Source organism: Microvirga sp. jy35, assembly GCF_056148915.1.
The window spans coordinates 1-57,025 of the sequence record NZ_JBWBEW010000008.1; the positions used below are offsets into that span (position 1 = coordinate 1).

At 61.3% G+C, this 57,025-nt stretch carries 52 protein-coding genes and 1 tRNA gene (1 of these 53 cut by a window edge); 29 read left to right on the plus strand and 24 right to left on the minus strand.

The window, feature by feature from the left end:
• Window positions 1–116 precede the first annotated feature (116 nt).
• Together cueR and AC0QTX_RS08475 are read right to left on the minus strand one after the other, a co-directional pair.
• Complete coding sequence (gene cueR / locus AC0QTX_RS08470; RefSeq protein ID WP_474603394.1) at window positions 117–572, minus strand: Cu(I)-responsive transcriptional regulator; 456 nt, start codon at window positions 570–572, stop codon at window positions 117–119.
• Window positions 569–3,097 carry a heavy metal translocating P-type ATPase gene (locus tag AC0QTX_RS08475; protein WP_474603395.1) on the minus strand — a complete coding sequence of 843 codons (2,529 nt, stop codon included), beginning with the start codon at window positions 3,095–3,097 and terminating at the stop codon, window positions 569–571. Before AC0QTX_RS08475 ends, cueR begins: the two co-directional genes overlap by 4 nt.
• 231 nt (window positions 3,098–3,328) lie before the next feature.
• Here AC0QTX_RS08475 and AC0QTX_RS08480 point away from each other — a divergent pair, with 231 nt between their 5' ends.
• From AC0QTX_RS08480 to AC0QTX_RS08490, 3 genes are all read left to right on the plus strand, one after another.
• A complete protein-coding gene (locus AC0QTX_RS08480) occupies window positions 3,329–4,153 on the plus strand; it encodes an endonuclease/exonuclease/phosphatase family protein (protein ID WP_474603396.1) in 825 nt (274 codons plus the stop codon).
• 118 nt (window positions 4,154–4,271) lie between these two features.
• Complete coding sequence (gene gstA, locus AC0QTX_RS08485; RefSeq protein WP_474603397.1) at window positions 4,272–4,886, plus strand: glutathione transferase GstA; 615 nt, start codon at window positions 4,272–4,274, stop codon at window positions 4,884–4,886.
• Between the two features lie 78 nt (window positions 4,887–4,964).
• Window positions 4,965–5,762: a glycosyltransferase family 2 protein gene (locus AC0QTX_RS08490; protein WP_474603398.1), complete on the plus strand. Its 798-nt coding sequence runs from the start codon at window positions 4,965–4,967 to the stop codon at window positions 5,760–5,762.
• A 13-nt stretch (window positions 5,763–5,775) separates the two neighbouring features.
• On the opposite strand, the gene AC0QTX_RS08495 is transcribed toward AC0QTX_RS08490, so the two are convergent.
• The gene (locus AC0QTX_RS08495) at window positions 5,776–6,129 is read right to left on the minus strand and encodes a RidA family protein (protein ID WP_474603399.1); all 354 of its coding nucleotides are present in this window, start codon (window positions 6,127–6,129) and stop codon (window positions 5,776–5,778) included.
• 274 nt (window positions 6,130–6,403) lie between these two features.
• On the opposite strand from AC0QTX_RS08495, the gene AC0QTX_RS08500 reads away from it, so the two are divergent.
• From AC0QTX_RS08500 to AC0QTX_RS08520, 5 genes are all read left to right on the plus strand, one after another.
• Complete coding sequence (locus AC0QTX_RS08500; RefSeq protein ID WP_474603400.1) at window positions 6,404–7,612, plus strand: tyrosine-type recombinase/integrase; 1,209 nt, start codon at window positions 6,404–6,406, stop codon at window positions 7,610–7,612.
• Window positions 7,613–8,410: 798 nt separating this feature from the next.
• Entirely contained in the window at window positions 8,411–8,662 is a 252-nt protein-coding gene (locus AC0QTX_RS08505; RefSeq protein WP_474603401.1) for a helix-turn-helix transcriptional regulator, read from the plus strand.
• Window positions 8,663–8,759: 97 nt separating this feature from the next.
• Complete coding sequence (locus AC0QTX_RS08510) at window positions 8,760–8,960, plus strand: hypothetical protein (RefSeq protein ID WP_474603402.1); 201 nt, start codon at window positions 8,760–8,762, stop codon at window positions 8,958–8,960.
• A complete protein-coding gene (locus AC0QTX_RS08515; protein ID WP_474603403.1) occupies window positions 8,953–9,327 on the plus strand; it encodes a winged helix domain-containing protein in 375 nt (124 codons plus the stop codon). The genes AC0QTX_RS08510 and AC0QTX_RS08515 overlap by 8 nt, the downstream gene beginning before the upstream one ends.
• Before the next feature lie 731 nt (window positions 9,328–10,058).
• Window positions 10,059–10,637 carry a hypothetical protein gene (locus AC0QTX_RS08520; RefSeq protein WP_474603404.1) on the plus strand — a complete coding sequence of 193 codons (579 nt, stop codon included), beginning with the start codon at window positions 10,059–10,061 and terminating at the stop codon, window positions 10,635–10,637.
• Between the two features lie 168 nt (window positions 10,638–10,805).
• On the opposite strand, the gene AC0QTX_RS08525 is transcribed toward AC0QTX_RS08520, so the two are convergent.
• Together AC0QTX_RS08525 and AC0QTX_RS08530 are read right to left on the minus strand one after the other, a co-directional pair.
• Entirely contained in the window at window positions 10,806–11,714 is a 909-nt protein-coding gene (locus tag AC0QTX_RS08525; protein ID WP_474603405.1) for a calcium-binding protein, read from the minus strand.
• A 1,311-nt stretch (window positions 11,715–13,025) separates the two neighbouring features.
• Complete coding sequence (locus AC0QTX_RS08530) at window positions 13,026–14,558, minus strand: calcium-binding protein (RefSeq protein WP_474603406.1); 1,533 nt, start codon at window positions 14,556–14,558, stop codon at window positions 13,026–13,028.
• A 607-nt stretch (window positions 14,559–15,165) separates the two neighbouring features.
• Here AC0QTX_RS08530 and AC0QTX_RS08535 point away from each other — a divergent pair.
• Window positions 15,166–15,942 (plus strand): transglycosylase SLT domain-containing protein, encoded by a 777-nt coding sequence (locus AC0QTX_RS08535; RefSeq protein ID WP_474603559.1) that lies wholly within the window; start codon window positions 15,166–15,168, stop codon window positions 15,940–15,942.
• A 175-nt stretch (window positions 15,943–16,117) separates the two neighbouring features.
• Here the strand turns inward: AC0QTX_RS08535 and AC0QTX_RS08540 are convergent, their stop codons facing one another.
• Together AC0QTX_RS08540 and AC0QTX_RS08545 are read right to left on the minus strand one after the other, a co-directional pair.
• Window positions 16,118–16,402 (minus strand): hypothetical protein, encoded by a 285-nt coding sequence (locus AC0QTX_RS08540; RefSeq protein WP_474603407.1) that lies wholly within the window; start codon window positions 16,400–16,402, stop codon window positions 16,118–16,120.
• Between the two features lie 1,128 nt (window positions 16,403–17,530).
• Window positions 17,531–19,213, minus strand: a complete 1,683-nt coding sequence (locus AC0QTX_RS08545; protein WP_474603408.1) for a sensor histidine kinase — start codon at window positions 19,211–19,213, stop codon at window positions 17,531–17,533.
• A gap of 447 nt (window positions 19,214–19,660) precedes the next feature.
• Between AC0QTX_RS08545 and AC0QTX_RS08550 the strand changes: the two genes are divergently transcribed.
• From AC0QTX_RS08550 to AC0QTX_RS08570, 5 genes are all read left to right on the plus strand, one after another.
• Window positions 19,661–19,960: a hypothetical protein gene (locus AC0QTX_RS08550; protein WP_474603409.1), complete on the plus strand. Its 300-nt coding sequence runs from the start codon at window positions 19,661–19,663 to the stop codon at window positions 19,958–19,960.
• A gap of 323 nt (window positions 19,961–20,283) precedes the next feature.
• Complete coding sequence (locus AC0QTX_RS08555; protein ID WP_474603410.1) at window positions 20,284–20,604, plus strand: hypothetical protein; 321 nt, start codon at window positions 20,284–20,286, stop codon at window positions 20,602–20,604.
• Window positions 20,605–20,891: 287 nt separating this feature from the next.
• Window positions 20,892–21,311 carry a hypothetical protein gene (locus tag AC0QTX_RS08560; protein WP_474603411.1) on the plus strand — a complete coding sequence of 140 codons (420 nt, stop codon included), beginning with the start codon at window positions 20,892–20,894 and terminating at the stop codon, window positions 21,309–21,311.
• A gap of 771 nt (window positions 21,312–22,082) precedes the next feature.
• The gene (locus tag AC0QTX_RS08565) at window positions 22,083–22,580 is read left to right on the plus strand and encodes a hypothetical protein (RefSeq protein WP_474603412.1); all 498 of its coding nucleotides are present in this window, start codon (window positions 22,083–22,085) and stop codon (window positions 22,578–22,580) included.
• A gap of 565 nt (window positions 22,581–23,145) precedes the next feature.
• On the plus strand, window positions 23,146–23,319 hold the full coding sequence (locus AC0QTX_RS08570) for a hypothetical protein (protein ID WP_474603413.1): 174 nt from the start codon (window positions 23,146–23,148) through the stop codon (window positions 23,317–23,319).
• A 109-nt stretch (window positions 23,320–23,428) separates the two neighbouring features.
• Here the strand turns inward: AC0QTX_RS08570 and AC0QTX_RS08575 are convergent, their stop codons facing one another.
• Window positions 23,429–24,298 carry a hypothetical protein gene (locus AC0QTX_RS08575; RefSeq protein ID WP_474603414.1) on the minus strand — a complete coding sequence of 290 codons (870 nt, stop codon included), beginning with the start codon at window positions 24,296–24,298 and terminating at the stop codon, window positions 23,429–23,431.
• 1,464 nt (window positions 24,299–25,762) lie between these two features.
• Between AC0QTX_RS08575 and AC0QTX_RS08580 the strand changes: the two genes are divergently transcribed.
• Entirely contained in the window at window positions 25,763–25,942 is a 180-nt protein-coding gene (locus AC0QTX_RS08580; RefSeq protein ID WP_474603415.1) for a hypothetical protein, read from the plus strand.
• A gap of 588 nt (window positions 25,943–26,530) precedes the next feature.
• On the opposite strand, the gene AC0QTX_RS08585 is transcribed toward AC0QTX_RS08580, so the two are convergent.
• The 4 genes from AC0QTX_RS08585 to AC0QTX_RS08600 all read right to left on the minus strand — a co-directional run bounded on the left by AC0QTX_RS08585 (window position 26,531) and on the right by AC0QTX_RS08600 (window position 28,433).
• The gene (locus AC0QTX_RS08585; RefSeq protein WP_474603416.1) at window positions 26,531–26,959 is read right to left on the minus strand and encodes a PilZ domain-containing protein; all 429 of its coding nucleotides are present in this window, start codon (window positions 26,957–26,959) and stop codon (window positions 26,531–26,533) included.
• 358 nt (window positions 26,960–27,317) lie between these two features.
• Window positions 27,318–27,408 (minus strand) — tRNA-Ser (locus AC0QTX_RS08590).
• A 361-nt stretch (window positions 27,409–27,769) separates the two neighbouring features.
• Window positions 27,770–28,033, minus strand: coding sequence for a hypothetical protein (locus tag AC0QTX_RS08595; RefSeq protein ID WP_474603417.1), 264 nt, complete (start codon window positions 28,031–28,033; stop codon window positions 27,770–27,772).
• A gap of 166 nt (window positions 28,034–28,199) precedes the next feature.
• Entirely contained in the window at window positions 28,200–28,433 is a 234-nt protein-coding gene (locus AC0QTX_RS08600; RefSeq protein ID WP_474603418.1) for a hypothetical protein, read from the minus strand.
• A 384-nt stretch (window positions 28,434–28,817) separates the two neighbouring features.
• On the opposite strand from AC0QTX_RS08600, the gene AC0QTX_RS08605 reads away from it, so the two are divergent.
• Entirely contained in the window at window positions 28,818–29,984 is a 1,167-nt protein-coding gene (locus AC0QTX_RS08605; protein WP_474603419.1) for a calcium-binding protein, read from the plus strand.
• 124 nt (window positions 29,985–30,108) lie between these two features.
• On the opposite strand, the gene AC0QTX_RS08610 is transcribed toward AC0QTX_RS08605, so the two are convergent.
• Window positions 30,109–30,621, minus strand: coding sequence for a YidB family protein (locus tag AC0QTX_RS08610; protein WP_474603420.1), 513 nt, complete (start codon window positions 30,619–30,621; stop codon window positions 30,109–30,111).
• A 305-nt stretch (window positions 30,622–30,926) separates the two neighbouring features.
• Here AC0QTX_RS08610 and solA point away from each other — a divergent pair, with 305 nt between their 5' ends.
• Both solA and AC0QTX_RS08620 read left to right on the plus strand, forming a co-directional pair.
• A complete protein-coding gene (gene solA / locus AC0QTX_RS08615; RefSeq protein ID WP_474603421.1) occupies window positions 30,927–32,078 on the plus strand; it encodes an N-methyl-L-tryptophan oxidase in 1,152 nt (383 codons plus the stop codon).
• 31 nt (window positions 32,079–32,109) lie between these two features.
• Window positions 32,110–33,228: an ABC transporter substrate-binding protein gene (locus AC0QTX_RS08620; protein WP_474603422.1), complete on the plus strand. Its 1,119-nt coding sequence runs from the start codon at window positions 32,110–32,112 to the stop codon at window positions 33,226–33,228.
• A gap of 54 nt (window positions 33,229–33,282) precedes the next feature.
• On the opposite strand, the gene AC0QTX_RS08625 is transcribed toward AC0QTX_RS08620, so the two are convergent.
• The 3 genes from AC0QTX_RS08625 to AC0QTX_RS08635 all read right to left on the minus strand — a co-directional run bounded on the left by AC0QTX_RS08625 (window position 33,283) and on the right by AC0QTX_RS08635 (window position 34,828).
• Window positions 33,283–33,714 (minus strand): hypothetical protein, encoded by a 432-nt coding sequence (locus AC0QTX_RS08625; protein WP_474603423.1) that lies wholly within the window; start codon window positions 33,712–33,714, stop codon window positions 33,283–33,285.
• Between the two features lie 163 nt (window positions 33,715–33,877).
• Window positions 33,878–34,162 (minus strand): hypothetical protein, encoded by a 285-nt coding sequence (locus tag AC0QTX_RS08630; RefSeq protein WP_474603424.1) that lies wholly within the window; start codon window positions 34,160–34,162, stop codon window positions 33,878–33,880.
• Window positions 34,163–34,315: 153 nt separating this feature from the next.
• Window positions 34,316–34,828, minus strand: a complete 513-nt coding sequence (locus tag AC0QTX_RS08635) for a Crp/Fnr family transcriptional regulator (RefSeq protein WP_474603425.1) — start codon at window positions 34,826–34,828, stop codon at window positions 34,316–34,318.
• A gap of 18 nt (window positions 34,829–34,846) precedes the next feature.
• Between AC0QTX_RS08635 and AC0QTX_RS08640 the strand changes: the two genes are divergently transcribed.
• From AC0QTX_RS08640 to AC0QTX_RS08680, 9 genes are all read left to right on the plus strand, one after another.
• Entirely contained in the window at window positions 34,847–35,131 is a 285-nt protein-coding gene (locus AC0QTX_RS08640) for a hypothetical protein (protein WP_474603426.1), read from the plus strand.
• 293 nt (window positions 35,132–35,424) lie between these two features.
• Window positions 35,425–36,933: an amidase gene (locus tag AC0QTX_RS08645; protein ID WP_474603427.1), complete on the plus strand. Its 1,509-nt coding sequence runs from the start codon at window positions 35,425–35,427 to the stop codon at window positions 36,931–36,933.
• A gap of 221 nt (window positions 36,934–37,154) precedes the next feature.
• Window positions 37,155–37,907 (plus strand): oxygen-dependent tRNA uridine(34) hydroxylase TrhO, encoded by a 753-nt coding sequence (trhO, locus tag AC0QTX_RS08650; RefSeq protein ID WP_474603428.1) that lies wholly within the window; start codon window positions 37,155–37,157, stop codon window positions 37,905–37,907.
• A complete protein-coding gene (locus AC0QTX_RS08655) occupies window positions 37,894–38,112 on the plus strand; it encodes a SlyX family protein (protein ID WP_474603429.1) in 219 nt (72 codons plus the stop codon). The genes trhO and AC0QTX_RS08655 overlap by 14 nt, the downstream gene beginning before the upstream one ends.
• A gap of 817 nt (window positions 38,113–38,929) precedes the next feature.
• Window positions 38,930–39,244, plus strand: coding sequence for a co-chaperone GroES (groES, locus tag AC0QTX_RS08660; protein ID WP_474603430.1), 315 nt, complete (start codon window positions 38,930–38,932; stop codon window positions 39,242–39,244).
• A gap of 56 nt (window positions 39,245–39,300) precedes the next feature.
• The gene (gene groL / locus AC0QTX_RS08665; RefSeq protein ID WP_474603431.1) at window positions 39,301–40,926 is read left to right on the plus strand and encodes a chaperonin GroEL; all 1,626 of its coding nucleotides are present in this window, start codon (window positions 39,301–39,303) and stop codon (window positions 40,924–40,926) included.
• A 78-nt stretch (window positions 40,927–41,004) separates the two neighbouring features.
• The gene (locus AC0QTX_RS08670) at window positions 41,005–42,108 is read left to right on the plus strand and encodes a S66 family peptidase (protein ID WP_474603432.1); all 1,104 of its coding nucleotides are present in this window, start codon (window positions 41,005–41,007) and stop codon (window positions 42,106–42,108) included.
• A 308-nt stretch (window positions 42,109–42,416) separates the two neighbouring features.
• Complete coding sequence (locus tag AC0QTX_RS08675; RefSeq protein ID WP_474603433.1) at window positions 42,417–43,505, plus strand: TRAP transporter substrate-binding protein; 1,089 nt, start codon at window positions 42,417–42,419, stop codon at window positions 43,503–43,505.
• A 341-nt stretch (window positions 43,506–43,846) separates the two neighbouring features.
• Window positions 43,847–44,845, plus strand: a complete 999-nt coding sequence (locus AC0QTX_RS08680; RefSeq protein ID WP_474603434.1) for an LLM class flavin-dependent oxidoreductase — start codon at window positions 43,847–43,849, stop codon at window positions 44,843–44,845.
• Window positions 44,846–44,981: 136 nt separating this feature from the next.
• On the opposite strand, the gene AC0QTX_RS08685 is transcribed toward AC0QTX_RS08680, so the two are convergent.
• From AC0QTX_RS08685 to AC0QTX_RS08700, 4 genes are all read right to left on the minus strand, one after another.
• Window positions 44,982–45,824: an ABC transporter permease gene (locus AC0QTX_RS08685; RefSeq protein ID WP_474603435.1), complete on the minus strand. Its 843-nt coding sequence runs from the start codon at window positions 45,822–45,824 to the stop codon at window positions 44,982–44,984.
• On the minus strand, window positions 45,821–46,768 hold the full coding sequence (locus AC0QTX_RS08690; RefSeq protein WP_474603436.1) for an ABC transporter permease: 948 nt from the start codon (window positions 46,766–46,768) through the stop codon (window positions 45,821–45,823). Before AC0QTX_RS08690 ends, AC0QTX_RS08685 begins: the two co-directional genes overlap by 4 nt.
• A 150-nt stretch (window positions 46,769–46,918) precedes the next feature.
• Window positions 46,919–47,329: an endonuclease domain-containing protein gene (locus tag AC0QTX_RS08695; protein WP_474603437.1), complete on the minus strand. Its 411-nt coding sequence runs from the start codon at window positions 47,327–47,329 to the stop codon at window positions 46,919–46,921.
• Between the two features lie 21 nt (window positions 47,330–47,350).
• The gene (locus tag AC0QTX_RS08700) at window positions 47,351–48,832 is read right to left on the minus strand and encodes an ABC transporter substrate-binding protein (protein WP_474603438.1); all 1,482 of its coding nucleotides are present in this window, start codon (window positions 48,830–48,832) and stop codon (window positions 47,351–47,353) included.
• Window positions 48,833–49,027: 195 nt separating this feature from the next.
• On the opposite strand from AC0QTX_RS08700, the gene AC0QTX_RS08705 reads away from it, so the two are divergent.
• Window positions 49,028–49,315 (plus strand): DUF2218 domain-containing protein, encoded by a 288-nt coding sequence (locus AC0QTX_RS08705; protein ID WP_474603439.1) that lies wholly within the window; start codon window positions 49,028–49,030, stop codon window positions 49,313–49,315.
• Between the two features lie 258 nt (window positions 49,316–49,573).
• Here AC0QTX_RS08705 and AC0QTX_RS08710 read toward each other — a convergent pair whose 3' ends face one another.
• The 3 genes from AC0QTX_RS08710 to AC0QTX_RS08720 form a co-directional block, all read right to left on the minus strand.
• Entirely contained in the window at window positions 49,574–50,323 is a 750-nt protein-coding gene (locus AC0QTX_RS08710) for an SDR family oxidoreductase (protein ID WP_474603440.1), read from the minus strand.
• A gap of 171 nt (window positions 50,324–50,494) precedes the next feature.
• On the minus strand, window positions 50,495–51,967 hold the full coding sequence (locus tag AC0QTX_RS08715; protein WP_474603441.1) for an aldehyde dehydrogenase family protein: 1,473 nt from the start codon (window positions 51,965–51,967) through the stop codon (window positions 50,495–50,497).
• Window positions 51,968–51,980: 13 nt separating this feature from the next.
• A complete protein-coding gene (locus AC0QTX_RS08720) occupies window positions 51,981–53,594 on the minus strand; it encodes an ABC transporter ATP-binding protein (RefSeq protein WP_474603442.1) in 1,614 nt (537 codons plus the stop codon).
• Window positions 53,595–53,729: 135 nt separating this feature from the next.
• Between AC0QTX_RS08720 and AC0QTX_RS08725 the strand changes: the two genes are divergently transcribed.
• Window positions 53,730–55,157 (plus strand): coniferyl aldehyde dehydrogenase, encoded by a 1,428-nt coding sequence (locus AC0QTX_RS08725; protein WP_474603443.1) that lies wholly within the window; start codon window positions 53,730–53,732, stop codon window positions 55,155–55,157.
• Here the strand turns inward: AC0QTX_RS08725 and AC0QTX_RS08730 are convergent.
• Window positions 55,141–57,025, minus strand: the 3' portion of a protein-coding gene (locus tag AC0QTX_RS08730; RefSeq protein WP_474603444.1) for a sensor histidine kinase. The gene runs 179 nt beyond the window's last position; 1,885 of the gene's 2,064 nt are visible here — the last part of the coding sequence; its start codon lies off the right edge, out of view — the gene reads right to left on this strand; it ends in the stop codon at window positions 55,141–55,143. The genes AC0QTX_RS08725 and AC0QTX_RS08730 overlap by 17 nt on opposite strands.

Consider the following 57,025-nt stretch of genomic DNA (forward strand, 5'->3'; position numbering starts at 1 on the left):
CAGCTTCCCGGCGGACGAATGCCAGAACTATCTCAGCAACTGCGGATACGAGTTCACCTAAATCGAATCCGCTCTAGCCTCTCAGGATGAGGGCTTGGGTGCGTTGCTGGCCGTACCTATCGCGCCGACACCTTGCCCAGCACGCCGAACTTAGCATCGGGCTTGATGTGAACTTGTGCTGCCTCGTCATTGGCCAGTTCCTCCAGGATCGGGCAATGCGGGCGCGTGTCGCCATGGCAATTCGTGGCGAGATGCTTGAGGGTGGAGGCCATCTCCTGCAATTCGCGGATCTTGCGCTCGAGCACGCTCACATGCCCGAGCGCGATGGTCTTCACGTCCTTGCTTGCGCGCTCGCGATCCTGCCAGAGCGAGACGAGATCGGCGATCTGCTCCACGGAGAAGCCGAGATCGCGCGCCCGGCGGATGAAGCGCAGCGTATGCACGTCGTGATCCGAATAGACCCGGTATCCCGCTTCCGTCCGCACGGTCTTCGGGATCAGCCCGATGGACTCGTAATAGCGGATCATCTTGGCGGAGACGCCGGAGGACTGAGCAGCCTGTCCGATATTCATGCGACACCTTCGACGGTTTGAATGGCCGGGGAGGTGCCCTGCCCGGATGGAACGGGAGCCTTGAAGCCGCGCAGCCTCAGGGCATTGCCCAGGACGAAGACGCTGGAGAGCGCCATGGCGCCTGCCGCGAAGATCGGTGAGAGCAGGACGCCGTTGAACGGGTACAGGAGGCCAGCGGCGACGGGGATCAGCAGCACGTTGTAGGCGAAGGCCCAGAACAGGTTCTGACCGATGTTGCGGATCGTCGCCTTCGACAGGGCGATGGCGTTCACCACGCCGCGCACGTCGCCGGACATGAGCACCACGTCGGCGCTTTCGATGGCGATGTCCGTGCCCGTGCCGATGGCTATGCCGATATCGGCCGCGGCGAGCGCGGGTGCATCGTTGATGCCGTCGCCGACGAAGGCGATGCTGCCGTGGGCAGCGCGCAGGCGCTTCACGGCCTCGACCTTGCCGTCGGGCAGGACCTCGGCCACCACCTCGTCGATCCCGATCCGCCGGGCGATCGCCTCGGCGGTCCTGCGGTTATCGCCCGTGATCATCGCGACCTTCAGCCCAAGGGCATGGAGACCCGCGATGGCCTCAGGAGTCGAGGGCTTGATCGGGTCGGCCACGGCAATGATGGCGGCAAGCCTGCCGTCGATGGCCGCATAGAGCGGGCTCTTGCCCTCGGCACCGAGGCGAGCGGCCGTGTCAGCGAAGTCTGCAACGGAGAACCCGAGCTTCGTCATGAAACGGTCTGCCCCCACGTCCACCTTCCTGCCCTCGACCATGGCCGAGGCGCCGAAGCCGGGAACGGCCTCGAAACGGTCGGCCGACGGCAGGGCGAGGCCGCGGTTCTCGGCGGCCGCGACGATCGCCTGGGCGATCGGATGCTCCGAGCGGCCTTCCACGGCGGCGACGAGCCTCAGCGCCTCCGCCTCCGAGGCACCTGGTGCGGTCACGAAGTCGGTCAGCTCCGGGCGGCCTTGAGTCAGAGTGCCGGTCTTGTCGAGGGCGACGACGCCGACCTCCTTCAGGCTCTGCAGCGCCTCACCCTGGCGGAAGAGCACGCCGAGCTCTGCCGCCCGGCCCGTACCGACCATGATGGAGGTCGGCGTGGCCAGCCCCATGGCGCAGGGGCAGGCGATGATCAGCACGGCCACCGCATTGACCAGCGCGAAGGTGAGCGCCGGTTCCGGGCCGAAGACGAGCCAGACCAGGAAGGTGAGGGCGGCCGCCGCCATCACGGCCGGCACGAACCAGGCCGTCACCCGGTCGACGAGGGCTTGGATCGGCAGCTTTGACCCTTGTGCCTGCTCGACCATGCGGATGATCTGGGCCAGCACCGTCTCTGAACCGATGCGGGTGGCCCGGAAACTGAAGCTGCCGGTCTTGTTGATGGTGCCGCCGACCACCTCGGCCCCTTGGGACTTCTGCACCGGCACCGGCTCGCCGGTGATCATGGATTCGTCCACGAATGAGGAGCCTTCCACGACCTCGCCGTCGACCGAGATCTTCTCGCCTGGGCGAACCTGCACCACGTCGCCGGCGAGCACCTGATCGAGGGGGATCTCCAGGGCTTGGCCGCCGCGCACCACGCGGGCGGTCTTGGCCTGAAGCCCCATGAGGTGCTTGATCGCCTCGGAGGTGCGCCCCTTCGCCTTGGCCTCGAGATAGCGCCCGAGCAGGATCAGAGTCACGATCACGGCCGCGGCCTCGTAATAGACGTTGCCCATACTGGCGGGCAGAAGGTCGGGCAGGAAGGTGGCCACCACCGAAAAGGCATAGGCCGCGCTGGTGCCGAGCACCACCAGGGAGTTCATGTCCGGCGACCGGCGCAGGAGGGCCGGCACGCCCTTGCGGAAGAAGCGCAGGCCCGGTCCGAAAAGAACCAGAGTGGTGAGCACGAATTGCAGGTACCAGCTGGTGCGATGCCCGAGGGTCCCCATGACCCAGTCGTGGATCGCCGGGATGAAGTGGGAACCCATTTCGAGCACGAAGACCGGCAGGGTGAAGACCGCCGCAAGGGTGAGGGAGCGCCGGAGACCAAAGGTCTCCGCCTCGCGGACTGCCCGCTCCCGGTCGCTCTGGCCACCGTCCTGCCGCAGCGCCTCGGCCTCATAGCCGGTCTGCTCGACGACGGCGATCAGACGGCCCACCATGTCCGCTCCGCCAAGATACCGGATGGAAGCGCGCTCGGTGGCAAGATTGACGTTGGCCTCCAGGACACCGGGCACACGCTTGAGCGCCTTTTCGACCCGGGCGACGCAGGAGGCGCAGGTCATGCCGTCGATCTTCAGGTCGATCGTTCTGTCGGAGGGCTCGTAGCCCGCGGTCCGGATCGCCTCGGCGACGGCAGCCGGATCGGCTCCAGCCGATGCGAATTCCACATGGGCCCGTTCGGTCGCGAGATTGACGTTGGCGGTCCTGACCCCCTCGACCGACCGGATGGCCTTCTCGACCCGGTTCACGCAGGAGGCGCAGGTCATGCCTTGAATGGGAATGTCGATCGCGTCGGTGGGGGCAAGCTTGCCGGCGGCCATGGGGAATCTCCTGATCCTGATATGGGGAGCAGGTTTAGTCCTTCCAATGATGGGAAGGTCAAGCGCCTTCAAAAGCCCTGCCTATATGGCCTTTGAGCCCTGGAACCGGGCCTGAAGCAGAGTCATTGATCCGACACGTTTGCCACATACGCCGCGCAATCGAGCCTCTTGGCTTGTCCCGTGCGGGGCGGTGCCTTTACCTGCAACGAACGATTGAGTCGGTACGAACCCTTGAAGCACACCGAAAACCCGGGGCAAACCCTTCGGATCCTCACCTACAACGTCCATCGCTGGCTCGGCACGGATAGGCAGATTTCCCCAACCCGGATCGCGGAGGTCATCGGATCCTGCCAGCCGGACATCGTGGCACTGCAGGAGGTCCGCGTCGGCCGTGCGCGGGCAGGGGAGGTGGATCAGGCCGCAACCGTGGCCTCGATCCTCGGCATGGATCTGCATTTCCAGCCCACGATCCGTATCCTGGGAGAGCAGTACGGCATTGCGGTTCTGACGCGCCACTCCTCGCGTGTGATCAAGTCCGGACGCCTGCCGACCCAGTCGACGCGGCCGTCGTTCGAGAAGCGCAGCGCGCTCTGGGTGGCTGTGGAGATCGACGGGCAGGCAATCCAGGTCGTCAACGCGCATCTCTCCCTTCGCTCGGGGGAGCGGCGGACGCAGGCCGCCGCCCTCGTCGGGCCGGATTGGATCGGCCATGCTGACTGCAAGGAGCCGGCAGTGCTGCTGGGCGATTTCAATGCACCGCCCCTTTCACGCTCCTACCGGATGATCGCCAGCAGGCTGCAGGATGCCCAGCTCTCGAACTCGTTCGGCGAGCCGCAGCCTACCTTTCATACCCGTGCCCCGGTGCTGCGCCTCGACCATGTGTTCGTGACCAAATCGATCGAGGTGGTGGATGCCGGGCCCGTGCGCACCCCCCTGGCCCGGGTCGCATCGGACCATTTCCCACTGCTGGCCCAGCTTCGCGTCCGCAAACTCTCCAGGGCTGCGGGTCGAGCCCGCGAAGGCGAGCTTCTTGGAGAGCCCACAACCGGCTTATGAAATAATGTATCAATTAGTCTAAGGTGCCTTGAGAGCGGCATCCTGTGACGTAGGAATTAGCCATCGTGTTACGTTATAATTTTTAATTTCCCGTGGGGGCGCGGGAAGAAGGGTCACGATGAAGCTGTACTACACCCCCGGAGCCTGCTCGCTCGCGCCGCGGATCATTGCCTGTGAAGCAGGCCTGCAGATCGAATACGACAAGGTGGACCTTAAAACCCAGACAACGGCTTCCGGGAGGGATTACATCAGGATCAATCCGAAGGGCTATGTTCCGGCCCTCGCCCTTCATACGGGCGACATCCTGGCCGAAGTGCCTGTCATTCTGGAGTATCTGGCCGATCAGGCACCCGGCGCCCGCCTTCTGCCGAAGCTGGGATCCCTGGAACGCTACCGCGTCAAGGAATGGCTCGACTTCACCGGCGCGGAGCTTCACAAGGGCTTCGATCCGCTCTGGACGGCGCCGATGCCGCCCAAGGCGCGGCAACTGGCCGTGAGCCAACTCCAGCGTCGCTTCGCCTATCTCGATGTGCATCTGCGGGAGCGTTCCTATCTGGCGGGCGAGCATTTCACCATCGCCGATGCCTATTGCTTCACCGTGCTCAGCTGGAGCCGCTTTCATCGGGTCGACCTTTCCGCCCATCCGGCCGTCACAGCCTATATGACACGGGTTTCAGACCGTCCTATGGTGAAGCATGCCCTGCAGGCCGAAGGATTGATGGCACAGGCCTGAACAATCGGACCGGCCCCTTCTGCCTGAAGATCCAAAGCCCTTGCCACAAACCTGCAGGGCGGCTAGGCACCCGATGCCATGCTCCCTGTTTCGGTTTTCATCATCGCCAAGAACGAGGCCGACCGGATCGGCGCGACCATTCGCGCGATCCGGGGACTGACGGACGATCTGGTCGTGGTCGATTCCGGATCGACCGATGGGACCCAGGCCGTTGCCGAGGAGCTCGGCGCCCGTGTCATCTACAATCCCTGGCCGGGCTATGGCCTCCAGAAGCGTTTCGCCGAGGAGCAGTGCCGACACCCCTGGCTCCTGAATCTCGACGCGGATGAGGAGATGTCGCCAGAGCTCGTGTCCGAAATCCGCGCCCTGTTCGCCCATGGGGAACCTCCCTGTCAGGCCTACGGGATCCGCATCGCCGAGACCTTTCCGGGAGAGGCGGCTCCACATCCTCTGGCCTATCGGGTCGCCCCTGTCCGGCTATACCGGCGGGATGCAGGCCGATATTCCTCCTCCCTCGTGCATGACCGGGTGGAGCTGAAGCCGGAGGCGAAGGCTGGCCGCCTGAAGGGCCTTGTGCACCATCGGTCCGTGCGGTCCCTCGGCGACCAGCTCGCCAAGCTCAACAGCTATACCGACCAGCAGGCGATCGACTTCGAGGTGAGGGGGGTCTCGATCCCAACATGGCGGGTTTATGTCGAGTTCCCCGTGGCCTTCCTGAAGGCTTATTTCGGGCGGCTGCACGTTCTGCGCGGCACGTACGGCTTCCTCATCGCCATGAACTACGCCACTTGGCGTCACCTGCGCCTGGCCAAGCACTTCGAGCGCAAGCGCATGAATGCGCTGACAAAAACAGATTCCAGGGCGGAGCGCGCCTAAGGGCCCGGGAGTTTCAAAGGGCAGCGATGACCTGAATCTCGAGCCTGTAGTCGGGGTCGGCGAGCTTGGATTCCACGCAGACCCGAGCCGGAGCCTGTCCGGGTACGACCCATTCATCCCAGACGGCATTCATTTCCTCATAAGAAGCGATGTCGGCAAGCCATATGGTTGCGAACAGAAGCTTTGCCTTCCCGCTGCCGATCTCCGCCAGGGACTGCTCGATCTGTCCGAGGATGTCGCGGGTCTGCTCCGCGACGGAGAGCTCGAGAGACGTCTCGGGGACATAACCGGAAAAATAGGCTCTATCGCCTACCATCACGAGATCGCTGTACCGTGCCGCCACGCCGGCGCGCCGAATATCCGTCACGTTCCACCCTGCTCGTTCGATGATTTCGGCAAGGCTCTTAGCACAGGCGACAGTCCGCAGGACACCAAGATCGGCTCTTGGGCAAGCTGGCAGTGCTCTTCGTGAAATGGCGGAGACGGAGTCCGCCATACTAGTGTCCAGCCACATCTAGCCGCATCCAAAAATCCACTGAAAATCAAGGCTTTTACGCTAGCGCCTATCTTACGCAGTCCAGCCTCATCCGCTACAATCCAGCCTCAAAGGTGGGGAACAAGGTGGGGAAGGATTGGGGCACATGGCACGGCAATTACACACATTGAGCGCCAGAACGGTCGCAACACTCGCAAAGCCAGGGCGGCACTCCGATGGCGGTGGGCTCTACCTGAACATCACAGCCAACGGTGCCCGCTCGTGGGTGTTCATGTGGAAGTTCGATGGAAAGCGCCGGGAGATGGGGCTCGGCTCCTTGCGGGATGTGCCCCTCGCCAAAGCCCGCGAGAGAGCTGCAGAGGTCCGGCAGAAGCTGGCAGACGGGCTGGACCCCATCGCCGCACGAGACAAGCCCAAGGTGATGACGTTTGGCGAGGCTGCCGATGCCCTGACTGAAAGCATGTCCTCCTCTTGGCGCAACGAGAAGCACCGCGCCCAATGGAAGATGACCCTCACGGTCTATTGCGAATCAATCCGGTCCAAGCCGGTGACGGAGATTGGCACGGAGGATGTGCTGAAGGTTCTCCAGCCGCTCTGGACCGCCAAGCCCGAGACGGCCTCACGCCTGCGGGGGCGCATGGAGCGGGTGTTCGACTTTGCCCGTGCGCGAGGGCAAACGACCGGGGAGAACCCGGCCCGGTGGCGTGGTCATCTGGACGCCGTTCTGCCCAAGCGGGCGAGGCTCACTCGCGGCCACCACAAGGCCATGCCCTTCGATGAGGTGCCTGCTTTCATGATAGCCCTGCGCGAGCGGGAGGGTATCGCCGCTCGTGCTCTGGAGCTAGCCATCCTCACTGCCGCCCGGTCCGGTGAGGTGTTCGGAGCCCGGTGGGGGGAGTTCGAGCTGGAGGCGCGGGTCTGGACAGCGCCTGCAGCTCGCATGAAGGCAGGGCGAGAGCATCGCGTACCGCTCTCCGCCCGAGCGGTCGAGATCCTTCAGGAGATGCAGAGGAAGCGGCTCAGTGACCTTGTATTCCCTGGCACAAAGCCGGGGCGCCCGCTGTCGGTCATGGCGCTGGAGATGGTGCTGCGGCGGATGAAGGTTGATGTCACGGTGCACGGCTTCCGCAGTGCCTTCCGGGATTGGGCGGGCGAGCGGACCCATTTCCCGCGAGAGGTGGCAGAGGCGGCTCTGGCTCACCTCGTAGGCGATGCGGTTGAGCGGGCATACCGGCGTGGTGACGCGCTGGAGAAGCGCCGTGAGCTGATGGATGCGTGGGCCAACTTCCTTGAGCAGAACTCCCGAAGCAGTGTCGTACTTTTGGCCGGAAGCAGGACTTTGAAAGCGCAGTAGCACGAACGGCGAGCCTATGGGCAAGGCCTGGATGCGGCGGTAATACTTGTTGCTCCACTCGTCTGGCGCACGGACTGCTCTTTGCGTTAGGCGTAGGACCGGGTGCCGAGGGTCTGTCCGTTCCTCCAGGTGAAGAACTGGGTGAAAACTCTTTCATGCTGCTGCCGCCGGAGGGGTTCCTGAAGTTGCGCGGAATATGGCCGCAAGGAGAGTGAAGTCCAGCCTTCTGAGACGTGAAAACTCGGGCTGACTCTTCATTTACCTCGTCCCTAGGGATGGGGGCGGAATTTCCCGCAATTAGGCCATTTCGGGCCTGGAAAGGTCACCCCATACGTGGCCGACAGATTGACGCGCCGGCACAACATTGAGCCACCCTTAAGCATGACTCCGCCTGTGACTTCGCCGTGCAAGTAATGTGGACATTGCAACAACCGTAAAAGTTTTCCCTAGAACTTTCAGAGGCTTACTCGGAGGGGCAATTGTTATCCACAGTTCTCACAGCTACACACAACATATAGTTCGGAACCGTGAGCCGCGACACAAGTTCTTGACGCGAGGTTCGTAACACTCATACCTTCGTCCAATCCGAAGCGCTGGAGTCCAGGGTGCTCCGGCAAAACGATGGGAAAAAGAGAACCGCCTGACCCGGCAAGGTCAGAGCGGTTCTGGTGGGCCGAAACCCGTACTCCTTCAAGAGCGGGCTCAGCCTATCTGGGGCACACGGTGGGAGTCAATCAGATCTCCCCAGCTTCGCCAGTCGTTTCATTCACAATTGGACGATGAAAGGAAGCGAGCGCTATGGCTTTGCGCAACGTTGACTCACGCCTGGAGACCGGCTTTTCGGCGTCTCCCCAACTGCCATCCACCGGCTTTGTCCGGCTCCCTGGCATCCTTGCCCCAAACGGGCCTATTCCCGTCAGCAAGTCCACCTGGTGGGCTGGCATCAAGGAAGGGCGCTATCCTAAACCCGTAAAGCTCGGCCCGCGCATCACGGCATGGCGTGTGGAGGACATCCGCGCCCTCATCGCTGGGGCTGCGAACGACTGCTGATGTCGGAAGCTTGCAGCTTCTGAACCCATCCCGTTCATGACCGTGCAAAAGGGAGCCCCGTACGAGGAGCTCTCGCACGGGGCGAAGGATTTCAACCATGAATAACCTACACAAGCGGCGCTTGCGTCGCAACGCGAACCTGTGCCTGCTTCCGCTCTTTGCCTGGGCAGCATCGCAGCCGCTCCGCTCCCATCCTCGTGTGGTGAAAAGCCTCTCCACGCGCTTTGGATTGTCGCCAGCCCTTGCACTCACCGTCGCAGAGCTGGCGGGCTTCAGCACGGAGGCGCACCATGCCTAAGGATGTTGTCGAACTTCTCGTACAGCGGCTCGACACTGGCGAGGTGTTGCGCCTGAAAGGGCGTGAAGCATGGACGCTCAACTGCCTTCTGGAGACAGGGCAGAGCGGTGTCATCCCTCTGGAGAGACCCGCGCCGCGTTGGTCGGCATACGTTCACACATTGCGAAAGCGTGGGCTCACCATCGACACCATCGATGAACAGCACGCTGGTCCTTATTCAGGAACGCATGGGCGCTACGTTTTGCGCACAACCCTCAAAGTGCTCAAGACCGTCTGTGCCGAAGACAAGCGCTCCCGTGGCTTCTCCGACGTGGTGAAAGCCGCCTACGCGCAAATCATAGGCCACACGCCCGATCCTGCTTCCTGACTCTGAGAAGCCCAGCAGCCGGGGTTTCTGCCTCGGCTGCACCCTTTCCTCATCAATCCTTAGAACAGGCGCCCTTGACCTTCTCAGGGGCGCTGTGAGGCACCTCATGCCCAAACGTCACAACCACAAGGGCCGAAGCACAACAGAGCGCTTTGTGTCCCTCCCACATTGGATGCTTCATTCAACTGCCTGGCGCTCGCTCTCGCCGGTAGCCGGTAGCGTCTTCATCGAACTGGCAGCCATCTACAACGGCAGCAACAATGGTCGACTTGCTCTCTCGGCACGCGATGCAGCCGAGCGGGTCAGGTGCTCCAAGAACACGGCAGCACGAGCCCTGGCGGAGCTGATGGAGAAGGGTTTTGCTGACCTGTGCTCCCGTGGTCATTTCGACCGAAAGACACCTCATGCAGCCGAGTATCGTCTAACCTTGCATGAGTGCGGCCGCACGGGCGAGCGGGCTTCCAGGCGGTTCATGAGCTGGCGTCCTGACCAGCCGAAATCTGTGGCCGGTCCCACCAGAGGGACAGCCGGTGTCACGACAGGGACAGTAACCAGCGCCACGAAAGAAAATTGCCGGGAACTGTCCCTCTCACGTGACCGCAAGCGCCATTTGGAGCCCGTCAGCGGTCCCACCACAGGTACACATATAATCTACCAGATGGGGTCTGGGGTAGAGGAGGCGAGAGAGCAGTCAGGAGTGTTGGTGAAACTGCAGCCAAGAGGGCCTCGCCATGCCTCGTGACCGGCAGCGCCTCACTCTTGAGAGTGGACCCAAGCTGGATCTCGCGAAGCTCATCCCGAGTGGCGCTGGTAAGCCCGGCAGCCATATCCAATGCGTGCTCACCTATGGCTCGGGCGAGACCATCACGGCTACTCTAAGGCTGTCGGATTACAGTGGTCTGCTGGATCTGTCCTGCCAAGGACGTCAGCAGTCCTTTTCTCTTAGGTCAGAGCCGAGGCACTTTGGCGGCCTGCAATGGTACGTCCTCTGCCCCAAGACCGGGCTTCGCGTTCGGGTGCTGTATCGCCCACTTGGAGCAACGTACTTTGCGAGTCGCTATGCCTGGGGCCGCAGGGCAGCCTATGCCTCACAGTTCCTCGACCCGATTGGACGGGCGTGGCGCACCAAGGCGAAGGTCAAAGCGGCACTCCTCGCAGATGAGAATCCGGATGAGTGGGATCTGCCGCCCAAACCTAAGGGCATGCGCTGGGCTACTTACGAGCAGTTGGTAGCTCGGTACGATGCCGCCGAGGAGATGCTGGATGCACAACTCGTCATGGCAGCAGCTCGTCTGATGAAGAGGTTATAGTCAAGAGACCCTGATTACGAAATTAAGCCAAGGTCTTAATGAGAGGTGCAGAGCAAGGCTGCGGCCCTATCAAGGCGAGAGGATTTGATCCGGTCTTGCTAATGATATGGGGAGTGAAGGGCCATGAAAAAAAGGCCCCCACTCTTCGCAACCTAACTTGTTTTCTGACTAGTACACGAGGAAATCGGCGTTAGTCAGAGCGAGCCCTGTCGATAGGCGAGCGAATTGCACCTGTTGGGCCGACCCGTTGCCGTCTGGGTCATAGGAAAGAGCACCGGTAGCCTGATTGTAAATAATGCGGTCTGTGGCATCTGTCGCCACTGAGCCTATCTGGAAGGCATCCGCCGACAGAAGTCCGACTGGCCCCGCTTCAGTGAAGACATTGCCATTGAGCCACACAATGTCTTCAGCGACGTTGAAGTCTCTGATCCGATCTACGTTCGTTCTTGCATTAAGTGCCGAGTTGAACACGAACGCGTCTAGGCCTTCCCCGCCTAGAAGCGCATCACGGCCTGAGCCACCAACGACTGTATCATCTCCCATGCCGCCGCGAACAACATCATTGTCAGCGCCGCCAGAAACGTAATCGTTACCCTCGTTACCCTCGACAAGGTCTCTTCCGTTCTGTCCCGAGACACGGTCGTTATCTAGGCCACCAGTCAAGAAGTCATTGTCGTCCTGTCCATAGATAAGGTCTATTCCAGCTTCGCCGACAAGGAAGTCGTTTCCATCGGCGCCATAGAGGGTATCATTGCCCTCGTTGCCGGCCGCGTAATCATTTCCGCCGCTACTATAGATCCTGTCGTCACCGAAATTGCCTATCACTTGGTCATCGCCTTGTTGGGCGAAGATAACATCGTTGTCAGCACCACCCGCGATGAAGTCTATCCCTCCACCGCCAAAGATGCTGTCATTTCCGCCTTGACCATCGATCCGGTCGAAGTTGTTACCACCGGTAATAAGGTCATCTCCAAGTAGACCAAGGATGATGTCCTCGCCGCCAAAACCAACGATGGTGTCATTCCCGTTTGTACCGATGAGAGTGTTGTCGCCAGATCTACCGTTAATGATTGCCATTTCATTTCATCCCTAACATTAGTGCATGGAAACGCATTACTGTTGCGAGATTGCTTGCCGAGTGACGGACAAGAATTATGCTGAACCAGAAGCGAGAACCTTAAGTAAACCGTCAAACGCATACTTGGCTGTAAATTGATGACGGCACTGAATGTCTTTTAGCAATCCATAATAATCGAGGTGTGTTAATCAGGTTCCAGAATCAAAAGAACTACGCCGAATTCTCCGTTTCTCTCCGAAGCGGGGACGATGCCTGTGCTCTTGCTGCTTGTCTCGCTGCCATGTCGGCAGACAGCGATAATGTTTTTCTTGGAATAAGCTGGGCAACGTAAGAGCGGTGGGCGGCTCGTTATGAGGCTGCTGAGGAGGCTCTCAGTACGAGACTGACTGCAGCGATGGCGCGCCTCATGAAGTGGCTATATACCAGAGTTCTCAAACAGAGTAAGTCGGCAGAAACGCCAGGACCTGTCTGCCATATAGCCCTTTGATTACGGCGAAGCGTAGCATGAACTTTCAGATGGCTTGACCGTTCCTCTACAATCCTGAGGAGATTTCCCATGCGCACTGCTCTTTGTGCTCTTGCCCTGCTTCTTGGTCCGACTGCGGCACACGCGGAAGTCTGGCAAGCACGTGAAGGAACATGCCGTGAGTGGCGTTCACGATGGAATGTAGAGCAGCAACAGGATGGCGTATGGGTTGGGACCACCGACCACGTACTTTTAGGGGGCCCCTGCCAACAGGGGGGCGGCACGCGGTCGATGAGTTCAGTACGGGCCGTCATTGTAGGGGAAAATTTCTTTGCCGCACGCCGACAGGACAATGGGTCTGTCTGCAATTACTATGGTCAAATCCAAAGGGATAGGGTCAGGGGCTTTGAGTTGTGCGAGGGTAACCCGACACGTCTCCTCTTCGCCCTCCGCTTCCCGCCCGGAGAGTCTCGCGAGGTAAGGGAACGCTATCAAGGTCGAGATGCTGACGAATGGCTTGACGACCCTCAGACGCTTGAGCAGGGCCAGCCGCCTCAGGGTTTCAGTCCTGATTTTCAACTAGCACCCCGGCGACGGTGACACCGCATCAACCAAACTAGGGGATGCCGATTTAGTCTACTAAGCAATTTCTGTCCGACGGTTGGGGCCTGCCGCCCAAGCCGAAAGGCATGCGGTGGGCAACTCATGAGCGGTGGCTCGTTACGATGCAGCTGAGGAGATGCTGGATATTCAACTCGCGAAGGCAGCGGCGCGTCTGATGAAGCGGCTGTAGATGGACGGTGAGGAGTGCCCGAGCCATCATCCCAGGCACTCCCACACGCGCTTAGATGACGAAGAGGTCGCCCAACTTCAAAGCGGCCTTGTTCTTCAGCAGGGCTAACTCGACAGCCTGTCCCTTGCCGGAGCCATCCGCATCATAGGACAGAACACCGGTCTGCTTGTTGTAGATGACGAAGTCGTCGTTATCCTTGGCCTTGTCACCCACGGTGAAGAAGCCCTTGTTGAGCTTGGCGGGCGCAGCCTCAGAGCCCTTCTTGCCCAGCTTCTTGAAGATGGCGTTGTCGAGCCAGAGGCTGTCATCTTTGACTGAGAAGTCCGCAATCTTGTCAAAGTTGACCTTCCGATCCGTCTTAGTCGTGCCGAGCTTAGACGTGAAGAGAAATGCATCCTTGCCTATACCGCCCGTGAGACCGTCATTTCCAAAGCCACCATTCAGCTTGTCATTGCCTGCACCCCCATTGAGGGTGTTTTTGCCGACATTGCCGACAATACTGTTGTTGAGCGCATTTCCATTGAGTGCCACATTCGCGCTGCCGGTTGCCTTCACGTTTAAGATGCCGTTGGCAAGAGTGACGCTGGTCGTTGTTTCGATGGATGTAGGTGGGAGTGGCAGTACCGGAGGGAGTATGGGTGGCAGTATCGGTAGTTCCATGAGTTGAGCAAGGCTGACACTTCCGTCAGAGAACTGAAAGAACTCGACGTCTTTGATAGTGTCCATCCCATCCGGACCAGAAGTCACTCCGGACATGACCATGAAGCCATTGGAGTTGATGGCACTATACGAGAAACTATAACTAGCTCTTGTTCCGCTGAGCACGATGGTGTCGGCGCCAGTTCCACCATCCAAGACATCATTGCCTGTTCCACCAATCAGGGTATCAGCGCCACCCCCGCCCGAGAGCATATCATCGCCCTCATAGCCACTGAGTGTATTGGCGAGTTCATTGCCCTTGAGAGTGTCATTGCCGGATCCACCCTGTTGTCCTCGGAGGACCATGTCGTCGACAATTTTCTGGTAGAACGACATGGTCGTGGAGTTGGTTAAATCAGCGGTCGTGATGACATACGGAACGTCATCCGGGTATGATGAATTAAAATAATATACCTGTAGATAGTAATCATCCTCGGCTGGATTGTCTGCCGATGTCCCAGGTGTAAAAGTCATCCTTCCGCCAGGATCTTCTCCACCATAATCGGGAACGTCGGCAGGCCGAAACTCACCTCGTGAAGCATCATAATAGCCAAGCACGAAATTTATTCCCGGCCATTCGTAGTTGTAGGAACTGCTCCAACTGATGGTATCTGCATAGTTCTCCGTCAGGAGCCGAAAGGTATAGGTCTCATCAGGCTTTAGCTTACCAAGGTAGTAAACGTCATTATCCTTACTGCCTTGCGTATCGTCCCACTGTCCTCCTCTGGGCAGGCCGGTGGAAGCGTTTGCCCAGCCTTCTTGGTGACGGGATGCGCCTTCGATACCTGAATCATATTCGCTTACTAGGAAGGATGCGTCACTCGCGTCCTGGTACCGATTTCCGACTAGATCCAAGTAAGGCAGGTCTACCGCATTCGTTGTCATGATTTCTCCGGAGCAACCTTAAAGGCCAAGCTTTCTTGACTTATGGTTCTTACTTAGACGTGAAATCAAATGCTGGATGAATGTGGCTTTTTTCTTATGTTTCCTTTGGTGATGTCTCAGGGCGCTCGGCTCATAGGCCAGTGCCGCACGACGCCCTTCGTAGATGGTCCATCTCGGAAATACATTCACAAACAATGAGAGGGAACGGACGATTTTATATGCGCTAGGCGACTTACGAACGCGGGGTGGCCAAGTACGATGCCGCTGAGGAGACACTCGATACGCAACTCCTCATGACAGCGACACGGCTGATGAAGCAGCTATAGCGAGGCAATCGCCGAGGAGCTATTTGCTACAGTATAGATTACTGGCTCTTTTGACTAACTATGATTTTCCATTCTGCCGTTGAGCCGCGCGAGTTACTCTGCTCGACTCAGTGTCTAAGTAACCTTGAATGACAGGAGGGGGCTCATTGCGCAATCCACACTACGTCAGTGCATGCTTAGTGTCTGGAATTCTACTCTTCACTGCTTCTGCTTCAGTACAAGCATCTTCAGCCGATTTCCCAGCTATCCCCCTGCCTCCTGCCATCGACGGCCTTGTCGGGATGCCCGAAGCCTATACACCCGGGCGTAAGGTTCATCTTGACGCCGTCAGGCGTGAGGCCGAGCAGGTGGGACTTCCCCCTGATATTGCCGACGCGGTAGTGCTGGTCGAGAGTGCTTATGATCCTGGTGCCGTTGGAGGAGTTGGTGAGGTCGGACTCATGCAGATCCGTCCGACGACGGCGGCCATGCTGGGCTACAGGGGCACGTTAACCGGATTGTTTGAGCCCGGAACCAACATTCGCTATGGCGTCGCATATCTTGGTCGTGCGTGGCAGCTTGCTGACGGTGACCTGTGCCGCGCACTCATGAAGTACCGAGCAGGACACGGTGAGGAGCGCATGACACCACTCTCGGTGGAGTACTGCCGACGTGTTCGGGCTCACTTGGTAGCTATCGGGTCCCCGATGATTGCAGGGGGCGCCGTATTCGGCGTTTCGATTTCGATCCCATCGAATGCTCCCACGACCGCCCCGAGCGCCACTGTCGATGCGACAGCCAAACTCTCCCAACCCAATCTAATTCACCGAGTGAACAGCGTGGCAGCGAGGGGAATCAAAGTTCTGCCTCCACGCCGACCTACAGAAGGATCAAGGGTCGCTGCCGCAGGGGGTGCAACCGTGCCTTCTACGAAAATGCGTTCCCTTGCTCTCGCGCAGGAGAAGGAGAAGAGGCGGAAGGCGAGGACATGGCAGATGTGGGCTGCCCATGACGCCCGCATGCAATCCATCTCCGCGAAGCTGAGGCCAGAGCGCCTCCGGATTGCTACCGGAATATGAACAATACTCTGGTCGGTAGCGGCGCGGCTGATGAAGTGATTTTTAGCAGGAACGTGTGTGGCCAATCTCGCGAGAGAGGCGGGCCCGCAGCCTTGATAGCACATTGGAGTAGCACTGATCCTTACCAACCCGCGAGGGTAGCCAATAGAGTAGCGCATTCCAAACAGCGCAACGCCTAGGCAACCTTCCGGTGGATCTGCCTCTCCAGCTTATCAATCCCTCTTAGGTAGGGAGCACGTCGCTCCTGATGGCGCTTTTCCAGTGTGGCAATTGCCCTTTGTTTGGGCGGTTCCTCGATGGCGCCGTTCAGGATGGTCTCCCGGTCCTTCTGGAACTCAAAATCGATGTTGGCCAAGGCTCTGAGCATCGATTGCAAGGCGGGAAATATTCCAGGCGGGTAGGTGCCTAGAGGCGGCTGAAACGTTCCTGGAACTAAGCGTTTGAACATGGCAGAGGACATAATGTTTCCCTGGAATTTGACTCTCGCATGGCGTCTCCGAAACGCGACGGGAGGTGGTCAGGTTCTGGTGAGGATCTGCACGAAGTCGGAATTGAGTTCCGATGGTTGGGTCTAATGCAGCACTGGTGGGCGCTCAGCACCAAAGAGAAATGCCCGCTTCCAGAGGAAAAAGTGATCCGGCTCCGCTAAGCCCAAGTGCGGGGCCTCTTCGAGGCGAGCAATCTGCGCCTCGACAGCAGCGAGTTGACGTTCAAGTCGGCTGATTTGCCGGCGCTTGCTCGGCAGACGCTGCGATGCTCGCAGTGTGGGAGCCGACGCATCAGGATGATGGTCAACGTCGCAGAACTGTACGCGAGGGCTCATGGGGCAGGCAGGACCGGAGGATAGGCGTTCCTGCAGCAGGGCGGGTAAGGATTGGTTTACCTTTCAGGCGCAGCCTCGTGCTTGTGCCTCGTTGGCACGGTTGTTCTCCCTGAATGGTCGCGCTAGCGGCCCACCTGGAGCGCCAGCAGAATGGGCGCTCTTTCTTTTACGGCTCCAGACCCATGCCGTGTTAGCGTGCGTCAACGCACATCCGCCAAGCTTAAGAACAGGCATGTTCCACGCTAGTTCTTCTAGGTTCGGAACAGGAACATGCGTGCGATCCTCAGCTTTTTGTGCTCACCATCTCAGCAGTCGGCCACGCTGACCACTGCTGGGCTGGAGCCACGAAATTCGAACAGCGTGGAGTATTACCGCGCCGTATTGGCCGAGATAGCTAACTACGACACATCATCCATGAGGCCGCCGATGGACTTACCTGAGAGCATCCACAAGGCCATTGACGCATGGGAACAGCCACGTACTGCGTGACGCTCCACAAGTGCGACCGCACAGGTGAGCACCCGTCTAAGAGGTTCATGAACTGGCGTCCTGATAAGCCCAAATTTGTAGCCGGTCCCACGAGAGGGACAGCCGGTGTCACCACAGGGACAGTAACCAGAGTCACGAAAGAAAATTGCCGTGAACTGTCCCTCTCACGGGACCGCACCCGCCATTTGGAGATCTCCACCGGTCTCACCACAGGTACACATATAATCTACCAGATGGGGTTGGGAGTGGAGAAATAAGGAGCGGCGCCTGTTGCACCTAGTTTGGTGTGGCCTTGTGGTCAGTTAACGGCGCATCCACTTGCACTCGGATGCCCTCGGGCAAGTACTCTGTCCTGACATCGCCTTGAAGCTGACGCCCAAGCACGCGTTCTAACAGAGTTGTCCCAAAGCCCTTCCGCTTTGGCATTTCAACCAATGGGCCATCCTGTTCTCGCCATTTCAAGTGAAGACGTCGGTCTAGGCCTTCTCCTTCAATTGACCAAGTCACGTGTACGCAACCAGTCGGAAGAGAAAGAGCTCCGTACTTGGCGGCATTCGTGGCCAATTCATGGATGGCCATGCCGAATGCCAAAGCAATACTGTCTGGAAGATGTACTTCAGGACCATGAAGCTTCACCCGCTGATGCCCAGTGTTATACGGCTCCAGCTCGGTTCTCAAGATGTGGTTCAGCGAGGCACCTCCCCAGGCATCGTCAACAAGCAGCGTATGGGTCCTCGCGAGCGAGATGATGCGCTCGGTCACTGCATCACTGAACTCTCTGATGGTCTCCGCCCTTCGGGCCGTCGAGTTGACGACAGCCTGAACAGTAGCGAGGGTATTCTTTACCCGATGGTGTAGCTCGCGAACCATCAGCGCTTGGCGCTCCTCTGCACGATTTCGCTCCACTGCTGCGTCCACAAGAGCTGCGCTCACATTGTTGACCTCACGGATGGAAGTCTGAAGTTTGGGAACGTCTGACCCCGATCCTAACGCATTAGCAGCGGCTGAAAGCCCCTCAATGGCTTTGGTAATGCGTCTGCCAAATAGGTAGGCCAGCGCCGTCGAGAGAAGGGCGAGGCACAGGCCCGTTGCGACCAGCAAGCTTATGAGCCGCCTGATAGGCGCGTTAAGGGTCTCTTCCTCTAGGCCGACCGCAGCAATCCAATCCGAGCCGACTATTCGAGCATAGTGGACGAGTACTGGAACTCCATCCAAGGATTGTGTCCGGAAATTACCCTCTCGACCTGTGACGCCACGCATGAACTCCGTAGCTTCCGTTCCAACAAATGTCTGCTGGCCACGGGTCCGTGCAATGACACGACCCTTCCGGTCAAGGATAGTCGCATAGAGCCCGCTTCCAAGCGGCTCCTTGGAAATGATGTCGAGGATGCGCCTGGCGGGAACTGAGATGTCGATGAGGTAGATGACCTCTCCCGTTGCAGGCTGAACGACCGGCGCGACGACAGCAACAAGAGGCTCCTGATTATAAGATCCGAGGAACAAGTCTGAAATGGCGGCTCGCTTGGTGGTCAGTACCGTCTGGTCGACCTCAAGCGGCCGAGGGGGAAGGTTCTGGTCCTGCAAGAGGCGCGTATTGACCAACTGCTGACCCGCAACGTCACGAATAGCAATATCTACTCCAAGGGAGCGGGCGACAGCGGCTGCCGTTTGGCGGGACTCCTCAGGGTTTAATGGACCTTGGACGAGCCTAGGAGAGGAGGCGGCCAGCCGTGCTGTCCCCATGATAGAGGCTGCCTCCGTTTCCGCGGCATCGGCAATGCGATGCACAATCTCCTGGCCATTCTGCAGAAGATGCGCCCGCTCTGCAGCAGCGTACTGCCAGAGTACCCACCCGACAAAGACAGTCGCTGGCAGAACGAGGAGCGAGCAAAGCAGTCCCAGATGCCAAGCGAGAGAGTGAGCCTGCGCCTTCCCTGTTCGTCGGAATGCGACCTTCACAGTGGATTCTCAAGGGCGGTAGACTTGGTCATATGGCCATCAATGCACAGGGCCGCATTGAAATAAACTACTAAACGAAGCCGTATGTGGTATAGAAGAACCACATAGAGGTTCCTTAGTGATAACAAAAACTGAGAAAGCTAACTTCCCGCCATCAGGCTATCGCCATGCCTCGTGACCGGCAGCGTCTGACCTTGGAGACCGGTCCAAAGTTTGATCCTCGCCAAACTCATCCCGAGTGGCGCTGGTAGACCCGGCAGACATATCCAATGCGTGCTCACCTACGGCTCGGGCGAAACCATTACGGCCATTCTGAAGCTGTCGAATTACAGTGGTTTGCTAGAACTGTCCTTCCAACGACACCAGCAGTCATTCTCTCTCGTGTCGGAGCCCAGGCATTTCGGTTGGCTCCAATGGTAGGCTATCTGCCACAGAACCGGACGGCGGGTGCGTGTACTCTACAGACCACTGGGTGCCACGTTCTTTGCCAGTCGGCACGCCTGGGGCCGCAGAGCAGCCTACGCCTCACAGTTCCTCGACCCGATTGGACGAGCATGGCGAACAAAGGCGAAAGTGAAAGCGGCTTTGCTTGGAAATGAAGATCCGGATGAATGGGATCTGCCACCCAAACCCAAGGGCATGCGCTGGGCCACATACGAGCGGTGGGTGGCGAAGTACGATGCTGCCGAGGAGATGCTCGATGCGCAACTTGCCATGGCGGCAGCGCGGCTGATGAGAGAATTCTAGCAGCTAGCGCTGTTCGACGAATTCGGGTGAAGAATAGCTCCGCGCTATGCAAGTATTTGTTAATGTCTCGGGCGCAGCCTCTCCATGTGCCGAGACGGCACCGTTGTTGTTTCTTCAGAATTTGGCCGTGAAAGGCGGCCTCCCTTGAGCGTCGAACCCACTGGCGCTTTTTCTTCGACGGCCGCTCTGTCAATGAAGGCGGCGCCCTATCGGCCAAGTTGGGCCCATACCGTCAGCTATCAATAGAGCGACGGTTTTACAGAGGAGCATCGAATGCCCCTCATACGGACGACGCATCCCTATGGTAATAGAGAGGAATAGTCATGATTGTCCGCATTCTCACTGCTACTAGCCTTCTTCTTGCTGCCCCTGTCGCCTTTGCCGCGCCCACCAAGCCGAAGTCGATTTCGGCTGTGGTCATCACAAACTCTCGTGGAGTGCAGGCGACGGATGTCGCTGTTGGGGCAAATGGTCAAACAGTTCGACTGTCGAAGCCACTTGCCCCGAAAGCACAAGCCACTCTGAAGTTGCCGAAGATGGCAGGCTGCATGGTGGTTGTGGCCGCTGTCTTTGAGGATGAGGCAACGTCAGAACTCTCTGAGCTTGATGTATGCAAAGATAGGACCATAAGATTCACAGATTGATTGCTGCTACTTCCGGATAGAACCAACTTAGAAGGAATCTTCTCTTCTAAAACGAGGTGAGCGCAGACTCGGCTGCAGTGCTATGGCGCTAAGGTTCGCTGCGCTCGCCGGCCATTGAGGCCCTCGATACCGACCTGAAGAGACCCGTATCCATATAGCCCACGTTCAGTTCTGATATCAGGTATTATCGTAAACTGGGTGAGAGACCGGCGTCCTGTCAGTTGCCGCAACAAAGCCTCTGACGGGTGTTCCAATCTGGCCAACGGGCTATCAGAGGAAAATACTCAATGGGCAGTTTCCTTCCGCAGCTAACGTCAGCGGACTGGGCAATTGTCATTGCTGTCATTCTTGTGCCTCTTCTTATGGTATTTGGTGTCTATGCGATCCGCTCCGAGATCCGCGAGGCCCTGCGCATCGAGGCCAAATCTGTCAGACTCAAGACCAGCAAAGAGGAGCGCCAAGAGTGGCGTAAGCGGGCACCGTCCCCGGAAACGCTCAATCTGCTGGATGATGTCGAGACGCTCCTGCGCCTCATTCATGCGGATGAGGTGTTCGCTCGACAGGAGCACAAGGAGGCTGTTCGCCTCGCCTGGATGAGCTATCGAATCCCGGTTCGCATAGCCCTGTTTGGCAGCGTAATACTCGGCGGCATTATCTCCATGGTTTTTATGGTAGTTGCTCAAGGCCCTTCCAATCCGATTCCTTGACGTTCGGGGCGTCCTATGGGTGCCAACAGCGCTATAAAAACGTCCCGCCTTGAAGAAGGCCGCTAGGATCTTGTCTCTAGCATGTTGCGGCTTGCGAGAACCACATCGGAGCGGCTTCATGGACGGTGCTGAAGCATAGGCGCAATGGCAGCAGCCTTGGGAGTTTCGGTATGGCATACATGACACCACAAGAGCGCGCTCAGAGCCTCCGAGACGCAATTCATATGTATATTGACTTGGCTGAAGGCAATGAGGCTGGGCCGACTTGGAGGTTAACAGATAGGGGCTTCGCCAGGATTGCCTCCGTCATTCGTGAGGCTGAAAATGATGCATTGGAGCGAGCCGCAGAGTTGTGCGAGGCGGTGCACCTCGGGAGCCGGACCCGGTACAGTATGCTTCTTGGGCCGGATTATCTCGTGACGAGAAGTCTCCTATCACGGGAGCTTGCTGCTGGCATCCGGGCATTGAAGCATACGTCCTCAGCGTTCTAGCAACTAGAAACACGCCAACAGCGTTAAGAGTATGGAGTCCCATCTCGGCTGAGGAGCCATCGACACCCAACAGCTTGGCCACTGGCCGGGTTGGCGACGTTCTTCCGTGTCTCGGGAGGGTGAAGCCATGGTTCGGATCCTCACATTGGCCGTCGCATTTGCCTTAGCTGCCTCCGCCGGAGCAGAGGGGGCGCCATCGCGCAAACGTAGCATCTCTGCTCAAGAGCGAACTCCACCGCCCCAGACCGCACAGGAGCAGGATGAGTTTCGGTCATGTGACGTGGCCGTCCGTGAATTTGTCCAGGGGCGGATGGAGGCCGCGGCACTTCCTGTCAAAGAGGTGACGGTCGACGGTTTACGGATGACCTTGAACTTCATTCATCCATTTGGGGAGAGCGGGGACACTCCTCCAAATCTGGCCTTCACACGGGGTGAATCGATTGAGGAGCGCCGTAAGGCATTGAACGAGGCGAAGCAGAAAGCCCGGATGCTCGCTGAGGCGGCCAAGACAGGAAGCGTCTGGTATGTGGTTGTCCTCAAGAAGGAGGGCGTCCTTGGAGACGAGCGCCGCACCCCGGCCGCCGTACAGGCAGGAGAGGGGCATCAGTTCTCAGCTGATGCCGTGGTCATGGCCAGCATCGAGGGCCGGTGCATAACTGTCTCGCAGTATGAATCCATCCCTCTCGCTAACCTGAGTGGCGAGTTGCGACAGCTGCTAGGTCAGCGAGAGCAGGAGGCGGCGCCAGCTGAAACCTCTCCACCGCAGCCTCCGTCATAACGGCTACTGCAGTATGGACTGTAGGTCGGGAACCTGCCGCGCAAATGGGAGGGTAGCCTCTGGGTTCTGTCTTGATCTGGCCACACTCAAGCTTAAGCATCTGTTACCTTCAACAACACAAGGGTGCGAAATGACGAGAAGGAGGCAGGTTGCGGTCTATGGACAGCTCGGAATTGTCATCGCAGCATTCGTCTTTATTGCCGGGATCATCACAGCGCCCATTCTCCCTGGGTCTGCGACATCCTTGGTCGTTGCTTCCAAATTGCATTACGAGCCAGACCTGCACCTCAACGTTACACCAGCAAGCTTCGAGAGGAAGCTGCCTTAAGCGCCTCTGCCCATCCTTCAGCAGTGCTCTTCTTCACTTGAGGTGGCGCGCTCTCCCTCCCGTCACAGGTACTGATACAGAACCAAGGCGCAAGCCGTAAGGACAAGAGCTCCTGCGCCTCCCTTTGAATGGCGTTGGGAGCCTCGTTCTTTGCTGGTCGGCACACTTAGAGCGCAGGGCTGCCTATGCCTCTCAGTTCCTCGACCCTATCGGTCGAGCCTGGCGCCGAAGGCGAAGGTGAAGGCGGCGGTGCTCGGAGATGAGGACCCTGATGAGTGGGATCTGCCACCAAAGCCCAAAGGAATGCGCTGGGCGACGTATGAGCGATGGGTTGCCAAGTACGATGCCGCTGAGGAGATGCTCGATACGCAGCTCGATATGGCAGCGGCGCGGCTGATGAAGCGGCTATAGTTTACGAGCTGCTACACGCTAGCCAGAGCTAACAGCATTTGCACTGAATGCGCATCACCCCCGGACGTGCTCGCATCCAGGGGTGAAGCCAGTTCTTTAGATTACAGGCTTAGCGGTCCGTGTCACTCTTGCCGTTCGGGCTGCCATCGTTGCCTCCGTTTCCGAAGCCATTGTTGCCCTTGTCGCCACCGTTGTTGCCATTGCCCCCATTCCCGTTCCCGCCAGCATTGCCGCCCTTACCACCGTTGCCGCCAGCGTTGCTGCCTTTGTCATCGGCGTCGCTGCGGCCTTTCTCACCGCCGCCAAAGTCACGGCCATTTGGGCTTTCACCCGCATTGCCGACGCCCTTGTCGTTGCCCGGATTGCCGGGACCACCAACGTTGCTACCGCCGCTTCCAGTCGAGCCACCCGTATTACCGGTTCCACCAGTGTTCCCGTTGTCGGCAACAGTACCGCCATTACCCTTGGTCCCGCCGGTGCCGCTGTTTCCACCAGAGCCCACAGTGCCGACACCACCTGATGAGCCGCCAGTGCCAACCGTGCCGCCGGTGCTTCCAGTGCCTACCGTTCCACCAGCGCCAATCACACCGCCTGTCCCAACGTTGCCACCAACACCAACATTTCCGCCAGCACCAACATTACCGCCGGTTCCGATGTTGTTGCCATTCCGAACCGGTCCGGAAGATCCGCCGACTCCGATTGCAGGGCCGTTCGTGCCGCGACCATTGATAGATCCGGTGTTCAGGTCGTTGCGGTCGTTCAACCGGTCCATTCGCTGGCGCAGAGCTTGAGGCCTGATGGCGCAGCTGCAGACTTCCTGCCCCTGCACGATGCGGAGCTGGCAGTTGTGATACATGGATGGATTGGCGACTGCAGGGATGCACTGCTGGCCTGTTCGAATGACTTGTGCAGAAGTTGAGGCAGAAGAGGCTAAGAACAGAGCTACGCCAGACAAGGCGATAACATAAGAACGCTTCATGGTTCACCTACACTAATCTACATTTACAGGGTGACTGCACAACGACAGTCGTCATGACCTGAAGACGTTAAAAAGTAGAACGTGTTCCTAACCAGAAAAGACATAATCCTAAAGGATTAATATGGACCCATATCGCCTTTGAGATGAACAGGTGTAGAAATATACTTGGGCCCCAGCATTAATAATCAGTGCTAAACAATAAATAAGCCCCTGAGGACTATGTACTGACCATCAGGGGCTTTGAAGTTTTGGCTTGAAGGCGGTAGGTGATCGCCTCCGTTACATTAACGGCTGTGGCCGCCAAACAGTTCCTCTTTCTATCCTGCTGATGGAAGGCAACATGTCTCCTTCTCAACAGGTGTCCGTCGACCAGACATCGAAACGGCAGCGACGGGTTGATGAAGCGCCGCTATATCCTGCATCTAGGTACTAAGCCCAATGCGGCGCTGAGGGTCGTTGTCGTTCACTGCGCCTCGGGATGGACGAGGGCTCATAGCGACCATCGGCAGCAATCCTCTCAAGAACATTCTTGCCGAGCAGTAGGAAAGGACGGTTTGCATAGCACGGCCTCCCTGAAGGTAAGCCAAGACTATCCACCTATCGAGATTGGGCTCGCGGATCGCGCAAGAACAATCGACGAAAAGCCGAGATACTGCCGCACGTGCCGGACCTTGCCCCAGACCGTCAGGCAATCAGAATGCGGGCTGCTGGCTCATGGCTAAGATGATTAGCAAGCCGGAACTAAGCGGCTTCGATACGCCTCAATCTCGCACTCGGCCTCATGGCTGCGTAGCCATGCCTCTGCCGTCGAGCGGGATGGAAACTCTTTGACGCAAATCTTCGGTGTGAGTTTCCCCCGAATGGGAACAACGACCCGCCACTGTCTTTTCATTTGTAGCACGTAGGCCGGTGGGTGGTCCTGCCTCTTCATATTGGACCTCCGCGATTAGTCAGTAATCCAGAGTATGGTGGCCGGTGTTTTTGAGAAGTTAAGAAGGCTTGATAAAGCAGCCTTAGCCAAGAGATTTCGATTTAGAACTCAGCGGTCACCTTCGTTGCCGGACGGCAGTTCAAGCCTTCCCTTTTAGTTTCATCACTGACAACAAGAGCGGCCTTCCTGCGTTGTCCTTGAGCACTCTCACTTGCGGAGGGACGCGCCTATGGATGTCTCGGTTAGACTGGAAGACAGGTCCAAGCATACTTGGGCGGTTTATGTCGATGACGCCTGCATCGCACGGGGCCTGCCGCGAGCTGAGGCGAACCGAATTCGAGGGCAGATCCAGCGGGGGGGAGCTTAAGCCACATCTCGGTTAGGCCAGGCTCCCGCCGCTCAGGGCGCAGGTCGCCCCATAATCAATCATCCACACTCTTCACAGGCCTGCTTGCAAGGGAGGAACCTCCCTCGACAGCTCCGCGTATCTGAGTAGATGTTCTTTTTTTGTTCTACTCAGGTGTGGCACGAGGATGGGCAGAACCAAGCTGACAGTGGAGCAGGTGCTGGAGGCGCGGCTGCGCTATGCCTCCGGCGAGCGGGAATACAGCAAGCTTGCCCGTGAGTTTAGGGTAAGTAGGGAGGCTGTGCGCAGTGCGGCCGAGGGGCTGACCTTCAAGTACCTGCCTATGCCACCCAAGAGGCTGAAGTGAGATCCGGCCGCAATCCGCGCCGAGCCTATGACGCTGATGGCAACGAGATCCCGCCGGTCAAGGTCAGTCAGAGCCTTGCGGATGGGTACAGAACCGTAATGGCCTACTGCGACGCCACAAACTGCGGGCACGGTGCCGAGGTGCCACTGCAGGGGTGGCCTGCTGACCTGCCGGTGCCCGACATGGCCTTGAAGCTGCGATGCTCACAGTGTGGGAGCCGTCGCGTCAGGATGATGGTCAACGTCGCAGAACTGTACGCGAGGGCTCATGGCGCAGGCAGCACCAGCAGGTAAGTCCTTCTGCGACTGGCTCTGTTAAGGACGCGTTTACCTTTAGAGCGCAACCTCGTCCTGTGCCTTGTTGGCACGGTCGTTCTCCCTGAATGGTCGCACCGCGGCCCACCTGGAGCGCCAGCCGAATGGGCGCTCTTTCTTCATGGGGTCATCAGTCCTTGGCCTCGCTGCTCAACAGCAGTTCGTGACCGTCTGGGAATCCATGCGCGTTGAGGTGCAGTTAGCCTGAAGGGTAGGAGTCTGAGGACCGACCGGCGCGCAACAGAGGCGTGACGCCTTCAAAGCTCACCTACTATTATGCCGCAGCCTGTGCTTTAGCCTTCTGCTTTTCGACTTGCTGCCCTCCAAACATTTCAATGGCCTCGCTAGCGAGCCTGCGGAACTCCTCCTTGAGGATTTCTGGCTCGTTCGCCCAGGAGGTTCCTTCACCCTCGGCCTCATAAAACGCGCGAGCTATATTCTCTACCGCCTGTGATACACCTATGAAGGTAAGCCCATGCTTCAGACCATCAGACCAGACTAGCCTCGCACGCACTGACATACTTCTCGCAGGGATCTCGAAATCGACTTCGAGCGGCATCTGAACGGGGTGCTTGAGAACGACCTGTGCTCCAGCATCCGAGAGATCTCTCACGGCACACTCATGGACAGAGAGGGGACTACTGAGCCTAATCTGACCCGCGAGAAGGGTCCGCAGACGCTTTGCCGAACGACGCTCACTCATCAAGACACCCCTAGGGCTGGTCCGACCTCATCTGCCCAGAGGCAATTCGGCCCAAAATTTTCTGGAAGTGCGGCACTAAACACTAGATTGAGGTGGCCTTCTATAGGACCGGAAGTTCTAGGCCGAATGTCCTAGCAGTCACCTCAGTCGGCGAATGAAGTGCTTCCTTCTGAAAGATTGCCTCTCACTGTTGAGGAGAGCCTCGGAAGGCACCAGCAATAACTGAAGCGGCGCCAGAACACTCACTGCGCTGTGATTGCGGCCGGGTGGTTCAATAGCCAAGCCAGTAGCAAAGGTGGGGAAGAGCTTTGCCGCCCAACATCTTTCGTAGTCTTTTCAGTGTCTTACGAGAAAATGATGGCGGAGACGGAGGGATTCGAACCCTCGATACCCTTTTGGGGTATGCTCATTTAGCAAACGAGTGCCTTCAGCCGCTCGGCCACGTCTCCAGGCGAATAAGGCAGGATCGGGATCCCGCTTCGCAGGTGGCGCAATAGACGCGAACAGGGTCCTTTCGTCAAGGTCCAAAATGAGCGGCTTCGAGGTTCAGGCCCGGCTCGTCTCAAGCAGGCGGATGGGCCGGCCGGCAGGGTCCTGAGCCCTTTCGCTGCCCGGCCACGGGGCATTCACGATGGTTCGCCAGAGAGCGCGCAATCCGGATGTATGATCTGTCCCTCGGATCGGTGAGACACTGCCGAGGTGATGCCTTTAAGGCATCGCGTCAGGTCAGGCTCCGGTCCCTGGCCGCGGCCGAAAGCACCGTGTCGTTCCAGCGATGATGGCGGTCCCCCATGACATCCCTGAGGGGCATCAGGAGGCCGGGGCGGCCTCTGCCTTTGCGTACAGATCCCTGATCTCTTCGAAACTCCGGATGGCAGGGCCTGAATGTCTGACGATGACGGCACTCAGTTGCCTGAACTTGTCGTCGGCCCATTCCTCGACAACCAAAGCAACCGCGTCCCGAAGAGGCAGCGTCGCAACCTTGCTGGCCATGGTCTCACCGACAGGAGCCTCAAACGGGCGATTGAGGGCGAGAAGATCGACCATCTCGTCGAAATTGTAGGCTGCGATCACGATCCTCTCCAATGAACAATCACGGCAATCTAGGCTATTGGGCATCCAATTGTGGCAACTGAATGCCCACGCTTGCGGCACGCTGGCTTCGGCGGTCGAGCGGGGGACGAACGGGTGTTTTATCCCCAGGGTTGATGCCGGTTCGGGAAGAATGGAGCACTTCGCATCAGTTCAGACTTGTCCTTTGTTCGTTCCTGTCCGGCAGTGGTGCGGCCTCTCCCGCTTCGTCCGGGATGATGAGCACGGAAACGGCATGGCCGCTGGACGCGAGTATATCGGCGGCATCGAACGCGGAGCGCTCCGCGTCCTGGCGTGTTGCAAAAGCCGTCTGCTTTCGATCCGCGTAGGTGACCAGCCACTCGCCTTGGAACTTGAAGACGACGAACCGATCCGTATGCATCCGCCACTCCCTGAATACGACGCAAACGAAGTCCCGATAAGGCTAGCCGATTACAATCATTCTTGGATGAAACGATAGAGGTAGAGCACGGATCAAAAGAGATAGGGCTCGAAGGTTGTCAGCCCTGTTGGACTCGGGACGAGGGCTGACATTCGCCCTTTTATGCCTTGTGCCCGGTCGAACGCTCCCGTCATCCGCGACGCATCGCTGACGCACATGTGGTTCTCCAGGAGCTGCGTGGCAATTTCGGGTTTAGCTCGTACGAGTTATCGCAGCACCGAAAAGCGCATGATTTAATTCCCCTATCACGATCGATCATGTCGTAGATCGCTCATCCTCCTCGCGAGGATTGAACGGTCCGGCAGATCGTCAATGGAGGATGGAATGGCGACAGTACGTCTTGCTGCTACTTACATGGGGGAGTTGGAAGGGACCGGCCTCTACCGCGTTGATCTGAGCCAGAGTGGCTTCGCAAGCATCGGCGCGATCACCGTGTACGACGACAATGTCATTTCCGGAGGAACCGGCAGCCACTCCGGTTTCGACCTCGATCTTATCAAGATCTTCAATTCCGGAGCGATGGATGCAGCAAGCGTCCTGAGCCTTCAGGGTGACGCAGCCTTCAACTTCAGCTCTGGCGGAGTTGCCTTCCAGCCGGGATACCAGGCGCCGGTCAGGCCTAGGGATCCGGCTGATTGGAACACGAACCTTCGAGGGACCACTGGCGCCAATGTCTACGACTCTGGTCTGGCCACTCTTGGCTCGGCCGATAGTCGGGAATTGTCTCTCGGAGAGGGAGGTCAGGTCACGTTTCTGTTCGGGAGCGGTCTCTCGGCGGGCGGGCGATACCTGTATTTCGGGGATACAGGGGGTAACAGCGAAGGTGCCTATGTGGTCGTGTCCGATATCCCCACCGATGCACCAACTCAGTTCAGGCTCATTGGCACATCTGCCGCGGATGTCATCAGGATCGGCGTCGGGCCGAACCAGCATCTTATGTTCACTGATACGATCGTCTATGGCCGAGGCAATAACGACCGGATCTCCGGCTCGTTCGGCAATGACACGCTGTACGGCGAGACGGGACGCGATACGATTGCAGGCGGAAGCGGCGCGGACTGGCTCTATGGCGGATCCGGGAATGACTCTCTCGCGGGGGGATTGGGCAACGACTGGATCTACGGAGGAACGGGCAACGACCGCCTCAAGGGAGATAAAGGCTCGGACAACTTCGTCTTCAATACCGGTCCCAACGCCCGATTCAACTCCGACCGGATTGTCGATTTCAACCCTCTGCACGACAGCATCTACCTGGAAAACGCGGTCTTCAAGAAGGTGGGCAATGGTTCGATGGTAAGCCCCAGCAAATTGAAGAACGCAGCTTTCTGGCGCGGCAGCGAGGCACACGATGCGAACGACCGCATCATCTACGACAAGGCAACCGGTGCGCTCTATTACGACCGGGACGGCACCGGGGCCGCTGCCCAGATCAAGTTCGCTCAGCTTTCAAAGGGCCTGAAAGTCTCCCATCACGATTTCTTCGTGATCTGAAACCCGAGGCAGGCAGCGAGTAGTTTTCGTCAATTCCTCGCTGCCTGTTTCTCTCACCATCGTTCAGGCCGGCTCCTGCACGCGAGATGCCGGCGGACCGACCCGGTGATCCCTGGCAGGGACATCAGGAACGAGAGAAATCGTTCTCGCTCGGAAGGCGTCCCTCGGGCGTGTACTGGTCTACCGCGTGGGGAAGGTTCGTCGACAGCCGTGACAGAAGCTCTTCGCGGGAGAGACCGGTCTGCTGAGTGAGCGTCGCGAGCACGTCGGGATCGATGGCGCGCTCAAGCTGCTCCGGAGCAACCTCCTTGTTGGGGCCCGTGCCAACCCAGGAATCGACTACCTCGCCATGCCCGTTCTGGCGGAAGCTGTTGACCAGTTCACCCAGGCCGCCGCTCAACAGGCCGCCGGGGCTCGCATTGCCTCCCAGGCCGCCCAGAAGCCCGCCTAGGCCTCCACCGCCCAGAAGTCCGCCCAGGCCACCCATTCCGCCTACCTGTTGGCCTTCTCCCCCCGGCAAACCGGCCCGGTTGCCTGAGGCGCCACCAAGCATCTCGGCGAGTTTGTCCCTGTTCTGATAACCGGCTACGGCCAGAAGGCCCAGAAGTGCTGTCATGGATGGAAAGCCGCGGCTCATGTCGTTCCTCCTCGTTCGATGGACGGTGAATCGCCCCCGCACCGAAAGAGTTCCCTCAAAAAGCACGAGGTCTGCCGTCGCAGTCGTCGGATCTCGGATGCCAGGAAACCGGATCGAGATCGATTTCCAGCACCCGATCTTCGAAGTGTCAGCGTTCGGAAGCCCCTCAAGAAAGCCTTTTCCTGCGGAACGTGCTGCGCGCGTGTGAATACGGGTTGGCAGAGGTGCAGAAGGCTTTACTTTACCTGAGCGTACCGGGTTTTTGATGCCGGCGATCCCGCGCAGCGGATGGTGAAGGGACTTTGATGAAGATGGTCGATGTGGCGGTGATTGGTCTCGGAGCGATGGGCAGCGCCGCCCTGTTCAACCTGGCCCGCCAGGGTCACCGCGTCGTCGGGATCGAGCAGTTCGAGCCGGGCCATGACAAAGGATCGTCGCACGGGGAGAGCAGGATCATCCGCCTGTCATACTTCGAGCATCCCTCCTACGTTCCCCTCGTGCGGCGGGCTCTGGAGAAGTGGCGCGAGCTGGAGGATCTCTCCGGCGAGACGATCCTGACGGTGACGGGCGTTCTCGAAGCGGGCTATCCGGGATCGCCCATCGTGAGCGGCTCCCTCGATGCCTCCAGGCAGCACGACCTGACTCATGAGGTGCTGAGCGCGAGCGACATCGCGCGGCGTTTCCCCGCCTTCAAGGTCCCGTCAAACTGGACCGGCCTGTTTCAGCCCGAAGGCGGGTTCCTGCGGCCGGAGCTGGCCATCCGGTCCTTCGTGCAGCAGGCGGAGCGTCATGGTGCGGAAACGCGTGTGAACACGCGTGTTCTGGGCATCGAGCCCTTCGGTGCGGGTATCCGGGTGCGGACGGACGCGGAGGTGATCGAAGCCGGGTCGGTGATCGTCGCCACCGGCGCGTGGATCGGCGACTTCGTGCCCGTGCTGAAGCCGCATCTCAAGATCACGCGTCAGGTGCTCGGCTGGTTCTCGCCGCTCGAGCCCTCGCTTTTCACGCCGGATCGCTGCCCGGTCTTCCTGCTCGAATCCGAGGACGATGCCTGCTACGGCTTTCCGGAATTCGCCGGCACCGGCGTCAAGACGGCCTCCCATCGGGAGGGAACAGTCCTGCGGGAGGCAGGCGATCTGGCGCAGGATGGCGGCCCCGCCGACGAGGCGCAGATCCGGCGGATGCTGGCACTCGCTATGCCGGATGCGAACGGACCGCTCCGGCAGATGCGCGCCTGTATGTACACCCGGACGCCGGACGAGGATTTCGTGATCGACCTCTCGCCTGTCGACCCGCGGATCATCCTGGCATCGCCGTGCTCGGGTCACGGCTTCAAGTTCGCCAGCGTGATCGGCGAGGTGCTGGCCGATCTCGCCTTGGGGAAGGCGTCGGCGAGCGACATCTCCCGTTTCCAGATCCGCCGGTTCGGAGCACAATCGGCCGAAGGCGGCGCGTAGAACCAAGACATCCGTATACGGAGGCAGGACCATGAAGCGAGGATACGCCTATCAGCTGTCTGCCATGGCCGTGCTGGTCAGCGCCGGCTTTGCGCAGGCTGCGGACATCACCATCGCCGTGGCGGGCCCGATGACGGGACCCGTGGCCAGCATCGGCGAGCAGCTCAAGAACGGCGCCGAACTTGCCGCGCAGGCCATCAACAGGAACGGCGGCGTGAACGGCAGCACGATCAGGATCGTCGTCCATGACGATGCCTGCGATCCCAAGCAGGCTGTCGCCATCGCCAACCGCATCATCTCCGACGGGGTCAAGTTCGTTGACGGCCATGCCTGCTCCGGCTCCTCGATTCCAGCCTCCGAGATCTATGCCGAGGCCGACGTGCTGATGATGAGCCCGGCCTCCAGCAATCCGGCCATGACCGACAAGGCAGCCGAGGAGGGCTGGACAACGATCATGCGCCTTTATGGACGCGATGATGCGCAGGGCCGCTTCATCGGGCCGTGGATCAAGCAGAACTACGGAACAAAGAAGATCGCGATCCTTCACGACAAGAGCGCGTACGGCAAAGGGCTTGCGGACGTTGTGAGGGCGTCCCTGAACGGCGCCGGGGTCAAGGAGGTCCTGTATGAAGGCATCAACGCCGGAGACAAGGACTACACGGCGGTGGTCAACCGTCTCAAGAGCCAGGGCGTGGAGTTCCTCTATTTCGGCGGCTACCACACCGAAGCCGGCCTCATCATGCGCCAGGCCGCTGACCAGAACTACAAGTTCCAGCTCATGATGGGCGACAGCCTCGCGATACCCGAATTCGCGTCCGTGGCGGGGCCCGCGGCTGAGGGAACCCTGTTCACCTTCCCGCCGGACGCCCGCCGCAGCGAGACGGCCAAGGAAGCGCTGGCCCAGTTCAAGCAGATCGGCTTCGAGCCCGAGGGCTTCACCCTGTTTTCCTACGCAACCGTCCAGGCGATTGCCGAAGGGATCAAGAAGGCCGGCAGCGCGGACCCCAAGGCCGTGGCCAAGACCTTGCGCAGCACCAGCGTCGACACGGTGATCGGTCCTGTGACCTTCGACCAGAAGGGCGACATCAAGGACCCGAAATACGATATCAACGTCTGGAAGGGCGGTACCTACAGCAAGCTGACACAGTAGGGATCCGCCTCGTCAACCGGCAGGGCGGCTCCTTGCGGAGCCGCTCCTCGATGTTCAGTCGTGTGCCACGGCCTCATCCGTCGTGGACGGCATGAGGTGTTCGATGGAGACCCAATCCGTGCAGGCCCTGAGAATGGGGGCGAGATAGGCGCGGTTGCCCTTGATCTCGACTACGCGGCAAGGATAGGCCCTGCGATCCCCGGGAGGGCGGTAGATCACGGTCGCTCCCGGCCTGATGTCGTCACTGGCAAGGGAGGACGGTGCGCTGATCGTCGCGAGCGCCGCAGGCTTCTCATTGTCCTGGGACACACCCGCCTGTCGGGCCGCTCGGTAACGCTCCAGAGCTTCGATGGCCATCCTGGCGCGGTCGCGGTAACGATCGCAGACCACCCTCATCAGGGTTCCTCTTTCCCGTCCCGGATACCAAGTCACGCCACCGATCTTGGCCAGTTCTTCGGCAACGACCTCAATCTCTTCCTCTGTCATTGGCTACAATCCCGCGTGAGCATGTGTGGTGTGCTCAGGTCTTGTGACGGCACCCGTGTGACCTGTTCAGCGAGTGCTTTAGCCCCCAGGAGAGTTCTTTTTTATTCAAGCCCGGTGCTTGGCGTCAGGATGCACCGAACAGGTTCAAGCTGGTTCGATCGTATCAAGCCCTCATTTCCATCATCCGCTTCTGCAGGATGGCGAGCTGCTGAATGTAGGGTTCGCGGCGCTCGCGATGCCGGTTCTTGAGCTTCTCGAGAGCGCGGTTCTTGATGCCGGTGTCGGGCGACGTCTTGCTGAGCTTCTCACGCTCCTTTTCGTAGTCGAAATCGAGATCGGCCAAGGTTGCTAAAAGAGATTGCAGCAATGGTTGAAAGGCAGGGGAGTAGATTCTTGGATTACGAGCCCCATTATCTGGTTCTTCTTTATGAAACTTAATATCATCCATCGTCTTCCTCGTATTAACTTTGCGTTAATAGCGTTTGAAGGTACTAAGCCAGGGTTACCCCGTCTGTTGGGTACCCGACACAAGATCCGAAGAAATCGATTTCATCTGAAAACTCGTGTGTCATTCCGCACAAAACGGAGCAGTTGGATCTCGTCAGTCGCATCTGAGCGCGCCTGGCAGAAGCCTTTCGAAGCTGTTGCAGATGACGCGGTAGCATTCGCACGCGGTCGCCTCGAGCCCGCCTCGGTTGGTGATTCGGATGGTGCCTCTTCCCTGAACGATCAAGCCTGCTTTCTGAAGAGCGCTCGTGACGCTGCTGACGGTGGAGCGCTGAACCCCCAGCATCTCGGCCAGCGTCTCATGGGTCAGCGGGACCTCATCGCGATCTGTCCGATCGCGCGTCGTCAGGATTGAGCGGCAGCATCGGGCTTCCACGCTGTGAACGGCGTTACAGGCAACGATCTGCAGGGTCTGAGCCAGGAATGCCTCGGTGAAGCGGAACATGGTGTGCCGCAGCTTCGGCCGCTCCGCGACGCCCTCGTTCAGCCGCTCCAGGGCCACCCGCGACGCCATTCCTGAAACCTGGGTGAGGTAGCGGCCGAACGATTGGCGGGTGACGAGCGCGCTGACGAATCCGAGGGCGCCCTCTCTGCCGAAGATCGCCATCTCGACGGATCCGCCACTTTGAAGAACGGTCAGGAGAGAGATGATCGCGTCGTGAGGGAAGTAGGTGTGCCTGATAGGCTCTCCTATGTCGAAGAGAACCTTGCCCCGCTGCAGCTCAACGATCTCGAGGTGAGGCTCAAGCCAAGAGAAATCTTCTGGCTCCAATGCGTCGAGGAGCCGATTCTTTCGGTGAAAGGCAGCCTTGGGGCCATGGTTCATGGCAAGGTGTCACCGCGTTGTGATGATGCCCGAGAGGAAATCAGGCATCGTTTCAGGATTATAATACCACAGGTTTATGGCTGAGGGCGCTCGCCCCTTTCTATGAACAGGCAATTGCGCCCTGTTATTCCACCTCCACTCAAAAATATCGGCTCGACAGGATCCCGCACGCTCCTCGACAGACAACCGATTCCTGCTTTGTGCCGTCCGTTGTTCGCTTACGGCTAGAAGGCCGTGTCTGAGTGGCCTTCGCGGGAGGCACTTCTGCGTTGGTTTCATAGGGCCATGCGTCGGAGAGCCGGCAAAACCGGTTTACCATTCTTGCTGATCGCATCAGCATGGCTGCAGGTCGAATCCATGAGCGGGAGAACTTCGCATTGAGCACGCAATCGTCGGCAGACCAGTCCACCGAGGGGTCAGCTGCAGACCTCGCTGATTGGTCGGGCTTCCGGCTCCTCGACGCTTATGCCCGCAAGATCGCATCGCCCGTGGACGTGACGAAGGCAGTGATCGCCCGCATCGAAGCCTACGAGCCGCAGCTTCAGGCTCTCTACGCCTTCGATCCCGAGGCCGCCTTGGGCGCCGCTAAGGAATCGGAGCAGCGATGGATGCGCGGCGAGGCGAGGGTGCTCGACGGGATTCCGGCGACGATCAAGGAGAACATCGCCACCAAGGGAACGCCCGTGCCGCTCGGCACCGCCGCGCGCCCGCTTGTTCCTGCCGCTGACGATGCACCGTCGGCGGCTCGGCTGCGCGAAGACGGCGTGGTCATTCTCGCCAAGACCACCATGCCGGATTACGGCATGCTCTCCTCAGGCCTCTCCAGCTTCCACCCGCTCACCCGCAACCCGTGGGATCTTTCGAAGAACCCCGGCGGCAGCTCGGCAGGCGCGGGAGCGGCGGCGGCTGCAGGCTATGGACCGTTCCACATCGGCACCGACATCGGCGGCTCGATCCGGCTGCCGGCGGCCTGGTGCGGGGTCTTCGGCCTCAAACCGAGCTTCGGCCGCATCCCCATCGATCCGACCTATTACGGCCGCGTGGCAGGGCCGATGACGCGAACCGTGCGTGACGCCGCCCTCATGATGACGAGCCTCACGCGCCCCGACGCGCGCGACCCCATGAGCCTGCCGTATCAGGATCTTCCCTGGCTCGATCTGAACATCGACATCAGGGGCCTGAGGATCGGTGTCATGATGCAGGCCGGCATCGGCATGCCGCTCGATCCGGAGATCCGCGCCGCGGTAGAGCGGGCGGCGCAGCTCCTGGGCGACGCCGGCGCCGTCATCGAGGAGGTGCCTGCCTTCATCACCCGCGCGATGCTCGACGGCCTCGACGATTTCTGGCGCCAGCGCGCATGGACGGACATGGCACCCTTGAGCGAGGACGAGCGCGGCAGGATCCTGCCCTATATCCGGCAATGGGCCGAGGGAGGGAAGAACCTGACCGGCGCTGAGGTTTATAGCGGCATGAACCAGATGATGGTGATGCGCCACGCGGCGGTCTCCGCCACGCATCGCTTCGACTTCGTGATCTCCCCCGTGGCGCCCTGCGTGGCCTATCCGGCGGAACTCGCCTCGCCGATCCACAACCCTGAGGAGCCCTTCGAGCATATCGGCTACACGGTGGCCTTCAACATGTCGGACCAGCCGGCGTCCTCCGTGAATGCCGGCTTCACCAAGGCCGGCCTGCCCATAGGCCTCCAGATCATCGGCCGCCGTTTCGACGACGTGGGCGTGCTGCGGCTCTCGCAGGCCTGGGAAGAGATGTGTCCGGAGAAGCGGCCCTGGCCGAAGGTTTCGGGCAAGCTGACAACTTCCTCGTCATCCCCGGACTTGTTCCGGGGATCCACGTTTTTCCTTTCCGCTTCTCCGTCCTCATCCTGAGGAGGATTGCGTGAGCAATCCGTCTCGAAGGAGGATCCAGTGCTCTCTGGAGCCTCCTTCGAGACGCAGCTGCGCTGCTCCTCAGGATGAGGGCAGAGGGAGATGAAACGGTCTGCAGACGTGGATGGCCGGCACAAGGCCGGCCATGACGAACTGTGGGGCGACATCGCGGATCACACAGCCGGGTTCCCCGGCTCGGCTCCTGCTGATAAACAGCCGCCATGACGTACAAGGTTGCCGCTCTCTATCAGTTCGTACCCCTGCCGGATTTCCGCGAGATCAAGGAGCCGCTGCACGGGCTCTGCCTCGATCTCGGGATCAGGGGCACGCTCCTGCTCGCCCATGAGGGCATCAACGGCACCGTGGCAGGGTCCGAGGAGGGCATCGACGCCCTCCTGGCCGAGTTGCGGGAAGGACCGCTGTTCCAGGGCCGCCTCGACAATCTAGAGCTGAAGTTCTCCGCTGCATCCGATATGCCCTTCAAGCGCATGAAGGTGCGGCTCAAGAAGGAGATCGTCACCCTCGGCGACCCGCAGACCGATCCCCTGCGCCGGGTCGGCAACTATGTGTCGCCGGCGGAATGGAACCGGCTCCTGGAGGAGCCCGGCATCGTGCTCCTCGACACCCGCAACGACTTCGAGGTCGAGATGGGCACCTTCGAGGGCGCCGTCGACCCGCGGATAAGGCGCTTCAGCGAGTTCAAGGACTTCGTGAAGAACGAGCTCGACCCGGCCAAGCACCGGAAGGTCGCCATGTTCTGCACGGGCGGCATCCGCTGCGAGAAGGCGAGCGCCTACATGCTCAACCAGGGCTTCGAGGAGGTCTTCCACCTGAAGGGCGGCATCCTCAAATACCTTGAGGATGTGCCGGAGGCCGAGAGCCGGTGGAAGGGCGAGTGCTTCGTGTTCGACGAGCGCGTCGCGTTGGGCCACGGGCTGGTGGAGGCAGGGGAGGCGAGCGATGAGCGATCCTGAGGCCGTCAATGCCCGCATCGAGGCCCTAGAGGTCCGTGTCGCCTACCAGGACAAGGTGATCGAGGACCTGAACCAGACCGTGATCGCCCAGTGGAAGCAGCTCGACAGCCTCAAGCGGCAGCTCAATGGGGTGCTGGACCGGGTCCAAGAGGTCGAGGACAGCTCCGCTCCCCGCGGGCCAGAGCCTCCGCCGCCGCATTATTGAAGGCAAGCGAGCAGGCGCCGAGGGTGCCGGTGTCATCCCCGGTGCATGAAGTGCGGGAAGGGGATCCACGATGAGGCTCTGCACCATGGATCCCCTTCCCCCTTCGTTTCGCTCCGGCCGGGAATGACGCCCTCACTGTCATTCCGGGGCCGCGCAGCGGAGCCCGGAATCCATAACCGCTGACGGTGCAGACACAGGCGAAACGCTGATCGTTCTTTCCTCAGACGTCGTGTTTATGGATTTTCACGCCTGCGGCGCGGCCCCTCTCCCGACCTACTGCGCAGGCCACCCTCTCCCGCTGAAGGGGAGAGGGAGAGCAGCTCTGATGTTCTCATTTTGTTCTTGACAGCTGGGGCAAGCTCAGCTATATCATTGCCCATCCTCGCCCGACGAGGGGCGCGCTCGCGAGGCGTCGCAGGAACGGGGCAAGGAGCGGTCCCGCCGCAGGTCTCGCACGCCTGTGCTCGCGGGTGGCCGATCTGGCATGCCTCCAGGTCCGCTGAAACAAACCGCGCGTGACGAGCAGCTCGGCTCTCACCTTCACCACCACCCATCGAGCCGGGCTGCACGACGCGCCACCCTCGATCAACCTGAAGGCTCGCAGCACACGCTGCGGGCCCGAAGGCGCTGGATCTTTGACAAGTCTGCCGACTAGGCAGGGCCTTTAGCGTTCCCGGCACTCGGTTCCCACAAGTGCCAAAAATTTTTCCATGCCCCTCTTGAACGGTGATGCTCGTTCAACCAAATCATCGACCGCGGAGGCCCGAACGGCTCCGCTTGAGGCAGTTAACAGACTGATATCATTGGAGGAAGCTTCATGAAGTTCCGTCCTTTGCATGACCGGATCGTGGTCCGCCGCATCGAGGCCGAACAAAAGTCCGCGGGCGGGATCATCATCCCCGACACCGCCAAGGAGAAGCCCCAGCAGGGCGAGGTGATCGCCGTCGGCCCGGGCGCCCGCAACGAGCAGGGCCAGCTCGTGCCCCTAGATGTTCAGGTCGGCGACACCGTGCTGTTCGGCAAGTGGTCCGGCACGGAGGTCAAGATCGATGGCGAGGATCTCCTGATCATGAAGGAGAGCGACATCATGGGCGTGCTGGAAGTGACCGCCGTCCAGAAGAAGGCCGCCTAAGGCCGATCATCATTTAAGAGTCACACATCGTTACGTCTCATCAGGAGTGACGAACAATGGCTGCTAAGGAAGTCAAATTCGCCCTGGACGCTCGCGACAAGATGCTGCGCGGCGTCGACATCCTCGCCGACGCGGTGAAGGTCACGCTCGGTCCCAAGGGCCGCAACGTGGTGATCGAGAAGAGCTTCGGGGCTCCGCGCATCACCAAGGACGGCGTCACCGTCGCGAAAGAAATCGAGCTCTCCGACAAGTTCGAGAACATGGGCGCCCAGATGGTGCGCGAGGTCGCGTCGAAGCAGAACGACCGTGCCGGCGACGGCACCACCACGGCGACCGTTCTGGCCCAGGCCATCGTGAAGGAAGGTGCCAAGGCGGTTGCCGCTGGCATGAACCCGATGGATCTCAAGCGCGGAATCGACCTGGCCGTCGAGGCCGTGGTGGCGGACCTCAGGAAGAACGCCAAGAAGGTCACGTCCAACGACGAGATCGCCCAGGTCGGCACCATCTCGGCCAACGGCGATGCTGATGTGGGCCGCATGCTGGCGGAAGCCATGCAGAAGGTCGGCAACGAGGGCGTGATCACGGTCGAAGAGGCGAAGTCTCTGGAGACCGAGCTCGAAGTCGTCGAGGGCATGCAGTTCGATCGCGGCTATCTCTCGCCGTACTTCATCACAAACGCCGAGAAGATGCGCGTGGAGCTTGAGGATCCCTACATCCTCATCCACGAGAAGAAGCTGTCGGGTCTCCAGGCCATGCTGCCCGTGCTCGAAGCCGTGGTGCAGACGGGCAAGCCGCTGCTCATCATTGCCGAGGACGTGGAAGGTGAGGCGCTCGCCACCCTCGTGGTCAACAAGCTCCGTGGTGGCCTCAAGATCGCGGCCGTCAAGGCTCCGGGCTTCGGTGATCGCCGCAAGGCCATGCTGGAAGACATCGCGGTTCTCACTAAGGGCCAGGTCGTCTCCGAGGATCTCGGCATCAAGCTCGAGAACGTCACTCAGCAGATGCTCGGCCGCGCCAAGAAGGTGGTGATCGAGAAGGAGAACACCACCGTCGTGGACGGTGCCGGCGACAAGCGCGACATCGAGGCCCGCGTCGGCCAGATCAAGGCGCAGATCGAGGAGACCACCTCGGACTACGACCGCGAGAAGCTGCAGGAGCGCCTCGCCAAGCTCGCAGGCGGCGTCGCGGTGATCCGCGTCGGCGGTGCCACCGAGGTCGAGGTGAAGGAGAAGAAGGACCGCGTCGACGACGCCATGCACGCCACCAAGGCGGCCGTCGAGGAAGGCATCCTGCCCGGCGGCGGCGTGGCCCTGTTGCGTGCCCTGAAGGCTCTTGAGACGGTCAAGCCCGCCAATGACGACCAGAAGACCGGAGTCGAGATCGTGCGCCGCGCTCTTCAGGCTCCGGCGCGCCAGATCGCCGTCAATGCGGGCGAGGACGGCTCCGTCATCGTCGGCAAGGTGGCCGAGGCCGGTGACTACGCGGCCGGCTGGAACGCCCAGACCGGCGAATACGGCGACCTCTACAAGTTCGGCATCATCGATCCGGCGAAGGTCGTGCGTGTCGCGCTCGAGGACGCCGCGTCCGTGGCTGGCCTCCTCATCACCACCGAGGCGATGATCGCCGAGAAGCCGAAGAAGGAAGCGGCTCCCGCGATGCCCGCCGGCAGCATGGACTTCTAAGTCTTAAGCCTTCATCCAACGAACGGGACGGCGCCGCTTGCGCGGCGCCGTTTTCATTATGCCGATGATCTGCCAAGAATGAACGCTCGCTTCGCAGGAGACATCATGGCGGATCGCTGGTGGCAGAGGCCTCTCGTCAAACCCCAGGTCCTTAGGCCTGGGGATCGCGTTGCCATCGTGTCGACGAGCTGGGGCGGGCCGGCGGTTTTCCCACATCGCTACGAGGCGGGCAAACGCTATCTGGCCGAGACCTTTGGACTTGAGCCGGTCGAGATGCCTCATACCTTGCGCGCGGCGGACTGGATCGACCGGAACCCGCAGGCGCGGGCGGAGGACATCCATGCCGCTTTCGCCGATCCGTCGATCCGTGGCGTCATCGCCAGCATCGGGGGCGACGATGCAATCCGCCTGATCCCGCATGTGGATCTCGGCGTGGTTGCGCGTAATCCGAAGGTCTTTCTCGGGTATTCGGATCCGACGGTCCTGCATTTCGGCTGCCTCAAAGCCGGTCTCTGCTCCTTCTACGGCCCGACGGTCATGTCAGGCTTTGCCGAGAACGGCGGTATGCACGCCTACGCGGAAGCCTTCCTGCGCAAGGCCGTCTTCGAAAGCGGACCGGTCGGCGAGATCGAGCCGAACAGGAAGGGGTGGACCGTCGAGCATCTGCCCTGGAAGGATCCCGAGAACCAGAGCCGCCGCCGCGCCCTGACGCCATCGACCGGTCCACGAACGCTTCAGGGAGCCGGCACGGTGCGGGGCCATCTCATCGGCGGCTGTGCCGAGGTTCTGGAGATGCTGAAGGGTTCCGCCTGGTGGCCGCCGCTGGATTATTGGGACGGAGCCATCCTGTTCTACGAAACCTCCGAGGAAGCCCCGGCGGCAGCCCAGGTTCTTCGCTGGCTGCGCAACTTCGGAGCGCAGGGCATCCTGTCCCGCCTGTCCGGCATCGTTCTCGGGCGGCCCGGCGGGCAGACCGATGAAGCCTATCGTCAGGAACAGGAAAGGGCAGTCCTGCGCGCCCTGGACGAGGCGGGGTTGCCGGATCTGCCGGTGCTGGCGGAACTCGACTTCGGCCACACCGACCCGATCGCGACGCTGCCCTACGGGATTGTGGCCGAGATCGATTGCGCGCGATCACGCCTGTCCATCCTCGAGGCTGGCGTCTCACCGCGCGGCGCATGATCCCTGACCCGATGTCCGAACACATGCTTCGCATGCAAGCGCGTCGCTGACCGTCTGCGTTGATCTCATAGCTCGTCACCGGCGCCGGCCCGTACCGATCGGGCTTCCCGTTCCGTCCGCGGGAAGTGTCTCAAGCTTATCAATCGGTTGGTCCGGAACCATCACGGATGCCGTCGATTCCCTCGGCAGGAGCCTCCGCACGTGAGGGAGTGGACTGAAACTTTAGTCTAACTTTACTGAGCGTCACCGATCCCTTGTACCGGGCCTCCCTCACAGCGCGACATGCCCCCGAACAGGAGTAGGCAATCATGAAACGCCGTCACTTTATCGCAACGGCCGGAGCAGGCCTCGCCGCCGGCGCCATCGCCAAGCCGGCCATCGCCCAGTCCAATCCGGAAATCCGCTGGCGTCTGACTTCGGGCTTCCCGAAGTCATTGGACACGATCTATGGCGGAGCCGACTTCCTGGCGAAGTACGTGTCAGAGGCGACCGAAGGCAAGTTCCAGATCCAGCCGTTTTCGGCGGGCGAAATCGTCGGTACCTTCCAGGCCGCCGACGCCGTCAGCTCCGGCACCGTCGAGATGGCCCACACGGCAGCCTATTATTATGTCGGCAAGGACCCGACCTTCGCGGCCGCCGCGGCAGTGCCGTTCACGCTGAACGCCCGCCAGCTGAATGCCTGGCAGTATCACGGCGGCGGCATCGGCCTCGTGAACGAGTTCATGGCCAAGCACAACCTCTACGCGCTTCCCGGCGGCAACACCGGCACCCAGATGGGCGGCTGGTTCCGCAAGGAGATCAAGACCGTTCAGGACCTGCAGGGCCTGAAGATGCGCATCGCCGGCATCGCCGGGCAGGTGATGGCGAAGCTCGGTGTGATCCCTCAGCAGGTGGCGGGCGGCGACATCTATCCGTCGCTGGAGCGCGGCACCATCGACGCCGCCGAGTGGATCGGCCCCTACGACGACGAGAAGCTCGGCTTCCAGAAAGTGGCGCCGTTCTACTACTACCCGGGCTTCTGGGAAGGCGGCCTGACGCTCCACTTCCTGTTCAACAAGGGGAAGTGGGAATCCCTGCCGAAGCACTACAAGGCGATCGTGGAAGCTGCTGCCATGGCGGCGAACCAGGACATGCTGGCCAAGTACGACGCCAAGAACCCGGCCGCTCTCCGCAGCCTCGTGGGCGCCGGTGCGCAGCTGCGCCCGTTCTCCGCTGAGATCCTCGACGCCGCCTACAAGGCGACCAACGAGGTCTATGCGGAGATCTCCGCTCAGAATGCGGACTTCAAGAAGCTGATCGACTCGCTTCGCGCCTTCCGCAACGAGGAGTATCTCTGGTTCCAGGTAGCCGAATACGCCTTCGACACCTACATGATCCGCGCCCGTACCCGCGGCTAAGGATTATCGAAAGTCTGGCTTATCATCCTGGATGCACCCTGAGCCCTCACCCTGAGGAGGTCACGAAGTGACCGTCCCGAAGGGTCGGGTGCTTCCAGCGCTCTCCGGATCCTCCTTTGAGACGCCGCTTTGCGGCTCCTCAGGCTGAGGTTGGGAGGAGCGAGGCCGATTCTAAGAGCGATCCTTGAAACCCGGCGCTGAGTCTCTCAGCGCCGGGTTTCGTTTTGGCTGCGCTCGGCGCATGGCTCACTTGTCTTCAGCGGTCAATCTTTGGCTTGCATACTTGGCACGCAGACCTGATCTGTAGCGCACTGCTTCAGTCTGCATGTGAAGGAAGCCCCATGCCTCTCCTCTCCGTTCTCGATCTCGCGCATGTCCCCGAAGGCTCCACGCCGTCGGACGCCCTGCGCAACTCCCTCGATCTGGCGCAGCATGCTGAAGCGTGGGGCTACAATCGCTTCTGGCTGGCCGAGCATCACAACATGATCGGCATCGCGAGCGCCGCGACGAGCGTGGTGATCGGCCATGTGGCCGGCGGCACCAAGACGATCCGTGTCGGGGCGGGCGGCATCATGCTGCCGAACCATTCGCCGCTGGTGATCGCCGAGCAGTTCGGCACCCTCGACGCCCTCTATCCAGGCCGCATCGATCTCGGCGTCGGCCGGGCGCCGGGCACCGATCAGCGGACCCTGCGCGCCCTGCGCCGGGATCCTGCAGCGGCCGACACCTTCCCGCAGGATGTGCTGGAGCTGCAGGCGCTTCTCGGACCCGTCCAGCCGGACCAGGTGATTCAGGCCGTGCCGGGCGCTGGCTCGAATGTGCCGATCTGGATCCTCGGCTCCAGCCTGTTCGGGGCGCAGTTGGCTGCCATGCTGGGGCTGCCTTACGCCTTCGCGTCGCATTTCGCCCCGGGTGCCCTGATGCAGGCACTGCAGGTCTATCGCGAGCGCTTCCAGCCCTCCGCCCAGCTCGACCAGCCCTATGCCATGGTCGGCGTCAACGTGATCGCCGCCGATACGGACGAGGAGGCGCGGCACCTCTTCACCTCGGCGCAGCAGGCTTTCACCAACATGTTCCGCGGCACACGCGGCAAGCTTCAGCCGCCCATCGACGATATCGAGAGTTACTGGGCGCCGCACGAGAAGGCGCAGGCCATGAACATGCTCTCCTGCTCCTTTGTCGGCTCTGCGAAGACCGTGCGGGAGGGGCTGCAGAGCTTCGTCGCCGAGACCGGTGCGGACGAACTCATCGTCGCCTCGGCGATCTACGATCATGGCAAGCGTCTGCGCTCCTACGAGATCCTTGCCGATGTGCATCAGGGAATGAGCAAGGCGGCTTAGAATACTTGTCAAACCTCCCGGTCATGGCCGGGCTTGTTCCGGCCATCCCGATGCCGATAAGCGCTGCACCTCTCCAGTCGAGATCACCGGCACAAGGCCGGTGATGACGTGTGAACCTGGAAGAAATTGCACTCTCTTAAGCGGTTGCGCCGCGGCCCTTCAGGGTGGGATCCAGCGCATCGCGCAGGCCGTCGCCGAGGAGGTTCAGGCCGAGCACCGAGAGCGCGATGGCGATGCCCGGCGCGATGGCAAGATGCGGCGCCTGCGAGAGATAGGTCTGCGCATCGCTCAGCATTCGCCCCCAGCTCGGGATCGGCGGACGCACCCCCAGGCCCAGATAGCTCAGGCCGGCTTCCGTGAGGATCGCCAGCGCGAGCTGGATCGTCACCTGCACGATCAGGGCGCCCGCGATGTTCGGCAGCACGTCTTCCCAGGTGATGCGTAAGGGGTGCTTGCCGATGGCGCGAGCGGCGGCGATGTAGTCGAGGGTCCAGACCTGGAGCGCCACCCCGCGCGTGACGCGGGCGAAGACCGGAATGTTGAACACGGCGATCGCCAGGATAGCCGCGAGCGGCCCCGAGCCCAGCAGTGCGCCGATCATGATGGCGGAGAGCACCGCCGGGAAGGCGAAGACGACGTCCGATACGCGCATGGCGATCTCGTCGGCGATGCCCTTCCAGGCCGCCGCCGCGCATCCGATGGCGGTACCGATGGCAGCGCCCAGCAGAACCGCGGGCCACGCGATGGCAAGCGAGTTCCAGGCCCCGACCATGAGAAGCGACGTGACGTCCCGGCCGAAATGGTCGGTTCCGAGCAGGCCGACCTCTCCGGGACCTTTGAGACGCATGGCGACGCGCACGCGGGTGGGCACCTCAGGGGTCCAGACCAGCGACACCAGGGCGGTGGCGATCAGCAGCGCGGTGAGAATGCCGCCGACGACGAGGGCGGAGTTCAGCGGAATGCGCGAGCGCTTCGTCATGACCGGCTCCTCAGGCGCGGATCGAGGAAGGCGTAGCCGATGTCGACGAGGAAGTTCACCACGATCACGAGGCCGGAAAAGATCAGCACGATGTCCTTGATCACCACGAGGTCGCGCTGGTTGAGCGCCTGATAGGCGAGCCGGCCGAGGCCCGGCAGGTTGAACACGTTCTCCACCAGGATCGCCCCGCCGAAGAAGAACGACAGCTGCAGCCCCAGGATCGTCGTGATGGGAATGAGCGCATTCGGCACCACGTGGCGGCGAAGGGTTGCGCCCTTGTCGACGCCCTTGGCACGGGCGGTGCGCACGAAGTCGGCGCCGATCACTTCCAATGTGGCCGAGCGCGTGACGCGGGTCAGAACCGCAGCCTGGGGCAGGGCGAGCGCCACGGCCGGCAGAAGCAGCGCCTGCAGGGCAGGGCCTATGCCGGCGCTCCAGCCGGGAAAGCCGCCGGCCGGGAACCAGCCGAGCCAGGTGGAGAAGAACAGGATGAACAGGAGGCCGATCCAGAAGTTCGGCACCGCGACGCCGAGCTGGCTGAACACCAGCACGGCCCGGTCCACCGGCCCGTCGCGCCGCGCGGCGGCTGCGACGCCGAGCGGCAGAGCAAGCGCGGTGGAGATCAGGATGGCGAGCAGGCTCAACGGCAGCGTCACGTTCATGCGCTCGGCGACCAATGTGGAAACCGGCATCTTGTAGGTGATCGAGGTGCCGAGATCGCCCTGGAGGATTCCGCCGACCCATTGCAGGTAGCGCAGGAGCGCCGGCTGATCGAGCCCGAGCTCCTGCCGCAGGGCCGCAAGCGTATCCTCACGCGCGGCGGTGCCGAGCATGATGGCCGCCGGATCGCCGGGCAGAACCTCCAGGATCAGGAAGATCGCCAGCGACACGAACAGGAGTGTCACGGCCAGTGAGATCAGACGGGTGATGACGAGACGCAGCATGGGTTTAGGCCGGGCCTTTTCCCTCCCCCTTGCGGGGAGGGGTAGGGGTGGGGGTGGAACGACCGGGCGAGAGATCAGTCCAAGGAGGTCTTGTGTGTCCCACACACCGCCTGAAGCAGGCCATGAGCTTCGACTTTGCGACCCCCACCCTTAATCCCTCCCCGCAAGGGGGAGGGAACCAGCGCTCAACGCGGCTAGGATAGAATCCAGAACATTCTCGATAGTCGTCATCACTTCTCTATTCGTGAACCGGACAACCCGGAAGCCATGGCTGTTGAGATAGCTCGTCCTGCGCTCATCATGGGCAGCATTGGCGTCATAACCATGCTGATTCCCATCGACCTCGATGATAAGCTTCGAGGCGAGACAGCAGAAGTCGGCCACATAGGGGCCAATCGGAACCTGACGGCGGAAGTGCCCCTGCTCCAGAGGGATCCGATCCCGCAAGTGCCACCAGAGTTTTCTCTCAGGTTCAGTGAGGTTTCGGCGTAAGGACCGCGCGCGGTTCCGTTGCCTCACCGAAGGCCTGTTTGAAATATCTCTGACCCATGCATTCGTCATGGTTCCAGCTGCGCCGTCGGATCACTCCGTCCACGAAACCTCCGTCACGTCGTTCGACGGAATCGGAGAGTTCTCCCACAGGCCCTGGACCTTCGCGTTCCACACGCCGAGCTTCGGCAGCTGGAACAGGAACAGGGCGGGCACGTCCTCGGCGAGGATCTTCTGCGCTTCCGCATATTTCGCGAAGCGCGCCTTCTCGTCCGTGGTCTTGGCCGCCTCTGCGATCAAGGCTTTGAACTTGTCGTTCTTGTAGTTGAAGTAGTAGCTGTCGCGGGCGAAGATCTCGATGTCCAAGGGTTCCGTGTGGGACACGATGGTGACGTCGTAATCCTTGTTCTTGAACACCTCCTCGATCCACTTGGCCGGGAACTCGGTCGGGATGATCTTCAGCTCCACGCCGACTTCCGCCATCATGGCGGAGAGCAGTTCCGCCGAGCGGCTGGCATAGGCCATCTGGGGCGACTTGATGGTGATCGACAGGCCGTTGCCGTGGCCAGCCTCCTTCAGCAGCGCCTTGGCCTTCTCCACGTCGTAGGGAATGACGTTCGTGGTATCCACGAAGGCTGGGTTGTTCGGGGAGAAGAAGCTGCCGATGGGCTGGCCGAAGCCGGAATAGGCGCCTTCGATCAGCGCCTTGCGATCGACCGCATGCATGAGCGCGCGACGCACGCGCACGTCGTCGAAGGGCTTCTTGGCGCTGTTGATGCCCGCGACGGTCTCGCCTTCCGTGTTGCCGGCGACTGCCTTGAAACGGTTGTCCTTCTGGAACTCGGCAAAAAGCTCCGGCGCGCCGAGGTTCGGGAACGCGTCCACGTCGCCCGCGCGCAGGGCCGCCACCTGGGCTTGCGCATCACTGATGAAGCGGAAGGTGACGCTCTCCAGCTTCACCTTGTCCTTCTGCCAGTAATCGGGATTCTTCGTCAGCTCCACCCGGTCGCCGCGGGTCCAGGACTTGAACTTGAAGGGCCCGGTGCCTACGGGGTTGGCAGCATTGTTGGCCGCCGTCTCCGGCGCCACGATCACCGCGTCGCCCCAGCCGAGATAGTAGAGGAAGTTGCCCGAGGTCTCCTTCAGCTTGATCGCCACGGTGGCGGGATCGGGCGTCTCGATGGCGGCGATCGGCGCGAAGATCTGCTTCTGCGCGTTGGTCGATTTCGGGTCGCGGGCGCGGTCGAAGGCGAACTTCACATCCGCCGAATCGAAGGTCGAGCCGTCGTGGAACTTCACGCCCTCCTGCAGGCGGAAGGTGTAGGTCAGGCCGTCGGGCGAAACCTCCCAGCTTTTCGCGAGCAGGGGCTGCACCTTGCCGGTCCGGTCGATGCGCACGAGGCCTTCGTACAGGTTGGCCCAGGTCACCTCGCGGATGGCGACGGGGGCGGCAATCGTCGGGTCGAGACCCGGCGGCTCGATGGGCATGCCCACCACCAGGGAGGTCTTGGCGGCCAAAGCCGGAAGGGCGCTGACGGAGAGGAGGAGGGCGGCAGTCAGGAGGCGCTTCGTCATCAGGCTTGAACTCCATCCGGTATAGGCTGCGACAGGTCGCGGTGAGGTCAGCTTACGCAGGATGGCGCCGGATGGAAGACCGTCATGACGGATTGTTCACTTAACTTGCGTCCTGGGGAGGCCTAAGGAGCTTTGTCGAACAACCCGCCAGGCTGGCTCTTCCGAACGGCTCTGGCGGCAAAGAAAGGCTTCGAGATGGCCGTTGAAACAGCCCGGGTGCCCACCACGCATGGCGCCAGATACCTCCAGCAGCTCTGCAAGCACTGGAGCCACAAGCTGGACGTTCAGCTGTCGGACAACGAGGGCATCGTCCGGTTCCCGGCTGCCGTTGCCACCATGACGGCTGATTCCGATACTCTCACGGTGAAGGTGGAGGCGGGGGACGACGAGACGCTGCAGCGGATGAAGGGCGTTGTCGCCTCGCATCTCGACAGGTTCGCCTTCCGGGAAGCGCCGCTGCCGTTCGAGTGGTCGAAGGGGTGACACGTCCTTTCCCTCCCCATTGCGAGGAGGGATTGAGGGTGGGGTTATGCGGCCGGGTGAGACCTTTCCGTCATGGCCGGGCTCGTCCCGGCCATCTCGACCTTGTGAGGCGCAGCGTTTCAAACATGCGGGATCACCGGCACAAGGCCGGTGATGACATGGTGGGGAATGCGTTGCCAGCATTCGTCAAACGCAGCGCTCTGACTTTGCGACCCCACCTTAACCCCTCCCCACCAGGGGGAGGGGAAATAAGTTGCCTCAGATGCACCGCCCGCCGTCGACCTCCAGCACCACGCCGGTGATCATGCTCGCCTCGTCGGAGGCGAGGTAGAGCGCTGCGTTGGCGATGTCCTGCGGGGTGGAGAAGCGGCCAAGCGGAATGGAATTGACGAATTGCTCGCGCTTCTGCGGGGTGTCCTCGCCCATGAAGGTGGCGAGCAACGGCGTCTCGCCGGCGACGGGGGCGAGCGCGCAGACGCGGATCCTGCTGGGGGCGAGCTCCACGGCCATGGATTTGGTCATGGTATGCACGGCGCCCTTGGTGCTGTTGTACCAGGTGAGGCCTGGGCGCGGGCGCAGGCCCGCCGTCGAGCCCACATTGATGATCACGCCACTGCCCTGATTCTGCATCAGCGGCACGGCCGCCTTGGCGAAGAGGTAGATCGACTTCACGTTGACCGCGAAGACCCGGTCGAATTCCTCCTCGTCGACTTCCAGCATCGGGCGGTTGCGGTGGCTGATGCCCGCATTGTTCACCACGATGTCGAGCCTGCCGAACGCGGAGACGATCTTCTCAACGGCCGCGTTCACGTCCGCGGCCTTCGACACGTCGGCAGCAAGGCCGATGGCGGAAGAGCCGATCTTCTCCGCCGCGCTCCTGGCTGCGGCTTCGTTGATGTCGATGATGGCGACCTTGGCGCCCTCGCGGGCGAATGTTTCGGCGATGCCCAGACCGAAACCGGAGCCGGCGCCCGTGATCAGCGCCACCTTGCCTTCGAGGCGATTCATGGTTCTTCCCTACCTTTGTGACTGGCTGTCGTTTCGAAATTCTCCGTCTTCATCCTGAGGAGCGGCACAGCTGCGTCTCGAAGGAGATTCCAGCACTCTCTGGAGCCTCCTTCGAGACGGTCGCTCCGCAACCTCCTCAGGATGAGAGGGATTGTGGTCTCAGAAATCGTTCTAACCGTGCGCGATGACGAGCGTTCGGGTCGTGGTGAACTCGATCAGGCCTTCAAAGCCCTTCTCGCGCCCATGGCCCGAACGGCCGAAGCCGCCGAAGGGCAGCTCGATGCCGCCGCCGGCCCCGTAGCAGTTCACGAAGACCTGGCCCGCGCGCATGGCGCGCCCGACCCGGGTGGAGCGCATCCCGTCCCGGCTCCAGATGCCCGCCGCAAGGCCGTATTGCGTGCCGTTCGCAAGCCTGATCGCCTCCGCCTCGTCCTCGAAGGGCGTCGCCACCAGCACCGGTCCGAAGACCTCTTCCTGAGTCAGGATGCTCTCATGAGGGACGGGGGCGAGGAAGGTGGGCGCCACGTAGTAGCCGCCGGGAGGCGCATCGAGCGCCACCACGCCCTCTCCGACGACGGTGAGGCCCTCGTTGCGGCCGCGCTCCAGATAGACGAGGACGCGCCGCTGCTGCGCCTGGTTGATCATGGGGCCGAGATCGGGCTCGTGCTCGGGATGCCCGGCGCGCAGGGTCCGGAAGCGCTCGGAAACCGCATCGACCACATCCTGGAAGATGCCGCGCTGGATCAGCAGGCGGCTGCCGGCCGAGCAGGTCTGGCCGCCGTTCTGGATGATCGCGTTGACGAGGGTCGGCAGGGCCCGCTCGAGATCCGCATCGTCGAACACCACCTGGGCGGACTTGCCGCCGAGCTCGAGGGTCACGCCCACGTGGTTCTGCGCCGCGGCGATCTGGACGGCCGTGCCGGTCTCCGGGCTGCCGGTGAAGGACAGGAAGTCGATGCCGGGATGGCCTGCGAGCGCCGCGCCCGCCGAGCGGCCGAGGCCCGTCACCACGTTGAGCGCACCGTCGGGCAAGCCGACCTCGCGGGCCAACGCCGACACGCGCAGGATCGTCAGCGAGGCATCCTCCGCGGGCTTGACGACCGTGGCATTGCCGGCAGCCAAAGCTGCGCCCACCGAGCGGCCGAAGATCTGCATCGGGTAGTTCCAGGGCACGATGTGCCCGGTCACCCCGTGCGGCACCCGCTCGACGCCGATGAAATGGGTGTTGAGATACGGGATCACATCGCCATGGAGCTTGTCGGCGGCGCTGCCGTAGAATTCGAAATAGCGGGCGAGCGCAATGGCGTCGGCGCGGGACTGGCGCAGGGGCTTGCCGTTGTCGCGGCTTTCCAGAAGCGCAAGCTCGTCCGCATGGGCCTCGACGGCGGCGGCCAGCTTCATCAGCAGGCGTCCGCGCTCGGTGGCCGTCAGCTTGCCCCAGGCGCCGTCGAGCGCGTTCCGGGCAGCCTTCACGGCCTCGTCAATGTCCTGAGGTGTGCCAGAGGCGATGCGGGCGAAGAGCGTGCCGTCGACGGGCGAGAACACATCCAATGTCATGCCGTCGGAAGCAGGACGGTCGCGCCCGCCGATGAAATTCTGGAACACCATGTTGGGCGCGACCTTGGCGCTGACCTGATCGTTCACGGGTGTCGTCTCCCTAAATCATCGTGTGCATGCCCGGCACGGCGGCCAGGAGCTGGCGGGTATAGGCATCCCGCGGGTGCGCGAAGAGTTGCGCGGTTTCGGCCATTTCCACAATCCGACCTTTTTGCATGACAGCCACGCGGTCGCAGATCTGGGCGGCAACCCTCAGGTCGTGGGTAATGAACAGAATGGCAAGGCCGAACTCCTCCTGGAGGCCTTTCAAAAGCTTCAGGATCTCGGCCTGAACCGACACGTCCAGGGCCGAGACGGCCTCGTCCGCCACCAGTACGTCCGGCCTCATGGCGAGCGCGCGGGCGATGCCGATGCGCTGGCGCTGGCCGCCGGAGAACTCGTGCGGGTAGCGCTCGATGACCTGCGCCGGAAGTCCGACCTTCTCAAGCAGGATGCGCGCATCGTCGAGAGCCTTGGCCGGATCCGCTCCTTGCGTGACCGGACCCTCGGCGATGATGCGGCCTACGGTGCGCCGTGGGTTGAGGGAGGCGAAGGGATCCTGAAACACCATCTGGATCTTCCGGCGGTGGGATCGAAGCTCGCGCTGGGACAGGGTGGCGAACGGGAGATCCCCGATGGTGATGGCGCCGCCGTCGGGCTCGATCAGCCGCAGCACGCAGCGCCCGACCGTGGACTTGCCGGAACCGGATTCGCCCACGAGCCCGAGCGTCTCGCCGCGGCGGATGTCGAAGCTTACCGCATCGGCCGCCTGGACCTCGCGACCTTTGCGGAAGAAGCCGCGCCCGCCATAGGTCTTGGTGAGCCCATCCACCTTCAGGGCGATGGGCTCGCCTGTCAGCGCCTTGGGAGTGGGTGGCGTCAGCGAGGGAACGGCCGCGAGGAGGCGCTTGGTGTAGGCGTGCTGCGGGCGGGTGAGGACCTGTTCGACGGTTCCTTCTTCGACGAGTTCGCCGTGCTGCAGCACGGCGACCCGATCGGCGATCTCGGCCACCACGCCGAAATCGTGGGTGATGAACAGCACCGCCGTGCCCATCTTGCGGCGCAGGTTGTCGATGAGCCTCAAGACCTGGGCCTGCGTGGTTACATCGAGGGCGGTGGTCGGCTCGTCGGCGATGAGGAGCTTCGGCTCGAGCGCGAGCGCCATGGCGATCATCACCCGCTGGCGCTGACCGCCGGAGAGTTCGTGCGGATAGGCTTTCGCGATCAGCTCCGGATGGGGCAGATGCACTTCGGTCAGGAGGTCGAGCACGCGCCTGTCCCGCTCTCCGGGGCTGTGCAGCCCATGGGCTCGGAAGGTCTCGGAGATCTGGTCTGCCACCCGCATCACCGGGTTCAGCGAGGTCATCGGCTCCTGAAACACGGTGCCGACCTCGCGGCCGCGGACATCGCACCAGCCGGCCTCGTCGAGGGTAAGGAGATCGCGCCCGGCAAGCCTGATCGTGCCCGACAGGACCTCGACGCCCCGCGGCAGCAGGCCGATGGTGGCCATCGCGGTCATGGACTTGCCGGAGCCGGATTCGCCTACCACGCACAGGGTCTCGCCCGGATTGATCGACAGGGACACGTTCCTGATCGCATGCTGCCGGTCGGCCAGGGCCGGCAGGCCGATGGAGAGGTTCTCGATCGACAGCACGGGGGAGGGGCTGCTCACCATCGTTCTCCTGCGGGATGTGTCAAAGGGTTATCCTTGCGATCTCTCACGCCCCGTCAATCCATTCCGGGCGATGCCGTGTTGAGAATGATGTTCGCTCCGCCATATCATGCCTGAACCCAGAGGAGCCCCCGACACGTGCACGACGCCGTTCCCAATCCGGCCCGAGACCGGCTGCAGGCCTGCTTCAACGCCCAGAAGCGCGCCTGGACGGAGCAGGGGGGGCTGCCGTCGGAGCGGCGCGACGAGGCGCTCGGCGCGCTTGCCGAGGCGCTCGTGCGCCACGCGGACGACTTCGCGAAGGCCATTGCGGCCGATTTCGGGCATCGCTCGCCGCACGAGACGAAGCTCGCCGATCTCTATCCGGTGATCGCGAGCCTTCGTCATGCGCGCAAGAACTTCCGCCGATGGATGAAGCCGCGGCGCCGCCCGATCCAGTGGATGTTCCAGCCCGGCACCGGGCGCATCCTCCACCAGCCGCTCGGCGTCGTGGGCATCGTGAGCCCGTGGAACTACCCGGTCCAGCTCGCCCTCTCGCCGCTTGCTGGAGCGCTGGCGGCAGGCAACCGGGTGATGATCAAACCCTCCGAGATGACGCCGCGCACATCCGCGCTCATGGAGGATGTGATCGCGGAGGTCTTCGACCCGGCGGAAGTGGTCGTGGTGCAGGGCGGGCCAGACGTGGCGCGGGCTTTCACGCTTCTTCCGTTCGATCACCTGCTCTTCACCGGCTCGACCCAGGTCGGGCGCGAGGTCATGCAGGCGGCAGCCGGCAATCTCGTGCCGGTAACGCTCGAGCTGGGCGGAAAATCGCCCTCGCTGATCGCGCCGGATTATCCTGTCGGGAAAGCAGCGGAACGCATCGCCGTCGGCAAGCTGTTCAATGCGGGCCAGACCTGCATCGCGCCCGACTACGTGCTCGTTGCGCGCGACAAGGAAGAAGCCTTCGTGGCTGCCTATCGGGATGCGGTCTCCAGGTTGTATCCGACTCTTGCCGGCAATCCCGATTACACCGCGATCATCAGCGAGCGGCATCATGCGCGCCTCCGCCACCTCGTCGCCGATGCGCGGGAGCGCGGCGCACATGTGCACGAGATCAATCCGGGCGGAGAGGCGCTGGATGAGGCGCATCGCAAGCTCGCGCCCGTGGTGCTGACGGATGTGCCGGAACACGCGCAGGTCATGCAGGAAGAGATCTTCGGCCCCATCCTGCCGATCGTCGCGTATGATGATGTCGACAAAGCCTGCCGCTTCATCAATTCGCGCCCGCACCCTCTGGCGCTCTATCTGTTCAGCCATGACAGGACGCTCACGGAGCGCGTTCTGGCGGGCACGCGTTCCGGCGGCGTCGCGATCAACGACACGCTGCTGCATTGCGTACAGGAGGAACTGCCCTTCGGGGGCGTCGGACCGAGCGGCATGGGAGCGTATCACGGCGAGGCGGGCTTCCGCACCTTCAGCCATGCCCGGTCGGTGTTCCGGCAGGCGCGCTTCAACGGGGCCGGCATGACGAAGGCGCCCTATGGCGGCCGCATGAACCGCCTGCTGTCTATGCTGCTGCGCTAGCCGGCTGGGCCAGCGGCACGGAAATGTCGTAGGCGACCCCGCTCTCGGCGAAGTTCAGCACCATGTTGCCCCCGAGCTCGCCCTCGATGCTGCGGCGGATGAGGCGCGAGCCGAAGCCCTGGCGCTTGGGCGGCGCGACCGGCGGCCCGCCGGTTTCGGTCCAGTGAATGCGAAGCTGCTTCAGACGATCCTCGTTCTCGATGACCGACCACGCCACTTCGAGGTGGCCGGCACTGGTCGAGAGCGCGCCGTATTTGGCGGCGTTCGTCACCAGTTCGTGCAGGACGAGGCCGAGATTGATGGCGTAGCGGGCCGGCAGCTTCACGTCCGGGCCTTCCAGCACGACACGCTCGTCGCCGGCCTTGCGGTAGGGGGCCAGCTCCTGTTCCGCCACATCGCGCAGTTCCGCCTCGCGCCATGATTTCCGGGTCAGCAGATTGTGCGTCTTCGACAGGGCCAGCAGGCGGCCCTCGAAGGCTTCCCTGAACTGCGCCGGCGATTCCGTCGTCCTCAGGGTCTGGGACGCGATGGACTGCACGGTGGCCAGGGTGTTCTTCACCCGATGGTTCAGCTCGTCGAGGAAAAAGCGCTGTTGCTCCTCCGCGTGCTTCTGCTCCGTGATGTCGTGCAGGATGCCCACGAAGTAAACGGGGTTCTTCCGGGTGTCGAGAAAGACGCGGCCCTTGGAGTTGATCCAGCGGATATCACCGTTGGATCTCCGGATGCGGTACTCGTCCTCGTAGTCGCCCCGAGTCCTGACTGCGGTTCGCCATTTCTCGATCACGCGATCCACATCCTCAGGATGAAGGATGTCGAGCCAGTCCTTCGGGTTCATGGCCGACATGGCTTCGGGAAGTCCGATCATGGAGGCCGCTTGCGGCGACCAGCCGCCGGCATTCTTCTCGGGATCGAACCACCAAGTCCCCATGTGGCCTGCTTCGAGGGCCAGACGCGCCCGTTCCTCGCTCACCTGAAGGGCCTGCTGGCGCTCGGCCACATCATCCATGAGGTCGTTGAAGGCCTTGGCCAGGATGCTGAACTCGCCGGATTTTCGCGGCAGATGAATCCGCGCTCCGTAATCTCCTCGCCGCCAGGCCTGAATGCCGCCCGTCACGGTCTCGAAAGGCTTGGTGATGAAGGCGCGGCTGAGCAGGGCCGACAGGGACAATGCCAGAATGAGCGCCGCCGTGATCAGCATGAACCCGCGTCCGGCGGCCTGATTGATGCCGGCGAAAGCGGCTTTCGACGACAATCCGACATTGACGTAGATGTCCCTGGGGGGCAGCTGCAGCGGTACGTGTGCGAGGACGCGCCTCATCCCATCGGGAAGCGAGCTTTGAGCGGTCCTGGCTTCTCCGGCCCTGGCCTGGACCAAGAATTCCTGCGGCAGCAGCCTGCCGAGGAACCGTTCGGGCTGGGGCTCCTGCACGAGAACGATGCCGTTCCGGTCGGCGACGGTGAGCGAGCCGTTCTCCGGCACGGTGCGCTCCTTCAGCTTCTGGCTGAGCCATCTCAGGTCGAGGGCCGCAGCCAGCACCCCGACCACGTCGCCCCTGTCGTTCCAGATCGGCAGGGCGAGGGGCAGCACCGGATGCGGCTCCAGCCCGCCTTCCTCGAAGGCCCGAGTATACTCGCCGACGACAAAACCCTTTTGGCCCAGGGCGTTGTGGAAATAGGGCCTGTCCGCGTAGTAGTGCTTGGTATCGATGGTGCCTGTCGGCCGGCAGCGGATGTGCCCGCTGATGTCCATGGCCACGAAGGACAGGATGTAGGGCACCTTCTCCTGAATGGCCTTCAGATAGGGGCTGCAGACGGCCGTGTCGAAGCTGCGGATGGATCGGGTCTCGTCGATGGCGAGGAGCAGGCCC

Bases quoted from the DNA above. Each gene is read 5' to 3' on its own strand.
- cueR (WP_474603394.1), bottom strand. From the start codon at position 572: ATGAATATCGGACAGGCTGCTCAGTCCTCCGGCGTCTCCGCCAAGATG.
- AC0QTX_RS08475 (WP_474603395.1), bottom strand. From the start codon at position 3,097: ATGGCCGCCGGCAAGCTTGCCCCCACCGACGCGATCGACATTCCCATT.
- gstA (WP_474603397.1), top strand. From the start codon at position 4,272: ATGAAGCTGTACTACACCCCCGGAGCCTGCTCGCTCGCGCCGCGGATC.
- AC0QTX_RS08490 (WP_474603398.1), top strand. From the start codon at position 4,965: ATGCTCCCTGTTTCGGTTTTCATCATCGCCAAGAACGAGGCCGACCGG.
- AC0QTX_RS08500 (WP_474603400.1), top strand. From the start codon at position 6,404: ATGGCACGGCAATTACACACATTGAGCGCCAGAACGGTCGCAACACTC.
- AC0QTX_RS08505 (WP_474603401.1), top strand. From the start codon at position 8,411: ATGGCTTTGCGCAACGTTGACTCACGCCTGGAGACCGGCTTTTCGGCG.
- AC0QTX_RS08510 (WP_474603402.1), top strand. From the start codon at position 8,760: ATGAATAACCTACACAAGCGGCGCTTGCGTCGCAACGCGAACCTGTGC.
- AC0QTX_RS08515 (WP_474603403.1), top strand. From the start codon at position 8,953: ATGCCTAAGGATGTTGTCGAACTTCTCGTACAGCGGCTCGACACTGGC.
- AC0QTX_RS08520 (WP_474603404.1), top strand. From the start codon at position 10,059: ATGCCTCGTGACCGGCAGCGCCTCACTCTTGAGAGTGGACCCAAGCTG.
- AC0QTX_RS08525 (WP_474603405.1), bottom strand. From the start codon at position 11,714: ATGGCAATCATTAACGGTAGATCTGGCGACAACACTCTCATCGGTACA.
- AC0QTX_RS08530 (WP_474603406.1), bottom strand. From the start codon at position 14,558: ATGACAACGAATGCGGTAGACCTGCCTTACTTGGATCTAGTCGGAAAT.
- AC0QTX_RS08535 (WP_474603559.1), top strand. From the start codon at position 15,166: ATGCCCGAAGCCTATACACCCGGGCGTAAGGTTCATCTTGACGCCGTC.
- AC0QTX_RS08540 (WP_474603407.1), bottom strand. From the start codon at position 16,402: ATGTCCTCTGCCATGTTCAAACGCTTAGTTCCAGGAACGTTTCAGCCG.
- AC0QTX_RS08555 (WP_474603410.1), top strand. From the start codon at position 20,284: ATGATTGTCCGCATTCTCACTGCTACTAGCCTTCTTCTTGCTGCCCCT.
- AC0QTX_RS08560 (WP_474603411.1), top strand. From the start codon at position 20,892: ATGGGCAGTTTCCTTCCGCAGCTAACGTCAGCGGACTGGGCAATTGTC.
- AC0QTX_RS08575 (WP_474603414.1), bottom strand. From the start codon at position 24,298: ATGAAGCGTTCTTATGTTATCGCCTTGTCTGGCGTAGCTCTGTTCTTA.
- AC0QTX_RS08580 (WP_474603415.1), top strand. From the start codon at position 25,763: ATGGGCAGAACCAAGCTGACAGTGGAGCAGGTGCTGGAGGCGCGGCTG.
- AC0QTX_RS08585 (WP_474603416.1), bottom strand. From the start codon at position 26,959: ATGAGTGAGCGTCGTTCGGCAAAGCGTCTGCGGACCCTTCTCGCGGGT.
- AC0QTX_RS08600 (WP_474603418.1), bottom strand. From the start codon at position 28,433: ATGCATACGGATCGGTTCGTCGTCTTCAAGTTCCAAGGCGAGTGGCTG.
- AC0QTX_RS08605 (WP_474603419.1), top strand. From the start codon at position 28,818: ATGGCGACAGTACGTCTTGCTGCTACTTACATGGGGGAGTTGGAAGGG.
- AC0QTX_RS08610 (WP_474603420.1), bottom strand. From the start codon at position 30,621: ATGAGCCGCGGCTTTCCATCCATGACAGCACTTCTGGGCCTTCTGGCC.
- solA (WP_474603421.1), top strand. From the start codon at position 30,927: ATGAAGATGGTCGATGTGGCGGTGATTGGTCTCGGAGCGATGGGCAGC.
- AC0QTX_RS08620 (WP_474603422.1), top strand. From the start codon at position 32,110: ATGAAGCGAGGATACGCCTATCAGCTGTCTGCCATGGCCGTGCTGGTC.
- AC0QTX_RS08625 (WP_474603423.1), bottom strand. From the start codon at position 33,714: ATGACAGAGGAAGAGATTGAGGTCGTTGCCGAAGAACTGGCCAAGATC.
- AC0QTX_RS08630 (WP_474603424.1), bottom strand. From the start codon at position 34,162: ATGGATGATATTAAGTTTCATAAAGAAGAACCAGATAATGGGGCTCGT.
- AC0QTX_RS08635 (WP_474603425.1), bottom strand. From the start codon at position 34,828: ATGGCGATCTTCGGCAGAGAGGGCGCCCTCGGATTCGTCAGCGCGCTC.
- trhO (WP_474603428.1), top strand. From the start codon at position 37,155: ATGACGTACAAGGTTGCCGCTCTCTATCAGTTCGTACCCCTGCCGGAT.
- AC0QTX_RS08655 (WP_474603429.1), top strand. From the start codon at position 37,894: ATGAGCGATCCTGAGGCCGTCAATGCCCGCATCGAGGCCCTAGAGGTC.
- groES (WP_474603430.1), top strand. From the start codon at position 38,930: ATGAAGTTCCGTCCTTTGCATGACCGGATCGTGGTCCGCCGCATCGAG.
- groL (WP_474603431.1), top strand. From the start codon at position 39,301: ATGGCTGCTAAGGAAGTCAAATTCGCCCTGGACGCTCGCGACAAGATG.
- AC0QTX_RS08670 (WP_474603432.1), top strand. From the start codon at position 41,005: ATGAACGCTCGCTTCGCAGGAGACATCATGGCGGATCGCTGGTGGCAG.
- AC0QTX_RS08675 (WP_474603433.1), top strand. From the start codon at position 42,417: ATGAAACGCCGTCACTTTATCGCAACGGCCGGAGCAGGCCTCGCCGCC.
- AC0QTX_RS08680 (WP_474603434.1), top strand. From the start codon at position 43,847: ATGCCTCTCCTCTCCGTTCTCGATCTCGCGCATGTCCCCGAAGGCTCC.
- AC0QTX_RS08685 (WP_474603435.1), bottom strand. From the start codon at position 45,824: ATGACGAAGCGCTCGCGCATTCCGCTGAACTCCGCCCTCGTCGTCGGC.
- AC0QTX_RS08690 (WP_474603436.1), bottom strand. From the start codon at position 46,768: ATGCTGCGTCTCGTCATCACCCGTCTGATCTCACTGGCCGTGACACTC.
- AC0QTX_RS08695 (WP_474603437.1), bottom strand. From the start codon at position 47,329: ATGACGAATGCATGGGTCAGAGATATTTCAAACAGGCCTTCGGTGAGG.
- AC0QTX_RS08700 (WP_474603438.1), bottom strand. From the start codon at position 48,832: ATGACGAAGCGCCTCCTGACTGCCGCCCTCCTCCTCTCCGTCAGCGCC.
- AC0QTX_RS08705 (WP_474603439.1), top strand. From the start codon at position 49,028: ATGGCCGTTGAAACAGCCCGGGTGCCCACCACGCATGGCGCCAGATAC.
- AC0QTX_RS08710 (WP_474603440.1), bottom strand. From the start codon at position 50,323: ATGAATCGCCTCGAAGGCAAGGTGGCGCTGATCACGGGCGCCGGCTCC.
- AC0QTX_RS08720 (WP_474603442.1), bottom strand. From the start codon at position 53,594: ATGGTGAGCAGCCCCTCCCCCGTGCTGTCGATCGAGAACCTCTCCATC.